This is a genomic window from Bacillus sp. BP-3, from assembly GCF_028401955.1.
Taxonomy (GTDB): domain Bacteria; phylum Bacillota; class Bacilli; order Bacillales; family Bacillaceae_G; genus Bacillus_A.
In genome coordinates, this window is record NZ_JAQOTJ010000002.1 from 346,029 (window position 1) to 403,699 (window position 57,671).

Annotated in this window: 54 protein-coding genes and 2 other annotated features (2 of these 56 cut by a window edge); of the genes, 25 read left to right on the forward strand and 29 right to left on the reverse strand. The window is 35.7% G+C overall.

What is annotated here, in order from left to right; translation table 11 throughout:
* The 5 genes from PLX19_RS04750 to PLX19_RS04770 all read right to left on the reverse strand — a co-directional run.
* Positions 1-145, reverse strand: partial view of an exosporium glycoprotein BclB-related protein gene (locus PLX19_RS04750; RefSeq protein ID WP_272187476.1) — the start only. Its footprint begins 224 nt before the window's first position; only the first 145 of its 369 coding nucleotides appear in the window; the start codon lies at positions 143-145; its stop codon lies beyond the left edge, outside the window.
* A gap of 82 nt (positions 146-227) precedes the next feature.
* Positions 228-488 carry a hypothetical protein gene (locus PLX19_RS04755; RefSeq protein ID WP_272187346.1) on the reverse strand — a complete coding sequence of 87 codons (261 nt, stop codon included), beginning with the start codon at positions 486-488 and terminating at the stop codon, positions 228-230.
* A gap of 122 nt (positions 489-610) precedes the next feature.
* Entirely contained in the window at positions 611-1,987 is a 1,377-nt protein-coding gene (locus tag PLX19_RS04760; protein WP_272187347.1) for a sugar phosphate nucleotidyltransferase, read from the reverse strand.
* A gap of 667 nt (positions 1,988-2,654) precedes the next feature.
* Positions 2,655-4,172: a hypothetical protein gene (locus tag PLX19_RS04765; protein ID WP_272187348.1), complete on the reverse strand. Its 1,518-nt coding sequence runs from the start codon at positions 4,170-4,172 to the stop codon at positions 2,655-2,657.
* A 278-nt stretch (positions 4,173-4,450) separates the two neighbouring features.
* On the reverse strand, positions 4,451-6,151 hold the full coding sequence (locus PLX19_RS04770; protein WP_272187349.1) for a DUF4214 domain-containing protein: 1,701 nt from the start codon (positions 6,149-6,151) through the stop codon (positions 4,451-4,453).
* A gap of 584 nt (positions 6,152-6,735) precedes the next feature.
* On the opposite strand from PLX19_RS04770, the gene PLX19_RS04775 reads away from it, so the two are divergent.
* A complete protein-coding gene (locus tag PLX19_RS04775; RefSeq protein ID WP_272187350.1) occupies positions 6,736-7,488 on the forward strand; it encodes a sulfotransferase family 2 domain-containing protein in 753 nt (250 codons plus the stop codon).
* Between the two features lie 501 nt (positions 7,489-7,989).
* On the opposite strand, the gene PLX19_RS04780 is transcribed toward PLX19_RS04775, so the two are convergent.
* From PLX19_RS04780 to PLX19_RS04810, 7 genes are all read right to left on the reverse strand, one after another.
* Positions 7,990-9,723 carry a DUF4214 domain-containing protein gene (locus tag PLX19_RS04780; RefSeq protein ID WP_272187351.1) on the reverse strand — a complete coding sequence of 578 codons (1,734 nt, stop codon included), beginning with the start codon at positions 9,721-9,723 and terminating at the stop codon, positions 7,990-7,992.
* 132 nt (positions 9,724-9,855) lie between these two features.
* Entirely contained in the window at positions 9,856-10,983 is a 1,128-nt protein-coding gene (locus PLX19_RS04785) for a DegT/DnrJ/EryC1/StrS family aminotransferase (protein WP_035437158.1), read from the reverse strand.
* Between the two features lie 89 nt (positions 10,984-11,072).
* A complete protein-coding gene (gene gmd / locus PLX19_RS04790) occupies positions 11,073-12,047 on the reverse strand; it encodes a GDP-mannose 4,6-dehydratase (RefSeq protein WP_272187352.1) in 975 nt (324 codons plus the stop codon).
* Positions 12,048-12,469: 422 nt separating this feature from the next.
* Positions 12,470-13,597 carry a glycosyltransferase family 4 protein gene (locus PLX19_RS04795; protein ID WP_272187353.1) on the reverse strand — a complete coding sequence of 376 codons (1,128 nt, stop codon included), beginning with the start codon at positions 13,595-13,597 and terminating at the stop codon, positions 12,470-12,472.
* Positions 13,584-14,765, reverse strand: a complete 1,182-nt coding sequence (gene sat, locus PLX19_RS04800; RefSeq protein ID WP_272187354.1) for a sulfate adenylyltransferase — start codon at positions 14,763-14,765, stop codon at positions 13,584-13,586. The genes PLX19_RS04795 and sat overlap by 14 nt, the downstream gene beginning before the upstream one ends.
* 11 nt (positions 14,766-14,776) lie before the next feature.
* Positions 14,777-15,382 carry an adenylyl-sulfate kinase gene (gene cysC / locus PLX19_RS04805; RefSeq protein WP_231559751.1) on the reverse strand — a complete coding sequence of 202 codons (606 nt, stop codon included), beginning with the start codon at positions 15,380-15,382 and terminating at the stop codon, positions 14,777-14,779.
* 88 nt (positions 15,383-15,470) lie between these two features.
* Entirely contained in the window at positions 15,471-17,264 is a 1,794-nt protein-coding gene (locus PLX19_RS04810; RefSeq protein WP_272187355.1) for an SLC13 family permease, read from the reverse strand.
* Between the two features lie 679 nt (positions 17,265-17,943).
* Here PLX19_RS04810 and PLX19_RS04815 point away from each other — a divergent pair.
* Complete coding sequence (locus PLX19_RS04815) at positions 17,944-19,218, forward strand: glycosyltransferase family 2 protein (RefSeq protein ID WP_272187356.1); 1,275 nt, start codon at positions 17,944-17,946, stop codon at positions 19,216-19,218.
* Positions 19,219-19,585: 367 nt separating this feature from the next.
* Here PLX19_RS04815 and PLX19_RS04820 read toward each other — a convergent pair whose 3' ends face one another.
* From PLX19_RS04820 to PLX19_RS04835, 4 genes are all read right to left on the reverse strand, one after another.
* Positions 19,586-20,560, reverse strand: coding sequence for a CgeB family protein (locus PLX19_RS04820; RefSeq protein ID WP_035437572.1), 975 nt, complete (start codon positions 20,558-20,560; stop codon positions 19,586-19,588).
* Between the two features lie 66 nt (positions 20,561-20,626).
* Entirely contained in the window at positions 20,627-20,932 is a 306-nt protein-coding gene (locus PLX19_RS04825; protein ID WP_429755897.1) for a CGEA protein, read from the reverse strand.
* A gap of 269 nt (positions 20,933-21,201) precedes the next feature.
* Positions 21,202-21,726 carry a hypothetical protein gene (locus tag PLX19_RS04830; protein WP_272187357.1) on the reverse strand — a complete coding sequence of 175 codons (525 nt, stop codon included), beginning with the start codon at positions 21,724-21,726 and terminating at the stop codon, positions 21,202-21,204.
* 238 nt (positions 21,727-21,964) lie between these two features.
* Positions 21,965-23,236 carry a glycosyltransferase family 2 protein gene (locus PLX19_RS04835; protein ID WP_272187358.1) on the reverse strand — a complete coding sequence of 424 codons (1,272 nt, stop codon included), beginning with the start codon at positions 23,234-23,236 and terminating at the stop codon, positions 21,965-21,967.
* Positions 23,237-23,516: 280 nt separating this feature from the next.
* On the opposite strand from PLX19_RS04835, the gene PLX19_RS04840 reads away from it, so the two are divergent.
* The 6 genes from PLX19_RS04840 to PLX19_RS04865 all read left to right on the forward strand — a co-directional run bounded on the left by PLX19_RS04840 (position 23,517) and on the right by PLX19_RS04865 (position 28,532).
* On the forward strand, positions 23,517-24,173 hold the full coding sequence (locus tag PLX19_RS04840) for an acetyltransferase (protein ID WP_272187359.1): 657 nt from the start codon (positions 23,517-23,519) through the stop codon (positions 24,171-24,173).
* A 431-nt stretch (positions 24,174-24,604) separates the two neighbouring features.
* Positions 24,605-25,795 (forward strand): DegT/DnrJ/EryC1/StrS family aminotransferase, encoded by a 1,191-nt coding sequence (locus PLX19_RS04845; protein ID WP_272187360.1) that lies wholly within the window; start codon positions 24,605-24,607, stop codon positions 25,793-25,795.
* A 39-nt stretch (positions 25,796-25,834) separates the two neighbouring features.
* Positions 25,835-26,800, forward strand: a complete 966-nt coding sequence (locus PLX19_RS04850; RefSeq protein WP_272187361.1) for a glycosyltransferase family 2 protein — start codon at positions 25,835-25,837, stop codon at positions 26,798-26,800.
* Between the two features lie 73 nt (positions 26,801-26,873).
* A complete protein-coding gene (locus PLX19_RS04855; protein WP_272187362.1) occupies positions 26,874-27,815 on the forward strand; it encodes a glycosyltransferase family protein in 942 nt (313 codons plus the stop codon).
* A gap of 23 nt (positions 27,816-27,838) precedes the next feature.
* Positions 27,839-28,192: an NAD-dependent epimerase/dehydratase family protein gene (locus tag PLX19_RS04860; RefSeq protein ID WP_272187363.1), complete on the forward strand. Its 354-nt coding sequence runs from the start codon at positions 27,839-27,841 to the stop codon at positions 28,190-28,192.
* Between the two features lie 130 nt (positions 28,193-28,322).
* Positions 28,323-28,532 carry an NAD-dependent epimerase/dehydratase family protein gene (locus PLX19_RS04865; RefSeq protein ID WP_272187364.1) on the forward strand — a complete coding sequence of 70 codons (210 nt, stop codon included), beginning with the start codon at positions 28,323-28,325 and terminating at the stop codon, positions 28,530-28,532.
* Between the two features lie 501 nt (positions 28,533-29,033).
* On the opposite strand, the gene PLX19_RS04870 is transcribed toward PLX19_RS04865, so the two are convergent.
* The gene (locus PLX19_RS04870; RefSeq protein WP_272187365.1) at positions 29,034-29,525 is read right to left on the reverse strand and encodes an exosporium glycoprotein BclB-related protein; all 492 of its coding nucleotides are present in this window, start codon (positions 29,523-29,525) and stop codon (positions 29,034-29,036) included.
* Positions 29,526-29,550: 25 nt separating this feature from the next.
* On the opposite strand from PLX19_RS04870, the gene PLX19_RS04875 reads away from it, so the two are divergent.
* Positions 29,551-30,492 (forward strand): hypothetical protein, encoded by a 942-nt coding sequence (locus PLX19_RS04875; RefSeq protein WP_272187366.1) that lies wholly within the window; start codon positions 29,551-29,553, stop codon positions 30,490-30,492.
* Positions 30,493-30,902: 410 nt separating this feature from the next.
* Positions 30,903-31,448: a CotO family spore coat protein gene (locus tag PLX19_RS04880; protein WP_272187367.1), complete on the forward strand. Its 546-nt coding sequence runs from the start codon at positions 30,903-30,905 to the stop codon at positions 31,446-31,448.
* A gap of 53 nt (positions 31,449-31,501) precedes the next feature.
* Here the strand turns inward: PLX19_RS04880 and PLX19_RS04885 are convergent, their stop codons facing one another.
* Complete coding sequence (locus tag PLX19_RS04885) at positions 31,502-31,951, reverse strand: CotY/CotZ family spore coat protein (protein ID WP_272187368.1); 450 nt, start codon at positions 31,949-31,951, stop codon at positions 31,502-31,504.
* 135 nt (positions 31,952-32,086) lie between these two features.
* Here PLX19_RS04885 and PLX19_RS04890 point away from each other — a divergent pair, with 135 nt between their 5' ends.
* Both PLX19_RS04890 and PLX19_RS04895 read left to right on the forward strand, forming a co-directional pair.
* Positions 32,087-32,446: a DUF1360 domain-containing protein gene (locus tag PLX19_RS04890; RefSeq protein WP_272187369.1), complete on the forward strand. Its 360-nt coding sequence runs from the start codon at positions 32,087-32,089 to the stop codon at positions 32,444-32,446.
* 64 nt (positions 32,447-32,510) lie between these two features.
* Entirely contained in the window at positions 32,511-32,690 is a 180-nt protein-coding gene (locus tag PLX19_RS04895; RefSeq protein ID WP_429755887.1) for a cytochrome C oxidase subunit III, read from the forward strand.
* A 120-nt stretch (positions 32,691-32,810) separates the two neighbouring features.
* Here the strand turns inward: PLX19_RS04895 and PLX19_RS04900 are convergent, their stop codons facing one another.
* The 4 genes from PLX19_RS04900 to PLX19_RS04915 all read right to left on the reverse strand — a co-directional run bounded on the left by PLX19_RS04900 (position 32,811) and on the right by PLX19_RS04915 (position 37,205).
* Positions 32,811-34,868 (reverse strand): ATP-dependent helicase, encoded by a 2,058-nt coding sequence (locus tag PLX19_RS04900; RefSeq protein WP_272187371.1) that lies wholly within the window; start codon positions 34,866-34,868, stop codon positions 32,811-32,813.
* 567 nt (positions 34,869-35,435) lie between these two features.
* A complete protein-coding gene (locus tag PLX19_RS04905) occupies positions 35,436-35,858 on the reverse strand; it encodes a GNAT family N-acetyltransferase (RefSeq protein WP_272187372.1) in 423 nt (140 codons plus the stop codon).
* Position 35,859: 1 nt separating this feature from the next.
* Positions 35,860-36,378 carry a YjcG family protein gene (locus tag PLX19_RS04910; RefSeq protein ID WP_272187374.1) on the reverse strand — a complete coding sequence of 173 codons (519 nt, stop codon included), beginning with the start codon at positions 36,376-36,378 and terminating at the stop codon, positions 35,860-35,862.
* A gap of 95 nt (positions 36,379-36,473) precedes the next feature.
* A complete protein-coding gene (locus PLX19_RS04915) occupies positions 36,474-37,205 on the reverse strand; it encodes an alpha/beta hydrolase (protein ID WP_272187375.1) in 732 nt (243 codons plus the stop codon).
* A gap of 360 nt (positions 37,206-37,565) precedes the next feature.
* Between PLX19_RS04915 and PLX19_RS04920 the strand changes: the two genes are divergently transcribed.
* Positions 37,566-38,477 (forward strand): DMT family transporter, encoded by a 912-nt coding sequence (locus tag PLX19_RS04920; protein ID WP_272187376.1) that lies wholly within the window; start codon positions 37,566-37,568, stop codon positions 38,475-38,477.
* A 66-nt stretch (positions 38,478-38,543) separates the two neighbouring features.
* On the opposite strand, the gene PLX19_RS04925 is transcribed toward PLX19_RS04920, so the two are convergent.
* A complete protein-coding gene (locus tag PLX19_RS04925; RefSeq protein ID WP_272187377.1) occupies positions 38,544-38,921 on the reverse strand; it encodes an Ig-like domain-containing protein in 378 nt (125 codons plus the stop codon).
* A gap of 305 nt (positions 38,922-39,226) precedes the next feature.
* The gene (putP, locus tag PLX19_RS04930; protein ID WP_272187378.1) at positions 39,227-40,690 is read right to left on the reverse strand and encodes a sodium/proline symporter PutP; all 1,464 of its coding nucleotides are present in this window, start codon (positions 40,688-40,690) and stop codon (positions 39,227-39,229) included.
* A gap of 303 nt (positions 40,691-40,993) precedes the next feature.
* Positions 40,994-41,232: a binding site (T-box leader), on the forward strand.
* Between the two features lie 42 nt (positions 41,233-41,274).
* Positions 41,275-41,509: a binding site (T-box leader), on the forward strand.
* Between the two features lie 51 nt (positions 41,510-41,560).
* On the opposite strand from putP, the gene trpE reads away from it, so the two are divergent.
* The 7 genes from trpE to trpA are packed head-to-tail and all read left to right on the forward strand — an operon-like array spanning position 41,561 to position 47,898.
* Positions 41,561-42,979, forward strand: coding sequence for an anthranilate synthase component I (gene trpE / locus PLX19_RS04935; RefSeq protein ID WP_272187379.1), 1,419 nt, complete (start codon positions 41,561-41,563; stop codon positions 42,977-42,979).
* Positions 42,976-43,563 (forward strand): anthranilate synthase component II, encoded by a 588-nt coding sequence (locus PLX19_RS04940; RefSeq protein ID WP_272187380.1) that lies wholly within the window; start codon positions 42,976-42,978, stop codon positions 43,561-43,563. The genes trpE and PLX19_RS04940 overlap by 4 nt, the downstream gene beginning before the upstream one ends.
* Complete coding sequence (gene trpD / locus PLX19_RS04945) at positions 43,560-44,585, forward strand: anthranilate phosphoribosyltransferase (RefSeq protein WP_272187381.1); 1,026 nt, start codon at positions 43,560-43,562, stop codon at positions 44,583-44,585. Before PLX19_RS04940 ends, trpD begins: the two co-directional genes overlap by 4 nt.
* Positions 44,586-45,347: an indole-3-glycerol phosphate synthase TrpC gene (gene trpC / locus PLX19_RS04950; protein WP_272187382.1), complete on the forward strand. Its 762-nt coding sequence runs from the start codon at positions 44,586-44,588 to the stop codon at positions 45,345-45,347. It abuts the gene before it with no gap.
* Positions 45,344-45,946, forward strand: coding sequence for a phosphoribosylanthranilate isomerase (locus PLX19_RS04955; RefSeq protein ID WP_272187383.1), 603 nt, complete (start codon positions 45,344-45,346; stop codon positions 45,944-45,946). Before trpC ends, PLX19_RS04955 begins: the two co-directional genes overlap by 4 nt.
* 2 nt (positions 45,947-45,948) lie before the next feature.
* Positions 45,949-47,142 (forward strand): tryptophan synthase subunit beta, encoded by a 1,194-nt coding sequence (gene trpB, locus PLX19_RS04960; RefSeq protein WP_272187384.1) that lies wholly within the window; start codon positions 45,949-45,951, stop codon positions 47,140-47,142.
* Positions 47,143-47,145: 3 nt separating this feature from the next.
* A complete protein-coding gene (gene trpA, locus PLX19_RS04965; protein WP_272187385.1) occupies positions 47,146-47,898 on the forward strand; it encodes a tryptophan synthase subunit alpha in 753 nt (250 codons plus the stop codon).
* A gap of 136 nt (positions 47,899-48,034) precedes the next feature.
* On the opposite strand, the gene PLX19_RS04970 is transcribed toward trpA, so the two are convergent.
* On the reverse strand, positions 48,035-48,592 hold the full coding sequence (locus PLX19_RS04970; protein ID WP_272187386.1) for a DUF4240 domain-containing protein: 558 nt from the start codon (positions 48,590-48,592) through the stop codon (positions 48,035-48,037).
* 239 nt (positions 48,593-48,831) lie between these two features.
* Between PLX19_RS04970 and PLX19_RS04975 the strand changes: the two genes are divergently transcribed.
* The 3 genes from PLX19_RS04975 (at position 48,832) to PLX19_RS04985 (ending at position 52,280) form a co-directional block, all read left to right on the forward strand.
* Positions 48,832-50,328, forward strand: coding sequence for an L-lactate permease (locus PLX19_RS04975; RefSeq protein ID WP_272187387.1), 1,497 nt, complete (start codon positions 48,832-48,834; stop codon positions 50,326-50,328).
* Between the two features lie 83 nt (positions 50,329-50,411).
* A complete protein-coding gene (locus PLX19_RS04980) occupies positions 50,412-50,897 on the forward strand; it encodes a GNAT family N-acetyltransferase (protein WP_272187388.1) in 486 nt (161 codons plus the stop codon).
* A gap of 48 nt (positions 50,898-50,945) precedes the next feature.
* Complete coding sequence (locus PLX19_RS04985) at positions 50,946-52,280, forward strand: CoA-disulfide reductase (protein WP_272187389.1); 1,335 nt, start codon at positions 50,946-50,948, stop codon at positions 52,278-52,280.
* 40 nt (positions 52,281-52,320) lie between these two features.
* On the opposite strand, the gene PLX19_RS04990 is transcribed toward PLX19_RS04985, so the two are convergent.
* Positions 52,321-52,980, reverse strand: coding sequence for a suppressor of fused domain protein (locus tag PLX19_RS04990; protein ID WP_272187390.1), 660 nt, complete (start codon positions 52,978-52,980; stop codon positions 52,321-52,323).
* Between the two features lie 330 nt (positions 52,981-53,310).
* Between PLX19_RS04990 and PLX19_RS04995 the strand changes: the two genes are divergently transcribed.
* Positions 53,311-53,577: a hypothetical protein gene (locus PLX19_RS04995; protein WP_272187391.1), complete on the forward strand. Its 267-nt coding sequence runs from the start codon at positions 53,311-53,313 to the stop codon at positions 53,575-53,577.
* A complete protein-coding gene (locus PLX19_RS05000) occupies positions 53,574-53,906 on the forward strand; it encodes a hypothetical protein (protein WP_272187392.1) in 333 nt (110 codons plus the stop codon). The genes PLX19_RS04995 and PLX19_RS05000 overlap by 4 nt, the downstream gene beginning before the upstream one ends.
* Before the next feature lie 1,050 nt (positions 53,907-54,956).
* Here PLX19_RS05000 and PLX19_RS05005 read toward each other — a convergent pair.
* From PLX19_RS05005 to PLX19_RS05015, 3 genes are all read right to left on the reverse strand, one after another.
* Positions 54,957-55,787, reverse strand: a complete 831-nt coding sequence (locus PLX19_RS05005; protein ID WP_272187393.1) for a hypothetical protein — start codon at positions 55,785-55,787, stop codon at positions 54,957-54,959.
* 143 nt (positions 55,788-55,930) lie between these two features.
* Complete coding sequence (gene odhB, locus PLX19_RS05010) at positions 55,931-57,181, reverse strand: 2-oxoglutarate dehydrogenase complex dihydrolipoyllysine-residue succinyltransferase (RefSeq protein WP_272187394.1); 1,251 nt, start codon at positions 57,179-57,181, stop codon at positions 55,931-55,933.
* A gap of 109 nt (positions 57,182-57,290) precedes the next feature.
* On the reverse strand, positions 57,291-57,671 hold the 3' end of the coding sequence (locus tag PLX19_RS05015) for a 2-oxoglutarate dehydrogenase E1 component (RefSeq protein WP_272187395.1). It continues 2,475 nt past the right edge of the window; only the last 381 of its 2,856 coding nucleotides appear in the window; its start codon lies beyond the right edge, outside the window — the gene reads right to left on this strand; it ends in the stop codon at positions 57,291-57,293.

Sequence of the window (57,671 nt, forward strand, 5' to 3'; positions counted from 1 at the left end):
CATATATTTGTATTTGAACGTTTACAGAACTCGGTAATAAAGCTAATCCTGTTGTCGCGCTAAAGAAACTAGATAATGATGTGATTGTTTCAGTACGAGGCATAACGAATGCAAAGTCTAAAACACTTCCATGTGCTAAAGTTATTGTTGCTCCGGAAACTTAACACCAGCAAATGAGCTTCCAAATCCAAGTATAGTGCTAGTATTCACACTAACTAAAATAGTAACTAACGTAGCAGGTGATCCAAAGAGATTGTTAATGTATAATTAAGTTGATATATTTCGGATGTTTTGACGCGAAGTACATTCTTAGGATTATTATTTTCCACATCAAGAAGAACGGGAATGGATACGTTTGAATTTGGATTATTACTAGGTAAAGGAATTGGTTGACTTTCAGAAATAGGCTCATCACCTGCTAAAAAAGCAATTCCGAAAGCAGGGAATTCTTTTACTGGAAGGGCAATGAAATTATAACAAGAATCCACATTTTCACTTCTTTGTACATTCTTATTTTATTTAATGAAAAAAGTAAGTGAAATGTTATAGACGGGTTACTAACTTTACTGTAAATAAGGAATATACCTAATAATAGGCGTGTATGGAATCTTTATCTGAAATCGCATTCGATTTCTTCCCATGTCATATGAGTACGTAAAATATCATCTTCTATTAACTTACTTCCCATTTGGACTTCAATGAATTCTAAGTCAGTAATAGCACGTGCTCCATGCATTGTTCCAGCTGGAATGTAAATAACATCGCCAGGTTTTATCATTTTGAACTTTTCGTCTATAATAAGTTCGCCTTCTCCTGCAATAATTGTCCAAACTTCTTCGCGCTTAAAATGCATTTGATAACTGAGATTTTTTCCAGCTAAAATTTTAAGCCTTTTGGTTAAAACTTCATTCCCATCTTTAAGTTTCTCGTAATCTAAAACACGGTAATTTCCCCAACGTTTTTCTTCATACATAGGTCTTGAATTCTCGTGATTAATAAGTTCTTTAATTTTTTCACTTTCCTGTTTATCAGCTATCAAAATACCTTCAGGGCTTGCTATTATAATGCTATTGCAGATATTTGCAACAACAAGAGGAAGATTTAGTTCATTGATGATATGAGTATTAAGGGTATTTTTACTTAAAATCCCATTTCCGATAATTTGTGTATCCATAATCTCTGTAAGAGTATTCCAAGTTCCTAAGTCACGCCATGCTCCCTCATAGGGTATTACCACAATATCATCGCATTTTTCTACAACTTCATAGTCAAAGCTTCTTTGGGGAAGGGCGGAATATTGTTGTATAAGTTCTTCATACTGAACGGGTATTTTCATAGAAGTTAGGTATTGAATTAAAAACCCTAATTTAAAAGCGAATACGCCGCAATTCCAAAGAGCTTCTTGTTGAATAAGTTCTTTTGCCTTGCTTTGTAGTGGTTTTTCAATAAACTGGTTAACTTTCATATATGGAGGTATTTGTGCTGATGAAGAATGGCTAGGGGTAGTCGTAATATAACCATACTGTTCAGAAGGATGTGAAGGTCGAACGCCCATAAGTGCAAGTGATGCGTTTGAATCTGTCAAAATTTGCTCAAGTTTCAGTAAGGATTCAAAGAAAGAATTTTCTACATACGCATCAACAGGCATGATACAAATAGTCTCATTACCATCAACATTTAGGACAGAGTGGAGATAGACTGATGCTAGAGCAATAGCGGGGAAGGTATCTCGTCGATCTGGTTCGACGATAAGAGGAAGTTGATTGTCAATCTGATTTTGAATAATATCAGTTTGTGATTTGCAAGTCGCGATATAAGTAGATTTTGTTAAACCGATAGATTGAACTTGTCCTACAATTCTTTGAATCATGGACTCCTGAACACCATGCTCGTTACGAAGTATTTTTAAAAATTGTTTGGATCTAGGGTCATTTGATAGTGGCCATAAACGTTTTCCTGATCCTCCAGATAGTAAAATAAGTTTCATATTATCCCAACTTTCTAGTGATATTAAATCTCGATGTTATGGGGTGTAGCAAGTAAAGTAAGTAGGGATTTTTATGCATATTTAATTTTTTTCGTACTCGCTCATCTTAAAAGATGAATGTTTCTTTGTAATAGTATAATCTTACTTCCAATCATATCTTTCTATTTATAAAACTCATCTTCAAAAATTTGTATTGTTCATATTTCTTTTCCTATGTTAATTCATTGTCAAAGCAGTTCTTTATACTTAAGGATTAAATGTTGTTGTGAAAAATTGAGTTTTATATTCCCTGTACTTACTGTTTAAGTTTACAAAATATAAAAATTTAACTTAATAAAATTATATGTTGCTTGTAGTTAATAGGTGATAATTTGTCCATAAAATAGTCATATTATCCCGATACTTTTGAGCGATTATCTTCCATCTTAAGAAGGAAAAAAGATAGGATGGGAATAACTGCTGGCATGTTCGCGGTTAGTTTAACGAATCATCAATGGGGGATCCCCCCATTGATGGAAGTTGTACTTTATCTATGTCTATTCAACAAAGTACATGTATAACGTTTTCGTTCTATTGTTAGTTTTATTCAACTTTTATTATATTGTTATTTATTCTTACAGAGAATTTATTTGAATTATTCAAGCTGAAATTTTAAGTTGTGGTTAAATTAGGTTAATTTTTCAACAATAAGGTTCGGTATTTCACAGGTATGAGTTCCATTCCATAATAAACGTATTTCTTTTAGGAGATCTGCATTTTCTGGGGAGATTTGTAAGGTTAAGTTTATGAAATTTTTTCCGGCCTTTACTTTAGAAATATCCTGTGAAGTTAATATATTAAACTGTGGACTCCATACTCCTATTGCAAAAGTGCCAATAGGTGAATTGTAATTTGTAGAGGAATTCAGTTCAAAAGAGAATAGATATTCGCCTGGATGCATTTTTCCAATATATTGCCCAATAAACATTCCAGGAGAGTCGATTCCTTGTTCCACTCTACGAGTTATAAATTGTCTTGTGTGGTCGTATACTAATTTTCCTGTAAACGAATTGATTTTTTCTGTGCTGAAGATAATTCGCTGTCCTAAAGCTATAGGTAAGTCCGTTTGAATGGAGTTGTCGCGAAAACAATCCTCCTGAGTAAGGTTTAAAGAAATTTCATGATTGTACTGTTGTTTCCTGTGAGCTACAATGTATGGTTGAATATTTTTTAAGAAGTTTTTGGCTCTTACTAAAGCTGCTTCTCTTTTGAATATATTTCCTAATATATTAGATTGATTATGAGCAAGTTTTTCTAATTCGGTAAAGTTATTCATTGTTTTAAGAACAAATTCTTTCATCTCTTCTGTGTCAGAACACATACCTATTGTTTTAAGGGCGGAATTGCTTATGCCATTGTCCCTTGCCTCTTGGGCAAGACCTGATTTTTCTAAAAATACTGTGGGAACTCCCATACTTAAAGCTTCAATAGGAGTGTAGTGCACATGATAGTTAGAACCGAGACCAAAGTAAACAAACATTCTACTTTCAGCAATCTTTGAATAAAAAAGATTGTCTTCTGTATGTCCAACTACTTTCTCCGAAATATCTTTGACTATATTCTTTGAGTTTTTTCCTAATACAATAAAAGGGATATTTGAAAATTTTTCGTTAAAATCTTTGAATATCTTATTAGCTGCTGGATTACCGTCCAAATATGAGATTGTAGTACTAATAAAGTTTTTAGAGTTTCTTCCTTTCCATTTGAACCCTAATCTTTTGTTGGAAACAAATGCATTTAGATAAAACTTATTTTTAGTAATTCTAGGATCTTCAGGAACGTCCAAGCTCTTTAGTATTGGGCACCATACATATTTATCTGTTTCTACTATCTTATCTATATTAATGTTTAATCTAGCCATTTCGTTTGTATAGGTAGTATAATCACCGTGACCAAATACCCTAAATATGATATATCCTTGATACCATTTTGTGATGTTTGCTAAAATATCTGGATAGTTAGAAATAAATATTATATCGAGCCATTGATTAATAAGTTTAGCTTCATCTGGATTTAATTTCCCTTTTTTTTCAAGTATGTTAATTCTTCTAATTTTTTCAACGATATTGGTAGGTAAGGTACAAGATTTTCGCCAATGAGGATACAATCTGTCACTTTCATTGTCATAATTACTATCATACTTCAACCAAAAGGGGTCTCCTAAGCATGGGATTACCTCTGCTCCTGCCTCAATTAACAATGGAACTTCTTCGTATCTCAAAGTTTGATGAGTACACAACCAATACACTCTTGGGGAAAGCATATAAATAAGCACCACCTTAAAGGAGTTTTTGTCGTAATTTTTTTTATATTTCGACTACTCTGTTTAAAAATTAATTTACTGCTGAAAAGGAAATCTAACTTCACAGGAATATTTTCGTGTTTCAATATAAAGTGACTATTTTGGTTTTCTTATTTTGGTTTTTAATTGATAATTAATTCGGTCATTAGCGTATAATATTCTTGTGCAATATCGCTCCAATTTCTCTTAAGTATGTGTTGAATTGCACTTTTTTGTTGTTCTAGCAAATTGTTATCGTGTCGCCATAGTTTCTGAATTGCGAGCATAATTTCATCTGTAGAGTAGGGGTTAAATGTTATAAATTTTTCGATATCTGTTATAACCTCTTCAACAACTTCAATCCTGCTCACTGCTACAGGAGTATCCATAATTAAAGACTCTAATAGCTGAAAAGGACAACTCCCTTCAAAAAGTGTTGGAACAATGGTTCCTATCGCATATTTATATAGAAGTGGAATATCATTTGGTTCAATCCTCCCTAAAAAAATGACACTATCTCGTATATTTACGTTATTAGAATTGTTAAGTAGTGTTATAATTTCTTTCTCTTTAGGACCATAGCGAAAGTGATCAGTCAGAACTAGACTAAGGTTGGATGAAGAACCTTCAGTGATTTGTCGGAAGTTCAAAAAGGCTTCAATAAGTCGATCATGATTTTTATGTAGACGAATAACGGAAGGGTAAACAATATAGTTGTTATATAAATTATATTTATCCCTAAATAAAACTTCATTATATGAATCTATGACATCATATTCCTCAACTGGAGGTGCCAATCTAATGACATGAGTTTTTTCCTTAGGTAATTTCAAGAATTTCAATCCTTCATGATTTCTCGTAAAGATAGAATTAAAAACAACTTTTTTAGCTTTTTTAGCCACCTTTTTAGCGTTATCTGTAAATTTATCGTAGAACTCTGGCTGCCTTGTATATATATCCTTAAAATGCATATAAACTAAATCGTGTAAACAAGCGATAAAGGGTTTGTTTAAATTTAGCGCCAAATCCATACCTATATAAGGAACGATCCAAATATCCACATCAATATTTTCATTTACCCAGTCTACAGTTTCGAATTTTTGGATGGATAATCTGTTAGGAAAAGATAAAAAGGTCTTTTTGAATCCATTGTTAATATCTATATAGTTTTGTTTAGTAGTTACAACAGTTATAGTTACATTTTCATCATGACAAAGTAAACCTTCTGTTAATCGGATAATAAATCGTCCGATACCTTCTCCATCAAAATGTTTACCTACTTTCACTGAATATCCAAGAAAAAAACCAATTTTTACAGAAGGGACTTGGGAAGGTTGTTGAGTGTTTGGGGATATTAAAGTGTTGGACGTTACAATATCAGATTCTAAAAGCAGACGGCATTCTTTAGATAATAGAAAGTTTACCATTAAATTTTTTCTTTGAACGCCAGAAACTAAGTTATTCACATGAATTTGAATTTCCTTTAAATCTGGAGATCGATTTAGGAATTGTTGGTATAGTGAATAGGTAAATTCCATGTCATCCAAATTGTAAAACCTATAAATTAAATCGGAAATTAACCCTGGTTTCGTTGTCTCTGTTTTTTCTGATTGGGTGTGTTGTGTATATAGATTAAGTGCTTCTTTAGTTAGCATGATTTCTTTAATGATTTCTCTTCTTTGGGTGTGGGTTAGTTTTTTTCTATAGTAATTTAGCTCCTCATGCTGGGGCTTCCTGTATAAAATTTGCCTAAAAAGTTCATGAATAAACGCTTCTTCTGATAATCTAACTGCTTTTCGTAAAATATTAATGATTGTATCTGAAGGTGAAGTAGGATTATTCATCGTAGTCACTCCTTTATGGCTTGAAAATTGAGTGATATATAAAGAATAATTTTTTATTCTTTGAAAGAGTTCTCATTTTTAGTAGAAATTCACAATGCGTATTTCTTGTAGGTAGAAAAGATATCTTGTCTTATATTATCAATAAATAGGAATAAAAGATTAGTAAACTACAATTATTATTTTAAATGTATATAGTTATTATTGATCACCGGGATAAATACAGTCTAATAGTTAGGTAATAATTATTTGATTTATAGGTACAGTGTATTTGTAATTGTGAATATCTGGTGACTGGAATTATCAAGATCTTTGTAAGATATAGAATTTATAATAATTAAGCTAAGGAATATAAAAGACATATTGTCTAATTATATGTTTTTTATTACCGTCAATATTTACTTAATTACTAGAATGCATAGTGCGATTTTTTTGTTTGATAGTTATACTTGACGTTTTATTATATTCTTCTACAGCATTATTATGCTTTTTTTTTTGAATGTACAAATTTCACTTTTTAGATAGTACTTATAGAAAGTTATGAGGCATATACTGAAAAAAATTAAGCGTAAGGAGATGACTTTTAGATGAATGAAGGACAGTCTAGCGAGAAAAGAAGTCCTTTATTATTATTTCTTCATATCCCTAAAGCTGGGGGAACTACATTGACAGATTTGATTTGTAGGCAATATTCAAATAATATACATTATGATGTGAATATACAGGGAATACTTCCTCAAGGGGTACTTTCTTATAAAGAGCAATTAACAACTGCTGACACTTTATGTGGCCATTTTTTGTTTGGCATTCATCGTTACCTTTCTAGGCCCTTTACCTATATTACAATGTTGAGACATCCGGTTGAACAAGTAATCTCATGGTTTTATTTTGCTCATAAGAATTCAAACCAGTACAAAGAATTGTTTTTTGAAGAGACGATTGATGAGTATGTAAGCAACCCAAAATTTAATTATTCTACAGTCAATCTGCAAACGCGCTGTATTACAGGTAATGATGTTGCTGATTTGCAGATGGCGAAAGAGCATATTGAAAAATATTTTTCTGTGGTAGGGATTACTGAATTGTTTTCTGAATCTTTGTATATCATGAAAAAAGAATTCGGATGGAGGAATATTAATTATAAAAAGTTAAATGTTAATACAGAAAGACCTTTAAAAGAAGAAATTCCGCAGAAAGTGATTGATAAGATACTGGAAAAAAACGAGGTAGATGTGCAATTATATGATTATGCTAGAAAAAAATTAGAAAATAAGATTGCTTCCCTAGATACAAACTCAATTAAAGAATTGCGTTTGTTTAAAAGGAAACATAGGCTATAAAAATATATAAACTCAAGTTGAAAACCGAAATAAAACCATTCTTTTTCGATGGGTGAGAGCATCTGGCCATGCATAGAAGCGGTCAGGGCATTTTTTGCCATATGCAAAACGAAACAAAGAGAGAGAGAAAGTAAGCGCAGCCGTCTTTTATTTCTATAGCCGCAATTTATGTGTTGGAAAATTAAATTGGATTTATATAGATATGCTTCTTTCTGTGTAGGAATTTGATGAAAGACTAGATTATTAATACACAGAAGGAGGTGTTTTTTATAATAAAAAAGACCATAAGGTAAAAATTTAGTTAGTGAGAGATTTACTCTAAAAGTTTACAATAATGAGTGGTAAAAATATGAATGGTTTACCTATAAAAAAGCTAATGTCGGATAAAAAGATAAGAATATGTCATATTATTTGAGAGCTTAAAGCAGCATAGGATGATATGTAAGGATATTTGACTCAGTAAAGTATCCTTACATACATTTCAAATATAAAAACAAAAGGTTATATATAAATAGTTTTATTAATAATGTCATAATATTCCTTTGCGACATCGGCCCACCTTCGATTTAAAGCAGTGCTGATAGCAGATTTTTGCTGGTTTAACATTTGTTTTCCGTTTTTGCTTAACTCATATATTGCTTTTGATATTTCTTCAACTGAGTATGGATTAAATGAGAAAAAAGCAGGCATATTTGTAACTACTTCACTTGTAACTTCTATTTGGCTAGCAGCAATCGGGGTATCAAGTATAAGTGATTCGAGGATAGGGAAAGGGCAACTTCCTTCAAAAAGTGTGGGAACGATTGTCCCTAAAGCATATTCGTATAAGGAAGGCATAGTGTCTGACGGAACCCTATTAAGAAAGACAATACTGTTTTTTATTTGTTCATTAGTACAATGCAGATAAACATCTGGAAGATGAATGGGTCTATTACGGTAGTGGTCTGTAAACACTAATTTTAAATTAGAAGGTGGTTTCTCAAGGAATTGCTTGAATTTTATAAATGCCTCAATAAGAAGAGAATGATTTTTATGCGGACGAATAACCGATGGATAAACAATGTAATCGCCATATAATTTGTATTTATTTCTAAATGAGCTTTCATCATATATATGGTACGCAGTGTATTCTTCTACAGGAGGTGCCAATCTAACAACGTGAGTTTTTTCGATAGGTAGCTTTAAAAATTGTAACCCTTCATGGTTTCTTGTAAAGTTAGAAGAGAATACGATGACAGAAGCTTTATCGATTAATCTGTGGATAAAACGATCCAGACGGTAACAAAACTCATCCGTATTTCCTTGATAATATAATTCTTGAAAGTGTAAGTGAACTAAGTCGTGTAAACAAAGAATAATAGGTTTATCTAAATACATAGCTAATTCTAAGCCGACATATGGCACAATCCATACATCTACTGGCAATTCGGTATTAATGAATTCCATACTGTCAGATGCATAAAAGATAAGTCGCTCAGGGTATAAAAGCACGAGTTGTGAAAATAGATTACGAAGACTACTAAGATTTATTTTATTTGTTACAACATAAATTTTTATGGTTGGATCATACTTAAATAATCCCTCTGCTAATCTTGTACTAAATCGACCAATTCCTTCTCCTTCTAAATTGGCGGGATAAGCCAATCCTAGGAAAATTCCAATGTTTTTTATACTTTTGTTTTGATTTTGTTCTCTATTTTTTATATGCAAGTTACTGATAGAATTAGCGTCGGTTAATACTTTTTGAAATTCATTTGTTGTTAGTATTTTTTTTATTATCTCTATTCTTGATTGTTTTGTTTTTAAGCAAACTGATAACTGTTGGACTTCTGTTTTTATTGGATTACGAGCTAAAAATTCATTGTATAAAGCATGGATAAAGTGTAATGCATTTGATAGGAAGAATGAATGAATGAAGCTACTTATCGTTTTGGAAGCATTAGGAGGAGGAGAGGGAGGGGCTTTTTGACTGTATAAACCTATCGCCTCTCTGCTTGTCAGGATTGCGACTAAAATTTGTTTTTTGGCTACACCTTTCGCAAGTGTAGTGTAAAAATGAAAGAAACCTTTTTCGTCAGGTTCACGATGCAGTATTTGTCTATATAATTCCCATACAAAATCTTCATGATTAAGGGTCCATATTTGTCGCAATAATTCAATAATATTTTTACTGTTCGTTTGATTAAGTATGTTGCTGAAATCATTGTTTCTATTTCTTAATCTTACTATGTCCATCGTTCACATCTCTTTTCATCGTGGTGTATTTAGATGAAAGATAGCTGTAGCAAGGAGGTATTTCTATAGCTATTAATGGGATATGTTGTTTTTAAGCAAAGGCTCATTATAAGTTTAAGAGAGGGGCATATATCATTTTTTCATTCTTACCTCGCTTAATGCTTCTTTTATTTTTAAGCTAATATATCGAATGTCATCATCTGTCAGGTTTCCGTAACTTGGAACATTAATACCCTGAGCAGAAATACGATTTATTATAGGGAATTCTGATGTTTCCTGTAAATTTTGATAAGGAGGCAATGTATGCATAGGATAGAAAAAAGGTCTAGTTTCGATTCCTTTATCTTTTAAGCGATCCATTAACAAATTCCGTTCGTTTTCAGTAAAATCTCTACATAGTATGCTAAACATCCAGTATACATTTTTAGCCCATTCTTTTTCGATAGGTAATATGAGACGTTGATCATCTTTTAGATTTTGTATATATTGATTGGCGATTCTAATTCGTTGTTGAATATGCCAGTCAATGTTCTCGAGTTGTGCGCAGCCAATTGCTGCTTGAATGTTGGTCATACGATAGTTATATCCTATAACTGGAAACCAATATTTACGTTTTAAGTCTATTCCTTGTGACTTTAGAATTCGAATCTTTTCAGCTATGTGGTCATCATTAGTAGTAATCATTCCACCTTCACCTGTTGTAATAATTTTATTGCCAAACAAACTAAAAGTAGCACAATCACCAATTGCTCCTGTCATTTTTCCTTTGTATTGCGCTCCTATAGCCTGAGCAGCATCTTCTATAACAAATAAATTATATTTTCTTGCCAATTCTTTAATAGGGTCCATATCAGCTGGATGACCATAGATGTGAACAGGAATAATTCCTTTTGTATGCGGTGTGATTTTTTCTTCTATTTTCGCAGGATCAATATTCCATGTTGTTGAATCAGAATCAATAAATATAGGAGTTCCTCCACAATAGACAACTGCATTTGCTGTTGCAACGAATGTAAAAGTCGGAATAATGACTTCATCACCTTCTTTAATGCCATATGCTAAAAGAGCAAGATGTAAAGCTGTTGTTCCGTTACTACAAGAAATAGCATGTTTCACACTGCAATACTGTGCAAATTGTTCTTCAAACTTTTGAATATAGGACCCGTTTGAAGATATCCAATTAGAATCGAGGCAGTCTATGACATATTGTTTTTCATTTCCATTTAATATAGGACTAGCGATAGGATAAAATTTTGTCATCAAAATGTCCTCCCTACATAAAAATAAAGTTAAAGTTAAAGTACAAGTCAAGAGGGATAGGCAATATAAAAAAGTTATAAAATTAAAGCTCATAATCCTTTTCTTTGCTGTTGTTGTCGTTCTAAATCGCTATCGACCATCATTGTAATTAGTTCTTTAAAATTCACTTCTGGTTTCCAGCCTAATGCTTTTTTCGCCTTTGCTGGATTTCCTAATAGAAGATCTACTTCAGCGGGTCTCATAAATTTTGGATCTTGAATGACATGATCTTCCCAGTTTAATCCGACGTAATTAAAGGCAGTCTCAACTAATTCTTGGACAGTATGAGTTTCCCCAGTAGCGATAACATAGTCATCTGCATGATCTTGTTGAAGCATGAGCCACATCGCCTTAACGTAATCTCCTGCATAGCCCCAATCCCGCTTCGCATCTAAGTTGCCTAAATGGAGTTTATCTTGCAGTCCCAATTTAATTTTAGCAACTCCATCTGTTACTTTTCTTGTAACGAACTCTAAACCGCGGCGAGGAGATTCATGATTAAATAAAATTCCTGAACATGCAAAACTATCATAGCTTTCTCGATAGTTCACAGTAATCCAATGTCCGTATACTTTAGCCACTCCATAAGGGCTTCTTGGATAAAATGGAGTTGTTTCTTTCTGGGGAGTTTCCACTACCTTTCCGAACATTTCGCTACTAGATGCTTGATAAAATTTAGCATCTGGTTTGGTAAGCCGAATCGCTTCAAGCATATTTGTAACTCCAAGGGCAGTTATTTCCCCTGTATAAATAGGTTGAAGCCAAGAGGTTGCGACAAAAGATTGGGCGGCCAAATTATATACTTCATCTGGATTGGAAACTTTAACAGCTTGAATTAAGGAAGCTAAATCACGTAAATCTCCTGAAAGAAATTCAATCTCGTCTTTTAGATGTTTAATGTTTTCATCGTTTTCTGTTGCAGTTCGTCTTTTTAATCCATAAACTTTATAGCCTTTATTTAACAATAATTCTGCTAAATAAGAACCGTCCTGGCCTGTAATTCCAGTAATGAATGCTTGTTTCATATTTTCACCCCATGCTGTATATAATCAAAACCTTTATCTCCTTTAATCATATGTTTCATATACCTTGACTGCTACTGAAACACCGTTTATTTTCATCATTACATGAATAAGATAGGCAGTATGGAAGAACTCAGTAAAATAGAGAGGCGAAACAATTTTACAATTATTGTTTCGTCTCTCTAGAATAATGAATAGATGATTTATACATTAAATAAAGGTTCATCACCAAAAGACGGGGGTGACATATAGATAGATGTACACTCCACTCCGAGTGGACGCTTTCCGCGGGCGAGAGCGAGCCTCCTCGGCAAGCCTGCGGGGTCTCACTTTCCTCGCTATTCCCGCAGGAGTCGCCACTCTCCGTTCCGTGTATTGAAAATGTTTCACTTTCAAAAAATCAACCCCATATTACGGTGATGAACCTAAATAAATCTTAGTTCTGTCAATCGTTTTTCAATCATGTTTCCAATCACATTTGGTGAAAAATAGGTCATTATGGTCTCTTGTCCTTTCCTTGCGATAAGATTACACTGTGTTTGATTAGAGATAAGTTGGCGCATCAAATAAGCTGCATGCTCAATATCTGGCTTAGCCCATATTTGATAATGTTTGTAAGGACCGTAATTTCGTTTTATTGGGACGAGGGCATAATTGACAGGATAAGAATTATCTGCGTTCATAAAATCAGTATTACCAGACCAATTTGTACCAATTACTGGTTTTCCTAAATACATTGCTTCTGCTAGTACCAGTCCAAATCCTTCAGAACGGTGTAAAGAGACAACACAGTCAACTGATTGAATTAAGGCATTTACTTCTCCTCGAGTTAATGATTGATTAATAAGATAAATATTACGATTATCTTGAATTAGATGCTGAATCTGTTTCACTTCTGCAAGATTATTATTTGAATTATTGATTTTTAAAACAAGCCCAACGGAAGGATCATCCTTAGAAAACGCTTTTTGAAATGCTTGAATAGATGCAACTGGATTTTTGCGTTGTTGTATACTTCTAGGATCATACATGGAAAGAAATAAAAAGCGATCTGTTGGTAAATTAAAGTATTCACGACTTATACCTTCAGGGCATTCTACTTGGATGCAATGCGGGATACGAATTACAGGAAGGTTTGTTTTTTTGGATACAGCTTCTAGTACAAAAGATGAGGGAACCCATACTTCATCGACAAGTTTGAAGCTGGTATACCATTCCCTGGGAAGCTCTGGAAGCTCCCAATGCCAATAACCAATATTGTAGCGACCATTAAAAAATTGATGCCCAAGCTGTTTATAAGCGGTTGGAAATATATCTGGATTCATATGAAAAATATTCACATCGTGGGTAGGAGCGGTTATTTCTTTATGTTTCCAAGAGAAATCTAATGATTTTACATGTGGAAGCGAATAATTAATAATACCAAATGGAATGTTGGCACTTTGGATGGACTTTGCTGCGAGGCGACAAGATTCTCCTAGTCCAAATTCAGCACGTGCGTATCCTACTAAATTAATGCCTTTTTTTAATGGCGTTTCTTCAGTCTTTTGCATTGCTTCGCTTCATTCCTTTCATCAGCACCTCCGCCACTTCAGGACGAGTAAACTCAGACGGCAAAGTTTGTCCGTTACGAAGTATTTCTCTAACTTGGGTACCACTTAAAATAACACGATCAGTATTAGAATGTGGGCATGTTTTGACAGAAGCCATGCTCATACACTTTTTACAATAAAAACTGTGTTCGAAAAATAGTGGTTGAATTCCAATTGCAATGAGATCAAAATTACGAAAGATTCTTTGGGCGTCGTACGTTCCGTAATAATTTCCTACACCTGCATGATCGCGGCCAACAATGAAGTGTGTACAACCGTAATTTTTTCTTACAAGCGCATGCATAACGGCTTCCCGAGGACCTGCGTAACGCATAGCGGCAGGGTAGATAACGAGGCGGGTGCGGTTAGTTGGATAATAGTTCTTCAGTAATACTTTATAGCTTTCCATTCGAATATCTGCAGGGATGTCATCTTTTTTTGTTTCTCCGACAAGTGGATTCAATAATAACCCGTCAACGATTTCAAGTGCTGTTTTTTGTAGATATTCATGTGCACGATGCACAGGATTTCGTGTTTGAAACCCAACGATAGTTTTCCAACCTAAATCATAAAACATATTTCTTGTTTCTTTTGGATCCATATAAAAATCTTGGAAATTTTTGTGTGAAGGTTTATTTAACAAAGAAATAGGTCCAGCTATATATATATCACCTTGTTCATATAATTTTTTTACACCTGGATGAGCAACTTCTGTTGTACCAAATACGAGCTGTGCTTCTTTTTGTTTATCATAATGAAACATATCTGTTATTTGCATAAATGCATAAGGAATCTTATCTTCTCCGTAAAGAATCACTTCAGTTCCAATACGCAAATCTTTTGCTTCATCTTGTGTGATAGGTAAAGTGATAGGAATTGTCCATGGCAGTCCATTTTTTAAATGCATAGTCATTAAGACGCTTTCATAATCATTTCTATCCATAAAACCGATGAGCGGACTAAAGCCGCCGTTTGCGATTAGTTCAATGTCAGAAATACTCCAAGCAGAGATCGTTAAAGAGGGGAGTTCGTTTACTTTATTTAAATATTCTTCACGCTCCGCTCCTTGTAATTCACGGTTAATTAGTATACCCCCATGAGGAAAAATTGTATCTATTGGACAGTCCATCATAATCCTCCTTAAATTGATAAGTAGTGATGTTTTTTGAGAAAATCTACGACTTGTATCGCGCATGCTTCAGCTGAACAACGATTAGAATCAAGAGTAATTTCTGGATTAAGTGGTTTTTCATAAGGGGAGGAAATTCCGGTAAATTCGATAATTTCTCCACTTCTAGCTTTTTTATATAAGCCTTTTGGATCTCTGTTTTCGCAATTTTCTAGAGAGCAGTCGATATAAACTTCAATAAACTCGTCAGGATGTACATTATTTCTAACCGCTTCACGATCGTTGCGGTATGGTGAAATAAATGTTGCCAACACGATAATGCCACAGTCTACAAACAATTTTGATACCTCACCTACGCGGCGGATATTCTCTTTGCGATCTGCTACTGAAAAACTAAGATCTTGGTTTAATCCTTTTCGGAGATTATCTCCATCAAGAATATAAGTGGAAATTCCTAATTGATGCAGCTTACTTTCAACGATATTGGCAATTGTGGATTTTCCAGATCCTGATAAACCTGTAAACCAAACAATGCAGCTTTTATGTTTATGCAAATTTTGTCGATCCTTTTTTGTAATTGAAAAGTGATGATAATATAAATTTGTTTGTTTTTCCAAAAAAATTTCTCCTTTCATATGAAGTAAAAAATGATTTAGTAATCAAGAACGTTTTTGACAATACAAAGTTAGTTTGTGTTTGTTTTATTTACATATAAAACGGCCAAAAGTATGGGATGAGTAGGACAGAAATAATCATGAAAAGGAAACCAAGCGGGAGACCTATTTTAAGAAAATCTATGAATTTATAGCCACCTGCTTGATAAACAATTAAATTTGCTTGATATCCTGTAGGTGTAGCGAAACTAGCAGAGGCAGCGATTGTAATAGCTATAATAAAAGGTTCGGGACTTAAAGACAGTTGTTTAGCAACGGAATAAGCAATAGGGAAAATGAAGGCAGCTGCCGCCGTGTTTGATAAAAATTCCGTACTAATCCATGTGAGTAAATAAATGATAGCAAGTAATGCTGTTGGACTAAATGTTGCGGTTTCGCCTACGAGTGTGTTAGCGAAGTAATTTGCGATTCCTGTTTTCTCCAAGGCGCTTGCCATTCCAAGAGATGACCCAATCATGATAAGTAAGCGTAAATCTATATACTTTCTTACTTCTTGTACTGAAATGGACTTTGTAATGAATAATAAGATAACACTTAAAAAAGAAGCAGTTAAAATCGGTAGAATCCCTATTCCTGCACATAATATCATGAGAAGGAAGATAAAAAGAGGAATAAAGGAGGTTATCTTTTGATTTCTAGAAGGATTTTTAGGGGAACCAGTTTCGTGGGAAAGAAAGTAAAAATCATTAGAGTATTGATTCTCTATAAAAAATTTGTTTTCGGATAAAATATATAAAATATCTCCCGTTTTTAACCGAATAGACCCTATTTTTGAGAGGGTTCTTTTACCGTTCCGAAAAACAGCAATTACAACAGCGTTGTATTTTGAGCGAAACTGAATTTCTTTAACGGTTCGATTGGATAAACAAGATTGTTTGGATATTACTATTTCTGAAAGAGTGATGTCATTATTGGAGGAGTTTTCGAGACTTAATCTAGAACTGAGGTGTAATGTAAAACCCTCAACTTTTTCCAAGTTGGAAATGGTAGAAATGTCTCCTGTAAATAACAAACAGTCACTTTGATTTAGTATATAATCTCCAGAAATTGGGATTATTATGTTTTCGTCTCTCATAACTCCAATTAAATATAAGCCTGCAAGGTTACGTAAGTTCGCTTGCTTAATTGTTTTTCCTATAAGTGGGCAACTTGATTCAACTTGAACTTCTCCTAAAAATGCATTTTTATTCTCTTCATCTATTTTGCTTCCTTTTTTGTATTCAGGAAGGAGTTTGCTTCCTATAAACACCATAAATAGAATGCCGATTACAGTACATGGGATGCCGATGATTCCTAATTCGAACATAGAAAGTCCATGATTACCTTGTTTTTTTAGTAATGAGTTTACAACAATATTTGTAGATGTGCCGAGCAATGTACACATCCCCCCCATACTAGCTGCATATGCTAAGGGAATTAACAGTTTTGACGGAGCTAGGCCGATTTTTTGCGCCCAATTTTTTATTATTGGTGTAAGAATTACTATAATTGGTGTATTGTTAATAAATGCGGAGAGACTAGCTACAGGTATCATCAACTTAAGAATTGCTTTTTTATGACTTCTCTCATGACCGATTATTAACCGTGGAATTTGTTTGATGAAATCGTTCTTATTAACGGCAGAAGCTATAATTAATAAGGCTCCAATTGTTAATGTTCCTTCATTTGAGAACCCATCTAAAGCCTCAGAGGGAGCTAGGACTCCAAACATCATTAAAGAAACTAGTCCGCTGAACATAACGATATCAGCTGGAAATTTTTCGCACATTAAAACTATAAATGTAATAAAAATAATGAGGAGTGTAATTATACCGTGAATGGTCATATGATTCACCTATTCATAAATTGTTTTAACTGAGGGATATTGAACATGTAAAAGATAGAACAATAACATCTTGGTTAAATCACTTAAAGGAGAGTAGCTTAGATTAGTGCCTTAATACTTTATCGTATCTTTACTTTCGTTATAGAATGCATAGATGAAAAACCCGTAACTATATATCCCAATGTTTTATCAATTCCATTATATAAAACAGTCATTATCTTTATATGTTATTTTTAGTGAATTGACACTGTTTTTGTGAACTTATACATTTGTAAGCTAGATTTGTAGGAAAGGACTTAGTATTTTTTATTAAGTATGAAGGAATTGAATTTTATTTAGAATTTTCCGGGAATTTATTTCGATACTAACTTTGTATAAATTATATCAATACTTGAAAATGGTGAGCAGACATCCTTAAACTTTATTTTTTAGTTCTGCCTTCTTGAAATTCTACATAGCTATTGCTGAAAAGGTTTTATTCTTACGTTGAAACATTAGAAAGGCTGTGGAATTTATAAAGGTATTTAGTATACTAGAAAATAACAAATAGTATGGCAGTTAAAAGGTGACAAGCAGTATAAAGTATCTGTCAGTTCTATTTAATTAAGAATATTTTTGATTGAGTGAACACATGAATACTTTATGAGTAAAACGATTGACTGTAGAGGGGGGATGATTTTTGAATCCAAAAGTGTCAATTATTCTTACTAGTTATAATAAACCTGCATTAGTGGGGAAAGCGATTGAAAGTGTGTTAAGACAAACTTTAGATGAATGGGAACTTTTTATAATGGATGATCATTCGAATGAAGAAACAGTAAATGTTATTAAACAATATTTAGATGACCCAAGAATCACTTATATAAATAGCTTCATAGAGGACGAGGAACGTTATAAAAAGACGAGGTATGCCGTACTTATCAATAAAGCTATTCCGTTAACAAAAGGAACGTACATTTCTTATTTAACAGACGACACCGTCTATGTTCCGAAGAGGTTAGAAGAAATGGTATCTTTTTTTAATATAAATGCCAAGATAGATATTATTTATTCTTCGCAACAAGTGAAATTTGTAAACAACCAATTGAAGCTCCTTTCCGAAAGAGTAAGCAGAGCTCAGCATGTACTATATCAAGCAGCTAACGTTGTTGATCACTGTTCAGTTATGCATACACGTGCAATTTTAGAGAAAGTTCGGGAGAAGTATGGGGAATATTGGGATGAAAGTCCTGTTCATTGGTATAATGGAGATGCGGATTTCTGGGAGAAATTAAACACTTTTCAGCCATTCCATCCTATCGATATAGTGCTTGATATAACATACAAAACACCTTACTCTATTCAAAATCTATATAATAATTTACCTATAAAAATTCCGAATGGGACTTTGATAAAAGGGGAGAATCCACAGGTTTTTCTGATTGATCAGCAGCAAAGAAGGCTCATTACAAATGAGATGTTTACGTATTTTAAGTATAACTTAAAGAAGATAGTTATGATACCTGATTCTTTTTTATATGGATACGTAGAAGGTCCACCTATTGATAAGCCAACTATTATTCCAAATTTACGTATTATTCAAAGTGAACAAAATAAATTTTTCTATCTCGAAAATAATAAAAAACGACCGATAATGAATGTTTTAGCTTTTCGTAAATTCAAATTTTCTTTTTATGAAGTTATTAAAATAAACTCAACTTTACTAGATCATATACCTCAAGGATTGCCGATCTATCCTATTTTATCGCAGAATACTTGCTTGCCGGAAAATAAGGTATTTATATATAATAAACAATGTTCCATTACAATGAATTGTAAGCTTCATCTTATTGATAAAAAAATATTGAAAAAGCTTAATCTTTTAAATGATTGCATATATGTTTCAAGAACTGAGATGGAGAAATTTGAAAAAGGAGAACCGATTAGTTTGTATCTTACCAGATTTCTTAAATAGCACCGGCAGTTTTGCTTTTTATAAAATTGTTAATTCCCCCTCTTACTCTCAATTTTGATTTCACAGTTATACAATATCCTTTTCTTCTTGCAACCACCGGATTTTTATTCCGCTATTCGTGGGTAGTAAGACCGCCACCTCAAGCTTCAGAGAAGAGCGAAGAAGATAGGTGGGGGCTAACTGCTGGAATGTGTCCGATTGGTTTAACTAACCATCAGTGGGTGATGAAGAAAATTCCCACTGATGGAATTTTTATTTTATAGAAAGTGAAAAATCATCGGTAATACAACCGATGATTTTTGATTTAGAGGTTAAATAAATTAGTTATGCTATGGGCCTGAATAACTATATGCACATAGAAGGAAAGTTATAAAACCGTTTTTGAAGCAGTCTTAATTATGTTCTTAACTCGATGACCAAATGTATGTTGCTCTATCACTATTTTTCGAGCTTTTTGGGCGATGGTCTTCCTTTGCTCTTCGTCATCCATATAGATACCTAATTTGTGTAAGCAATCCTCGTAATCTAGATAAGATATCATTTCTTCTTCGGTAAAGAAGGAACGAAGATCAGGCTTTTCTTCTATTAGTTGAAAAGCCCCACAGGATGCAATATCAAATGTTCGGTTATTTATACTTTCGCTAATAACTCCATGCGTATTTTGGTTAAGCCAAAAATTGTGAGTTCGATGAGGATTTAATACAATTTTCGCTCCATTATAATAATAAGAGATCTTTTGTGGTTCAATCCATGTATCTTTAATGATAACTCTCGGGTTGTCTCTCCATTTTTTTTGTAGTCTGTTATACCAACCTTTTCCGACGAGTGTTATTTGATGTTTAGTATTTTCTAAAAGAAAATGAATAAAATTTACCCTTGTAGGATATGGGTATCCTACAAGAAGTAAATCACTTTTGTGTATATTTTCAACAGGAAGGGGCTTAAAGATTGTTGCATTTGTTCCTAATGGCAAATGGAAGACATCTGGATGAATAGATTGATAGTGCTTGAGAGCACCATTATCAATGGTAAAAATATAATCAAACCTATGAATCATTTGAATAGTTTTATCAATATAAAAAGGATCCTCGGTTAGCCAGCATGCCAGTTTGATATCATTTTCTTTTAAATATTGAATAGCTGATAAGGAGAGGTGATCTCCTAATATTGTTAAAACCAGTTGGGGCTGAAAATTAGCAACAATCATTTTTAACTTCTCTATACTCTCTAATGGATGAAAGTGAAGCCATTCATAATCACTGTTACTTAGCCCAGCTTTTATACCTTGATCAAAATATTCGTAAATTCTTGGGTAGCCGGAAGAGATATATAATAATTTCACCATGCACCACCAATTAGAGTTTTGCTTCATAAAAATCTCTTGAGCAGTTGTTACTGAAAATTTATATTAAAAACGATCTTCTTGTTCTCCAAAAATTACTGTTGAGGCTGTTGGCCGATCGCCACCGCCTCCTGGAATTTCTGGACTGTACGAGACACTTTCAATATCGTTACAGCCGATTTGCAGAATAATAGTAGAACTTGGAGTTGTCATGTCTTCCTCTAGTAATGTAACTACACAACCTTGCGGGTCAAATAATGCAAAAGTAGCAGGTCCATACATATGACCTGATTTACCTACAATGGTTACAACAGTTCCTGGGGGTAATGTAGAGAATATAAAGCATGCGCTTCCATCACATGTTTGTGCCATAGATAAATATTTCCTCCTTTTAATTCATATAATGTTTTAGGGTTCATGATGAAAGATGTACAGTTTTATTAGTTGATAAGACAATGGTCTCTCTAAATAAGAAAATTCTTGGAGAGAGGACATTTTCTATAAATCCTTTGAAACTATTAATGAAGCAATCTAGGCTTAAGAAGCCTAGACCGATCATATATTGAATTGTAACAGACATAGCTGAACCCATTATATTTGGAATAGTACATATAATAGAAATTTAGAAGTTAGTTAAGTAGTTAAACAACTTGTACCGCTCGTAGAGAAGCGAATTGAACCTGTGCAGAATCTAAATCTAGTTTTTCCCAGATAACATCAACGCCAATGATAGTACCAGTAGTTGCTTTGAAAAGAACAGAGCCAGTTAATATACCGGCATATCGACCTGTAAATCCACCGCCTCCAGTACCTGGAATTGCTTCTACAGTTGAGTCTGCGACCCTAGAGAATGAACCAGGAATTTGAGAAGGAACGGTAGTAGAGGTTAATACTCCAGTGAAATCGACTAAGTCAGGGGGAATAACTGAAAAAGGGATATTGAAAGTTACAGTATAGTCGATTTGATATACCCCAGGTACGTTAATCAATAATCCATTCGTTGTATTTACTGTGTTATTTAGTGGACCGCTTGAAGGGAAAGTTATAGTATTTGTGCCATTAGCAAGTGTTTGTGCTACTTCAGTAAATATAAATCCATATGCTGGAGGAGGCGGTGCGGGGAAGTCGACAGGAAATGACGGAGGGCAATTGAAATGGTTATTCATTTTTTCACCTCTTTTAAGTTTCTTAATACATTTAATGAAATAACAAGCTAAATTGTTATGGATAAGTCCCTATTTTTTGTTGAAAATGGGGACTTATCTGTTGATGTAGGCGTAGCAAGGGGGGGGATGAATTTAGCGGGGAACCGTATAAGGGTGCTGGAGAATTTATAAAAACATTCATATTGCACCAATGTACGCTCAATTTTAAGAAGTGTTTGATCGCTCAATTTTTCATATATTATTCATAAAACTTTGTATTTTGTTCTACATATGAAGCTATATTCGGAGGTAATTGTTTTATTTTGGCTTCAAGACATTTCTGAGCAGTGCGGCCTAAATTGCGTTTATTTTCATTATAATAAGCGCATATGGAAATTTCATAATCAAAAAGATAATCATAGACGTGATAATCTACAAATAGAATATCGTCTTTCGGAAAAGGTATTTCTTTCCCATGTAATGCATACATCAAACTGACGTTATTTTTAGATTTATATCGATATAGTTTTGCAAGGTGGTATAAAGGTTCAGCTCTGCTAGGTCTGTATTCCCAAGAATTTTGAAGATAAATAGTCGCAAGGGCAAAAAACTGTTCTTCCTGATCAACGAGGTTAGTTATTATGGATTGATCAAGAACTGAATTCTCTTTTATGGATTCTTGGATTAATTGTTCGCGTTTGAAAGAACATTGATCAGCTAAGCGTTCGTAACAGAGACCTATTTTGAATAAGGAGTAAAATACTTCTTCTTCCCATCCACCAGCATCCACTCTTTTTTTATACCATATGATAGCTTCCTCTAATTCATTGAGAATAGATAATGTTTGTGCTAAGTAGAACATGTATCTAACTTTTAAATAAATTGGTGTTGATTGATTATTAATCCCTTCTAAAAGTAAACGTTTATCCCGTTCGAATTTATCACTTCTACTGCCGCCGTCTGCTTGATCGTAGATAATTAAGCTATCGAGCTTTCCGGTTGTATAAGAGGAAGTCCCTTGATTAGCCCCTAATTTAGAATAGTCTATATCCCAATATTCATGTGTAACTCCAACAGATGCCCATGGTAAAGATGTCTTGAGAAGGCGACTCAGCCAATATTTAATGTTGCTATCATATTGCATAGTAAGGTAATGATCCTTATTTAAGGTACACTTATCAAAGTCAGACTGAACCTCTAAGATCATATCAGCATCAAGTAGCAATAAATAATCAGCTTCTGGATAAGTTGCTTGGGCTAACTGTACAGCTAAAGTTCGATTATATCCAAAGTTTTTAAAAGGTTCATGATGCACAGTACCAAGTATATTATTTTTGTTGCACCAATTTCTAATGATTTCAGGTGTACGATCAGTCGAACCCGTATCACAAATCGAAACAAAATCAATAATTGATTTCGCAGAATCTAAACATCTTTCTATAATTTTTGATTCATTTTTTACAATCATACAAAGGCATAATTTCTTTTCTGATTTTTTGTGTGAAAGTGTTTTTGATATCTCTCTTACCATTATCTTTTCTCCTCTCTATCAAGCTAATAAAGATTGTATTAGCACATGTAGATATGAGTGTAGAGCATTCGAGCGAAAAATAGAGGTACGTTAGATTTATCATATGCTGTAAACATAATCTATGTGAAGGTAGTGGGCAGTTCATTTCCAATGTTAAGTATTCATAATAAAGAAACGAAAATCATAAATAATTATTATAAGTAATTTTCTTGTATATAAATATAAATTCAAATAAGAAATGAGTTAATCGTCTTTAGTGACATACGAGGAAGTGAAGAACGTGAAAAAAATTGTTGTTTTTGGCTCAGGAGGTCATGCCAAGGTTGTTATTGATGTCATTCGACGAGCTGGAGATTATGAGATTTATGGAATAGTTGATGGCTATCGTTCACAAAATGAAGTGGTTTACGGTTATGAAGTAATAGGTGATGAATCCAATCTATTATCTGTTAAAGATCATATTCAAGGGGGAATTGTAGCTGTAGGAGATAATTGGATAAGAAGGGGAATAGTGGAGAAAGTAAAGGCTATTATTCCAGAGTTTCTGTTTATTTGTGCTATTCATCCATCTGCTATTATTAGTGAAGATGTAATTATTAGTGAAGGAACGGTAGTAGCGGGCGGAGCTGTAATTAATAGTAACGTGCGAATAGGAGCACACTGCATTGTTAATACAAATTCTAGTATAGATCATGACTGTGTAATTGATAATTATGCGACTATCGCACCAGGTGCTACTTTGGGAGGGAACGTTAAGATTGGGGATTATTCTGTTGTTTCTTTAGGAGCAAATGTAATTCATTCCATTACAATAGGAGAGCATACTGTAATTGGTGCCGGTGCGACAGTTGTAAAAGATATCGGTTCTTATGCACTTGCGGTTGGCGTACCAGCAACAAAAATAAAATCTAGAGAAAAGGGAGATAAATATTTATAAGTTCAGAGGGAATTCAGAATATTTCCTGGAAAAGGAGCTGACTCAAAAGATATCTACATTTCTTTTGAGTCAGCTCCTTTTTTATTTTTTAAAGCTTTCGTCATAATTGTTTATTATCACTATGAGAAATTTTTTTGAATTAAATGGGAAAATAATTTATTAAGGGATATGGTAAGTGACTATATATGAGTCATGACCTTGTTGTGGCAAAACATGTATAGTTCACATAAATTGTAACAACATTACTTTTTTTGAAAACGGTATTTAGGAGCTAGTAGTTGTGTGATAAGAGGGTGCCATAATTACAAGGTAATTTATGATCGTATATGAAATGATTCCGAAAACCTAAATATTTTACTTAAAGTAGAATTAGAGCGAAATTACATATGTATAGAAGGGAGAATTGATAATAGTGGTAGCATAGAGCTATTATGAATGAACGTTCAAATTATGAAAGGAGGCTGAGTATTATCGAAATTAAAAAGTTCTCTAAACCCATTTATGTTACTTCCCCTTTTCTTCCTCCATTTCAAGAGTTTTCTCGTTTAATAGAACAAATTTGGGAAAATCGATATTTAACAAACAATGGACTGCTACATCAACAATTCGAAATGGGAGTAAGGAAATATTTGGGTGTTGAAAGGAATACACTATTTGTAAATGGGCATATGGCGCTCGATGTTGCAATTAAATCTTTGCAGTTAACAGGAGAGGTGATTACAACACCTTTTACATTTGCCTCGACAACCCACGCCATTTCCATGAATGGATTAATTCCAGTATTTTGTGATGTAAATAAACATGATTATAATTTAGATGTTTCAAAAATTGAATCGTTAATTACTGAACATACTTCGGCAATTATACCCGTACATGTTTTTGGCATTCCTTGCGATGTTTATGAAATTGAAAGAATAGCAAAAAAATATAATTTAAAGGTTATATATGATGCAGCCCATGCTTTTGGTGTAAAAGTAGACGGAAAAGGAATTGGCGTATTTGGCGATATATCTATGTTTAGTATGCATGCAACAAAGGTTTTTCATTCTATTGAAGGTGGAATACTTACTTATCATGATGAAACATTATCAGAAGCATTAAATCAGTATAAAAATTTTGGGTATAAAAGTTCGGGAGAGGTTAGCTTAGTCGGTTTAAATGCTAAAATGAACGAATTTCAAGCGGCGATGGGTATTTTGAATCTCCGACATATAAACGAAGAAATGAATAGAAGAAAAAAAATAACAAGTATGTATCGTAATCAATTAAAAAGCATTCCAGGTATTCGTTTTATAGAAGAAATGGAGAATGTCCAATATAATTATTCGTATTTTTCCATAGAGGTTGATGAAGCGATCTATGGACTAGATCGTAATCAATTATATGAACGTTTAATGTCGTATAACGTATTTACAAGGAAATATTTTTCGCCATTAACAAGTGATTTTATCTGTTATAAAGATCAGTATGATTCAGGGAAAACACCAATTGCGAAAGAAATAGCAAATAAAGTTTTAGTGTTGCCGTTATACGGTGAATTACAAGTTGGAGATGTAGAAAAAATTTGTATGATAATTAAAACAATCCCGGAACTAGTTGAATTGGAATGGGAGAAGGATTAGGAGGCAGTAAGAAAAAATGTTTAGGGAGGGATTGTGATTATGAGCAATTTAGATAGTAATAAACAAATAGATAAGGTAATAAATTATGCCAATTCTCTTCCAAAAGTAAATGTTATTATTGCAGCTTACAATATGAAAGAGTATTTAAAAGAAACTGTCGATAGTGTGTTACGTCAAGATTATCCCAATTTAGAAATTATTGTTGCTGATGATTGTTCAATTGATGGTACACAAGATATGATGAAACGATATGACGAGAATCCGAAAGTTAGATATATTCGAAATGAAGTGAATTTAGGTTCAAGGATGAACGGCCGAAAATTACTTCATGAACATGCAGATGGTAAATATATATTGTGTATTAATCACGATGATTATCTTACGCAAAATAATTATATTAGTAAGGCTGTAGCGTTGCTTGAAGAAAATCCTAATGTCTCACTTGTTTTTGCGAATTTACATTTTTTTGATGTTGATTCAAGAGACTGCAGACCAATTACACAAGATATACCTACGATTACAAAAGGTAGTGATTACTTTTTAAACTATGAAACTGGTAGTTATCCTCATATAACAAGTACATTAACATCAGTATTTAGAAGAGAAGACGCTATTCGCATGTGCTGCTTTATGGAAAAATCAGAATGCCAAGATCTATTTTTGTATTTGAAATTAATGTTAATTGGTGATATTGGATTTATTGCAGATCATGTCGGTGTGTATCGTTTCCATAAAAATAGTTTAAGTTTTAACATGCCAACTGAGGGTGATTATGGAACGATTGAAGATCTTGAAGAATTATATGTTAATGCATTAGAGCTAGGTTTAGATAAAAGTCAATTAGCTGAATGGTTAACTATACGAGTATATAAATATGTGAATTGGCGCTTTGAAATAATGTGGTTCAATAATCAAAAAAGTAATGCATTACAATTGCTAACGAGTATTTCAGAAAAGCATCCTCTTGTATTTTATTGGATTACAAATCGTCTACATTGGGAATAGAAGTATAACGTTCAATTTTTAATGGAAGAAAGTGCAATCTACATGAAAAATAGATATAAGGTGGAGAGAGTGAGTGGAAAAGTTCAACCTATTGTTAATTATTAGAAACTACAGTAAGTGGATTCATACGGCACCTTTTTATCTTCAAGAAGAACTTTCAAAAATTACAAACTTATTTGTTTGGAATGAAGATGGTGACATTTCTAATATTCTTAATACTATTCATTTTAAACCTGATTTTATATTAATCTACTTATTTGACACAGAGGCGAATGCACCAAAAATTACGGGACTTCGTAATTTAAAAATTCCATATGGAATATATATAGAAGATTTACATCACAATCCTGCTAAAACATATGCTGCAATAAAACATGAAAACGTTGAAAATATATTTACGTGTTATAGAGATGCTTTTCATAAGTTTTATCCTGATTTTTCTCATAAAATCAAATGGTTTCCTCATCATGTCAATACCGAAATCTTTAAGGACTACGGTCAAAAAAAAGATATTGATATGCTATTAATGGGAGCGGTCATTCCGTATTATTATCCACTAAGATGTAAAATCCTCGAAACTTATCAAAATGAAGCAAATTTTATATATCATGGACATCCGGGCTATAGAAATATTGATAATGAAGAATTTCAAAATGTATTTGTTCGCGAAAGTTATGCAAAGGAAATAAATAGAGCGAAATTATTTTTCACGTGCAATTCAATATATGGATATACAATTTTAAAATACTTTGAAGTATTAGCATGTAACACTTTATTACTTGCTCCAAGTTCAGATGAGATTTTAGATTTAGGTTTAAAGCCAGGGGTGCATTTTGTTGAAATAGATGAAAATAATTTTATGGAAAAGGCAAATTATTATTTGACACATGACGAAGAACGAGAAGAAATTAGTAAGAATGGATTTGAACTCGTACAAGAAAAGCATGCAACTACCCAACGGGCTCAACAACTAAAAGAGATGATTCATGAAATATTAAAAGTAAAAGAAGGATAACCATTTGAAAGCCTTAGTTACAGGTGGAGCGGGCTTTATTGGTCTCCGCATTGTTGGAAAACAATGTGGAGACAGTGGTTGGTGACAATTTAATTACAGGGTATAAGGAGAATATTCCACCTCAAGCTATTTTCTACTATTTTGATATACGAGACCCGAATATTAATAAAATTTTTATGATTAAAAAACCAGATTTTGTAATACATCAAGCGGCACAAGTGTCCGTACAGCAATCTGTGAAGCAGCCATTTTACAATTGTAGTGAAAATGTGATGACCACTATAAATATTTTGCAATCTTGTATCAAGTATAACGTGAAAAAATTATTTATGCTTCAACTGTTGCTGTATATGGTGACCTCAATATTTACCGATTGATGAAAAGCATCGGCTTAGTCCTTTATCCTTTTATGGTTTAAAGTATACAATTCTTAGATATTCTAATGTTTATGGTGCAAAGTAAAATGTAGAGGGAGAAGCGGGAGTAATTTCTATTTTTATTTACGGTTTGTTAAAGAATATTATTCCAATTGTATATTGTGATGGTAAGCAGACAAGAGACTTTATTTTTGTTAAAGATGTGGTACATGTTAACTTTTTAGCTCCCACGAATGCAGATAGTCAAGTCTGTAATATTAGCTCTAATCAACGAACTTCAGTTAATAAACTAATCAGTGTAATTTGCAGCTTAATGAAAAAAAGAGACACAAATATATAAAGATGAAAGACTAGGAGATATTGTTCATAGTTATTTATTAAATGGTCATGCAAAGAAAAACTTAATGTGGCAACCAAAATTTTCATTGTTTCAAGGATTAGAAGAAACAATTTCTTTTTTCAAGAAAGTATAAAAGGTTTGGATTTATATATAAGTTAAAAAACGACATAAAATTCATTTTTTTTGAGAGGAACGAGGGCATCTGAACGTGTATAGAAACGGGCAGGGCCTTTTTCTATTACATGTCAGATTTAAAACAAAGGAAGAACGCAGGTACAGATTATATTGTCTTTATAGCATCGACTTATATTTCGGAAAGTCAACATGGATATATAGTTTATTTCATACTTTCTTAATATTGTAAAATGAGCTCTGATTCTCATAAGAAATGTTACATCCTCATTATAATGTTTTTGATTAGTATTGAAAAATAGAAAAGGCTCAAAAACAGGCTGTGGATAACAATTTTCCACAGCCTGTTTTTATTGAGGTATTGTAGCACTAATAGTCAATTGTAATGCCAGCACTTGCATAACCTGTCACAGTCGTAACAAGACCTAACGTACTGACTGAAGTTACAGTAAACACCATTAATAAACGATCGCCAGCGTTTACAGATGCGGTCAATCCAGTAACAGAATTAAAGAGGTTTTGGAAAGTTCCAATTGGTCCTGTAATATTTGGATTTAAAGTGACAAGAGTAGAAGGAATTGCATCAAAGGTGTTGTCGTTAGGGTTTGTATTTCTATATACCTGAGCTCGAACTGTTGCACTAGTTCCAAGGTTGACAATTGCTATAGCGGAAAGGTGTGCATAGACTGATGTGATTGTTCCGTTACGTGGAACTACAAATGCTTCATTGGCTATCCCTACAAGTGGTAGAGTTAGGCTAGTATTTGGATCGGCACCTAAAATACCTACACCAGGAACAAAAGATCCAAATCCAATTAGACTTCCAGTACCTAGCAATCCACCAGCAAGAGTAGTCAGCACAGCGGGACCACCTGATGCGAATGGAATGATAGAAGCAGGTCCAGTCGGTCCAGTCGGCCCAGTTGGTCCAGTTGGCCCAGTTGGTCCAGTCGGCCCAGTTGGTCCAGTCGGCCCAGTTGGTCCAGTCGGCCCAGTTGGTCCAGTCGGCCCAGTTGGTCCAGTTGGCCCAGTCGGCCCAGTCGGTCCAGTTGGCCCAGTCGGCCCAGTTTCACCAGTCGGTCCAGTCGGTCCAGTCGGTCCAGTTGGCCCAGTTGGCCCAGTCGGTCCAGTCGGTCCAGTTGGCCCAGTCGGTCCAGTCGGTCCAGTTGGCCCAGTCGGTCCAGTCGGTCCAGTTGGCCCAGTCGGTCCAGTCGGTCCAGTTGGCCCAGTCGGTCCAGTCGGTCCAGTTGGCCCAGTCGGTCCAGTCGGTCCAGTTGGCCCAGTCGGTCCAGTTGGCCCAGTTGGCCCAGTCGGCCCAGTCGGTCCAGTTTCACCAGTCGGCCCAGTCGGCCCAGTCGGTCCAGTTGGCCCAGTCGGTCCAGTTGGCCCAGTCGGTCCAGTTTCACCAGTCGGCCCAGTCGGTCCAGTTGGCCCAGTCGGTCCAGTCGGCCCAGTTGGCCCAGTTGGCCCAGTTGGCCCAGTCGGCCCAGTCGGCCCAGTCGGCCCAGTTGGCCCAGTTGGCCCAGTCGGCCCAGTCGGCCCAGTCGGTCCAGTTGGCCCAGTCGGTCCAGTCGGCCCAGTTGGCCCAGTTGGTCCAGTCGGTCCAGTTGGCCCAGTCGGTCCAGTTGGCCCAGTCGGTCCAGTCGGCCCAGTTGGCCCAGTCGGTCCAGTCGGTCCAGTCGGTCCAGTCGGCCCAGTCAGTCCAGTTGGCCCAGTCGGCCCAGTCGGCCCAGTCGGTCCAGTCGGCCCAATAGGTCCAGGTCCAGTCGGTCCAGTCGGCCCAGTCGGTCCAGTCGGTCCAGGTTCTGGTATAGGAAATGCACATTGAAACGGTATGCATTTGTTATTATTCGAATTACCCAAATTGAATCCTCCTTATTTGTTTAATAAAATAGTCAATTCCATACATTTTATGAATTATAAGAGAGATTGGTACTGGGTTATCTCTCTAAATGGGAGATTTCTTGATAGAGAAAAGGAATCTTTCCCCTGTCACATGCAAGGGCTAAAATACAGATAGAAAATAATACAAGGAAACATAGTTTTATTGCTTCGTATATTCTAAATTTATTTAATGGAGAGAAGTGAAGAATGGTTATAGACCAGCTTCTAGTTTTAAGGGAATGGGGAAAATGCCTTATATACATAGAGAAAGAAGTGATTTTTAACGAAACTTCTCCGTTCTGTATGAATATAACTGTAATAACGTATGTTTTAGTAAAAAGGGGGATGGAGATGGTGGGGAAACAAATAAAGAAAATAGAAAATCAACCGTTATTATATATTCATCATTTAGATTTATATAAACTCCAGCGCCATATGCAGCAAAGTGTGATTGTGAAACAAATAGAACGAACTGCTGAAGTAAAGGAAAGTGAAATAGAAGAAGTAAAGGAAAGTGAAACAGAAGATATGGAAAAGAGAAAACAAACTCAAGGGGGTGTAGAAGAAATGCATGTGGCTGATCAACATAATGTGCAAATAGATCCAACGGAAGAAGAGAGTCTAGAGCAAGATAAGGAATCATTTGTAGAATCTTCAAGTAGCGCATGGCAGAATAAATCGTTTAAAGATATGAATAACGAGGAAAAAATTTATTTCTTGTTAAATCAACCTCATTATATACCAAATGTAAAATGTATTGTGAAAACAGAAAAAGCTTCTTATGTAGGGGTTATTACTTCTTATGAAAATGGAGTGCTGCAAATGGTGATACCAAGCCATATTGGGAATTTTCCTTTAAACATAGAAGAGGTAGTATCGATTCGCATGACGGGGCTATAATGTCGAAAAGGTGGTAGGATTCCTACCACCTCAATAGTTTTTTTGTTTACACATTATACGCCTGCAACGTGTACATCACGTAAGCATTGAATTGCACAGAAACAATTTAGATCAACAGTTACAACAGAATTTGTTGCTTGTAGTGTAGCATTAGGGTTATTTAAGAAGAAACAAATTGGATTTTGATCAGGTGGTACGTTTTGTACTTCTAATCCACGTAATACTGCACAGCAATCGTCTACACTTTCTACGCGAAGGACCAACGTAGTACAATCTGTAGTATTAGCGGAAGGAATAAATACTTTGAATGGATCTCCTTCACTAGTAAATAAGATAAATGGGCGTGTATTAGCGAGTCTAGAGCCTTGATGTGCACCAAGGAATGGAACATCGCATCCTGTCGGGCATGTGCTTGTTGCGCAATCTTGTAATTCATTGATGAAGTTTACAACATCACATACGCAATTGATGTGCATACTCTTTTTATCATCATTGTTACCCATTCTTTTCACTCCTTATCATAAGTTTTGATTACACTAATAGAATATTGAATGCGAGGTAAATCGGTTACTGCTCTCAAGTTGTTTTTTTAAAAGGATAAGCCTGTATTTAGCTGGAAAGAAAAGGAGATGAGGAACTTGTTTTTTGAGAGTTGGCTTATGTTTTTTATTTTTTCATGTGCAGTATTTCGTTTAACACGCCTTTTGGTCTTTGATAAAATTACATCTTTTATACGTGCGCCTTTTATTGAAGAAATACAGATTACAGAAGAGGATGGTTCGGTTTCAACGTATATGAAAATAAAAGAAGCGGGTTTACGTAAATTTTTTGGGGAATTGTTAAGTTGTTATTGGTGTACAGGGATATGGGTGAGCGCTCTATTACTTTTATGTTATGAATGGATTCCGAAAGTAGCAGAGCCCATTATTTTATTATTAGCAGTTGCTGGGGTTGCAGCGATAATTGAAACGATTGTAATTCGATGGCTGAATGAGTGAGAAATGAAGGAACGAAACAGAAAGGTTGTTCATATAGTAAAGAGAGTGTTAAAAAATAGAGGAGATGTTTGCCATGGCGAAGTATCAGCAACCAAATCCATATAATAATCTTCAATATTGGTATCAAATGCAGCAACAGCAACAAGGGCAGCAAGAAGAGCAACAACAAGGGCAGCAACTAGAACAGCAAGGATATGTGAAGAAAAAAGGTTGTAACTGTGGTGGAAAGAAAAATAGGTATTAATAAATAATGAAACATGTAAATAATGAGTCTGCTTTTGAACAAAAAATACCCTGTTTTATCCTTTGGGTAAGAAAAAACAGGGTATTTTTTGTTTTATTTTAGAAATCTTTACGTCATATGTTATTTTGTTTTTTGTAGGTCATCTCTCGTCAAAAATAAAAATCTCGAAACATCAAGTTTTTTTCCTCTAAAAAACTGCGGAGAAGAAATGTATAATTCTTCTTTTGCTCGTGTAATTGCTACGTATGCTAAGCGTCTTTCTTCTTCTAATGCTTCGGAGGTATCAGTGACACGGTCGTTTGCATCTTTTAATGATGAGGAATGCGGCAATATTCCATCGCTTGCACCGAGTAAGAAAACGCATGGAAATTCAAGACCTTTGGCATTATGAATTGACATAAGCGAGACAGCATCTTGCTGGACTCTTGTTTTTAATGCTTCCATTTCTTTTTGATTTTGTATTGCTACGTTTACAAATTCTAAATACGCTGGAATGTCGGAAAAGCGATTTGCGGATTCAATGAGCTCTTCAAGCATTTCCTCTTGTATTTCTTTTTGCATTGTGAAAGAAGAGCGGTCATTGCTTTGCAGATATTCTAAGTATTGTCCTTTTCCTTTAATAATTTCTTTTAATGCTTTTTTCGGTTCCAGTTCTTTAATAAATTTCAGAAAATCAATACGATCATTGATTTTCTTTACTTGGAACGACTTTAAATTCGGATTGAGTAAAAGAAAATGTAAAAGGGAAGGGAAACGTCCTTCACCGTATTTCCATTGTTCTCGTTCAATAAATGATATACATTCATCGCGTCCGATATACATCGTTGGCAAAATGCTTGCGAGCGATTCTAACCGAAATGGTTCAAAGGCCAACCGTAGTTGATCTAATACCGGTTTAATAAGGGAGTGCTCATAAAATGATTGGCTTGCTCCGTATTTGACGAACGGTATTTTATGAATCGTAAGCTGATCGAGTAAGGAACGGCTTACAGAATGTGTCCGGTATAATAAGCAAAAGTCTGTATAGCGTCGCTGGCCACTTGCTACTTTATCTTGAATTAGTTGCAATATTTGATTCGCTTCATCCAATGTTGTTGCTGGTCTTGAATAAAACGGCTGTATGCCTTCTTCGCGAACGGAGTACAGTTCTTTGTTAAAGCGTTCTTGATTTAGCTTAATGACTTCATTACCAAGGCCAACGATGTATGGGTTCGAGCGATAGTTTGTATTTAAAGTAATAATGGTTGTATCATCAAATTCTTTTGGGAAAGAAAGAATAATTTGATGGCTAGCTCCGCGCCAGCCGTAAATCGCTTGATCATCGTCCCCCGCGATAAATAAGTTGTTTTGCGGCGCCGCTAATAATTTTACAATTTCATACTGAGCGTATGATGTATCTTGAAATTCATCCACTTCAATATATTGAAAGCGACCTTGCAGCTGCGTTAATAAAGCGGCATTATTTTCTAGCAAATAGAACGTTTCAAGTAAAATATCATCAAAGTCTAAATAGCCATGACTTTGTTTTACGTCTTCATAGCGATGATACACTTCTTGAAATTCACGTTCCACAGGTGTTTTAGCTTGTACATCTTTCGGTCTATTTAATTTATTTTTTTCAAGTGAAATCATTGCTAGCATACTTTCCGCGTCATAGTCATCTTTTAATCGAAGTTCTTTTAAAATTTTCTTTATAATAATTTGTTTATGTTTTTCATTTGCTAAAATTTGTTGGTTGTATCCTTGGCTGCGAAGTAACTTTAAGAATACAGAATGGAATGTTCCAGCAACAAGATATCGGCTCGCTGCGGGTGTCATACCAGGTAATGTTGCTACGCGGCTTCGAATTTCTTCCGCTGCTTTTTGTGTAAAGGTAAGCAGCAATATGTTGCGCGGGTGAACACCTTTTACATTGACTAAATAGCCAACGCGTGTTGTTAAGACAGATGTTTTTCCGCTGCCGGCACCAGCTAATGTAAGAACGGGCCCTTCAGTTTGACGAACAGCTTCTAATTGCTTTTCATTTAAATATATTCCTTGTTTTTCAAGAGCGCGAAAATAAGTAACATCCGCATCGTTTTGATGAATTAAGTCCGTAGATGTTTTCGGAATATGATAAATTGCGCGAGGTATATTCGAATGGGTTAATGATTTTTGCGAAAAATTTTCCTTAGTCATAATTTCACCTTCAATAAGTAGCATCAACTTATAACTTTAGCGGAAGATAGGGGAAATGGCAATGTAAAAAAGTAGGTCAGTAATGTGATTGAATGTGGAGGATAGAAATACAGATTGAGAAACCTATTAAAACTCTCTTTTTTTAGAGGGAAGAGAGGGACTGGCCGTGCGTAGAAGCAGGAAGCCTCTTTTCCTGCTGCGGAGTTAAAACAAAGAGAGAAAATGAGTGCTTGTGTAAAGAAAAGATTGTTTATTAGTTGGCGGGTGGAATGCTTTGAGGGAATTTGAAAATATTTTCTGCATGGTATTCTATGTCACCTGGTACAACGATACGTCCTGTCAGTTCAGGTTTCTTATTAGAAGTCATAAAGGAGTTTCCTCCTTATGTCAAAACTCTGTTCCCATTTGATGATTATGAAATAAACTTGGCGATTAGTATTGTTATCGCAAGAATAGTTTGATTTCGGGTCCATCATATATTCAGCAGTAAAGAGAAAAGTACGTTACGAAAGGAAGTAGAAATATAAAAAGAAGCGCCAAACAAGGCGCTTCCACTTTAGTTTCACTTTATAGATTTTTTATCATGACAACATGCGGGATATCAGCTTCCATAAATACATCAGAAGTTGTTTCGTATCCAAGCTTATGATAAAACGGCTCAGCGTGTGTTTGGGCATGAAGTTTCAGCTTTGGAAGAGATTCTTCTTTCGCAAGAACTTCTAATGCGTCCATGATCATCTTGCCAGCGCCTTTTTGGCGGTGAGATGATAAGACACAAATGCGTTCCATTTTCCCAATACCATCGACGGTGCGAAAGCGTCCAGCGCCAACTGGAACGTTTTGATCGTATAATACAACATGTTTTGCAGCGTGATCATGTTCGTCGTATTCTTCTTCGGCTGCAACCTTTTGTTCATCTACAAACACTTGTTTACGAACAGAAAAGGCATCTTCTAGTTGTTTTTCATTTTGTACGACTATAATTTGCAAATTATTGTTGCTCCTTTCCTAAATGGAATGTTTCGTGTACTGACCATGTTCCATTTTCTAGTTGATATAGTAAATGGAAACGATCAATTGGTTGCTCATAATAGAAATCTTTCATCTTTAAGCGACCTAAAACATCTGCATGCTCTGCGTCTGATAAGTGTTGTCCAATTGTAAGGTGCGGTACAAAAGCATATTCGCGATCTTGTGTGAATATACCGCTATGCATTTCTTCGTTTAGGAATGCTAATTCAGGAGTTTTTTCTACTTTAAAATAAATAACATTATTTACAGGTGCAAATGAGCTCACTTTTCCAACATGTAATGTAAATGTGTTTGTTTTATTTGCAATTGTATGAAGCTCTTGCACAATCGTTTCTAATTTTTCATCAGCTACTTCGAAAGGTGCTTTTAATGTAATGTGTGGTGGAACTAATGCATAATGTGGATCATAACGCTTACGCAGACCGTTTGCTTTATCTTGAATCATTTTTGATGGAAAAATTACAATACCTAGTTTCATCTCTAAATTCCTCCCCTTGTCTGAACGTAAAATGTTTGTATGAAAAAAAGAACTCTTTTTTTATTATATCAGATAATTCTGAATGAAACTGTATATTATTTCAGCGCTAGCATTTGAGAAAATGCATGCGGTAAGTTTTTTTGCCAATATTTCCATGTGTGATTGCCATGAAACTCTTCATAATAAGTTGTAAATCCTCTTTCAGTAAGAAGAGAATGCAACTCACGGTTTGGTGCTACAAAGTCAGAAATATTACCATCTGTCGTTTTCACGGCTGTTTCTTCTGTACCGATGATGTGATATAAATCTAACGCGTGCGGCTGCGTAAAGACTTTAGCACGCTCTAGTACAGATTCATTCACAAATGGCGACTGCATAATTACTTTTCCGAATGTATGCGGATACATAAGTGCTGTCATAAATGAAACAGTACCGCCTAAAGAATCTCCAATTAAAACGCGTCCTTTTCCCATTTGATATGTTGGGTATTGCTCATCTAAATATGGAACGAGTTCATGAGCTAAAAAGCGAATGTACAGGTCGTTTTGTGAGCCGTTTGGATGATATTTTTCTTTGCGATCATGTACATCTTTATATGGGATCCCAACAATAATTGTGCGATCAATTTCCTCTGTTTCGCGAAGTGACTCGATAACGCGATGTGCTTTTCCAAGTTGAAAATAATCTCTTCCATCTTGTGCAATAACAATTGTGTGCTTATGAAGCGGCGTGAAATTTGCTGGTAAATAAACGAGAAGCGTTAGTTCTTCTTGCAATGATTTGCTGTAAAATGTTAGTTCTTCAATTTTGCCTATTGTTTGTGTCATCGTGTAATCTCCCCTAAGTAAAAAGTTACTACAACTTTATTTTAGCATAAGAATGCGAAGAATCTAAAAAATTAGTATTCAGTATTGAAAGAAACGGCTATAATGAAATGAGAATTTTGCTTATATGAATACAAATTGAAAAAACGTAACTACTCAGTCACTCTATGAAAAACCGATAGAAAAGCATTTTTTTAAGTGATCGAGAGGGATTGACTATATAGTAGCGGTCAGGTCCTTTTCCTGCCACGTACAAGGTTTGAACACAAAAGTAGCCAATAAGCAGACTCCTTTTGTGCTTGCATGGCAGCAATTTATATGTCGAAAAGTCAAAGTGGATTTATATAGATAAGGAGACAGCATATGAACCAGCAAAAATCAATAGCACTGCCGCTAGCGATTTCGATTATTACGATTTCATTTGCGGCTATTTTTGTAAAAATGTCTACAGCACCATCTTCTATTTTAAGTATGTATCGTTTATGGATTATTGTGATTATTATGTTTCCGATTGTTTGGAAGAAAAGAGAGGAATTTACGAGAATTCAGAAGAAGGACTGGGGGTTTTTAATTGGATCTGGTTTCTTTTTAGCACTGCATTTTCTTCTATGGTTTGCATCGTTAAAGTTTACAACAGTTGCCAGCTCTACGATTATTTTAGCATTGCAGCCACTCGTATCCCTCATTGGAGGATTCTTCTTATTTAAAGAAAGAACAACACTCATTTCACTTGCAACAATGGGAATTGCCATTGTTGGTGTAGGGTGTATTGGATGGGGAGATTTAGGACTGAGCAGAGAAGCGGTCTTAGGGGATATACTATCATTTTTGAGCGTAATTGCGGTGGTTGGATATTTATTTATTGGGCAAACGACAGTGAAAAAAGTCTCGCATTGGATTTATAGTTTTACTGTCTTTACATTTGCAGCTTTATTTTTAAGTATATATAACATGATGTTGCAAATTCCATTTACAGGGTATTCATCATGGGACTGGACTGTATTTTTCTTACTTGCAACTGTACCGACTGTATCTCAAATGATTAATAATTGGTTATTGAATTACGTAAATGCAACAACCATTTCTATGAGTATTTTAGGTGAGCCTGTTGGTGCGATGATCCTTGCTTTCTTTTTACTTGGCGAAAAATTAAATGCTATGCAAGTGGTCGGAAGTATTCTTGTATTATGTGGTGTGTGTATCTTTTTATTACAGCAACAAAAGCGCCCGTATAAAGAATCGGTAGAAGGCATGATATATACGCAAGAGACGTAGTTGTTTCGGACAATTAAAGTATGCACTCAACTAGCCACCGGTAAAGTACTGGTGGCTAGTTACATTTCATTTCGGTTTGATGATATAGGGCTGAACGTGGACAGTACATAGATCGCGGAATTTTCCTTCTGCGGTTGTGACAACAATAGTAGCTCGTCCGGCTTGTTTTCCTATTACAGTTGCTTTCTGTTTTTCGGTATGAATCTCTATAATATGGGGGTTCATGCACGTCCAAATGATATCTTGGTTACTCGCCTGTGAAGGAAGGACAGCAGCAGTAAGTTCTGCACGTTGCCCAGTTTTTAGTTTTAACTTAGCTTTCTGCAGTTGTACACCGATGACCGGCACAATAGAAGGAATAATGGTAGTATGAGGCAGATTAGTTTGCATTGCAGCATATGAAGAAGAGATAAGGTGTTTTTGGGAATGAAATGGTGATTGCATATAAGGTGTCCTCCTTCTAATAATGTTCTTAGTTATACTATATACAAAGAATGTTAGAAATAATTTAAGGTAATATAAAGAATTTGTTAATTTACAGAAAATTCAGTACAATAATATGTAAATACAAATTGAAAAAATGACATGAAAAACCCTTTTCTTTTCAGGTGGGCAAGAGCACCTGGCCATGCAGAGAAGCGGTCACTGTTTGTTCTGCATAGCAGTGATTTGCATGTTGAAAAATCAAAATGGATTAATAAAAAAAACAATCCCCGCTCCTATTGTACAGAAGCAGGGATTGTTTTTTATTAAGAAGCTATTTTTTCAAATTCGTCAAATTCTTTTTGAACCTTTTCTGATGGTTTTGTTAATAGACTTACAATAATAATAACGAGTAAACTCACAGCAAAACCAGGAATCATTTCATATAGCATATCTTTTAAAAACTTAAATTGTGTCCACGTAATAACAGTTGTTGCACCAGCGATCATCCCAGCAAGAGCGCCCCATTTCGTCATTCGTTTCCAGTACAAGCTTAATAAAATAACTGGTCCAAATGAAGAACCGAAACCTGCCCAAGCGTAACCAACAAGTGCTAGAATTGTGTCATTTTGTTTAAAGGCAAGTCCGCTTGATATTAGAGCAATGACCAGAACGGCCATACGTCCTACAAAAACAAGTTCGCGGTCCGTTGCCGAGCGGCGGAAAAATGTTCGGTATAAATCTTCTGTTACAGCACTTGATGTAACAAGAAGCTGAGAAGAAATGGTACTCATAATTGCCGCTAAAATGGCAGCTAATAAAAATCCAGTAATGAGCGGATGGAATAGAATGTTTCCAAGCTCAAGGAAAATCGTTTCTGGATCTGCTAATTTCATACCTCTGTCAGCATAATAAGCAATTCCAATGAGTCCAGTAAACATTGCGCCAACAATAGAGAAAATCATCCAGCTCATTCCGATGCGGCGAGCACTTTTTAATTCTTTTACAGATGAAATAGCCATAAAGCGTACGATAATATGAGGTTGTCCAACATACCCAAGACCCCAGGCAAATAATGAAATAATGCCGAGTACAGAAGTACCTTTAAAAATATTTAATAGTGTTGGATCGACAGATTGAATCGTATGAAATGCTGATCCAAGACCATTTACATGCATAATTGTTACGACTGGAACTAAAACGAGTGCAACGACCATAATAATTCCTTGTACGAAGTCTGTCCAACTTACAGCTAAGAAACCACCAAATAACGTATATGCTACAACAACAGCTGCAACGATGAAAAGTCCTGTATGATAGTCCATTCCAAATGTATTACGAAATAGAACAGCACCTGAAACTAATCCCGAAGCTACATAAAATGTAAAGAAAATCATAATAACAAGTCCGGAAACAAGGCGTAGCATATGAGATTTATCATGGAAGCGATGTTCTAAAAATTCTGGAATTGTAATTGAGTTGTTTGCAAGTTCAGAGTAGGTACGTAAGCGAGGAGCGACGTATAGCCAGTTTGCATAAGCGCCGAGTGTTAAACCGATCGCAATCCAACTGCTGCTCAGACCTGTTGCAAACATCGCACCGGGTAATCCCATTAATAGCCAGCCGCTCATATCAGCAGCGCCTGCACTAAGTGCTGTTACTGCGGGGCCTAATGTACGCCCGCCAAGCATATAGTCTGTTAAATTTGATGTTCGTTTGTAGGCGATGTAGCCAATCACTAACATCCCGATCATATAGATCGAAATAGAAATTAAAATCTGTGTGTTCATGTTAGTCCCCTTTCCTAAGTAGTATCTTTTGATGAGTTACATATTATAATCTAACATGATTATGTGTAAAAATCTATCCTCTAAATATGAATTTTCAGAAATATAAGTGTATTTAGAAGATATATTATTTTACTAATATAAAGTTTTTTGTTGGTGTATAGCTATTTTTATAGAGTATTTATTATTTTTACATAAAAATGAGTTATTTTGTCAATATAATATTTAAGTTGTACATGAAAAATATTTTTTTAAAAGTATTGACTTCCAAAAAAAGAAAAGCATATAATGATTTCAAATTTAAAAACGCAAGCGTTGATGAAGAAGAGTACATATTATGGACATGTCAGAGAGCTGATGGTTGGTGCGAATCAGTATGAAAGTAATATGGAATGGGCTTCGGAGCTTCCAAACCGAAACGATAGAAGTAGGCTTTGGCGAAAAGATCTCATCGTTACAAGAGACACGTATTGTATTTCGATACGGAAAAGTGCGTTACTTTTGTAACGAATTAAGGTGGCACCACGGGAGTACCCGTCCTTTTTATAGGATGAGTACTCCCTTTTTGTATACAAAAAAATGAATAGGATAAATCGATGAGTAAGAAGAGTACGTATATTGGAGACGTTCCAGAGAGCCGGGGATAGGTGAGAGCCCGGTGCGGTGCCATATGCGGAATGGGCTTACGAGAGGTATGCTGAACTGTAAGTAGGCAACCCGGGTTCCGCCGTTACAAGGATTGGGTATAAGATTGTACCTGAAAAAGCGGGATGCTTTGCATCCAACAAGAGGTGGTACCGCGGTATATTTATCGTCCTCTGCATATTTCCATATGCAGGGGACTTTTTTATTTTGCATAGAGAGGTGACAGTGATGATAACGAAAGAACAATTTATGATGGGAAAACAACAAGGGAAAACCTTTCTTGTTATTCAGGAAGAAGAAGGCGATAGCTTAACACCGATTGCGTTATATCGCCGGATAAAAGGTGAGAAAAAATTTCTACTCGAAAGCTCGCAGCTTCATCAAGATAAAGGACGTTATTCCTATTTAGGATGTAATCCTTACGGAGAAATCAAAAGTATTGGCAAGGAAGTAAAAATTACGATAAATGGTGCGACGGAAAAGGTAAACGGAAATGTATTAACAGAGCTAGAAAGTGTTCTGACATTAGAGGAAATTGAGAGTCCGTTCCCATTTTGCGGAGGAGCGGTTGGTTATATTGGGTATGATGTAATTCGGCAATATGAAGATATTGGAGAGATGCTCGCTGACCCTTTAAATATTCCAGAAGTCCATGTGCTACTTTACCGCATGTTCGTTGTATACGATCATGTAAGGCAAAAACTATCATTTGTATATGTCTATCGCAGCGGCGATACAGATTCGTATGAAGAGGTGTATGAACAGCTGCAAACATATAAACAAAAATTGCTGTGGAAATCAGAGGAACAGGTGAAGGATATAGGTGCTTCCTTATCATTTACATCTTCTGTAACAGAAGAAAGGTTTTACAAAATGGTTGAACAGGCAAAGGAATATATTCGGGCAGGGGATATCTTTCAAGTTGTGTTATCACAGCGTCTGCAAAGTGATTTTACAGGAGATCCATTTGCGTTATATCGTCGTCTTCGCACAGCGAATCCATCTCCTTATATGTTTTATATTGATTTTCAAGATTACGTCGTACTTGGTTCTTCACCAGAAAGCCTACTTTCTGTACGAGAGGAAAAGGTGATGACAAATCCAATTGCCGGAACAAGGCTGCGTGGAAACACAAAAGAAGAGGATGAACAAATTGCGAAGGAGTTGCTTGCAAACGAGAAGGAACGAGCGGAGCATATGATGCTTGTTGATTTAGGAAGAAATGATATAGGACGTGTGAGTGAGATTGGTTCCGTTCAACTAGATAAATATATGAAAATCGAGAAATATTCGCATGTCATGCATATTGTATCTGAAGTTTCCGGAACATTGCGAAAAAATACGGATTGTTTTGATGCATTAGCACATTGCTTACCAGCAGGCACTGTATCAGGAGCTCCTAAAATTAGAGCAATGGAAATTATAAACGAATTAGAAACAGAAAAACGAAATGTGTACGCTGGAGCTGTTGGGTATATTTCATTTTCAGGCAATATGGATATGGCACTTGCGATCCGAACGATGGTTGTAAAAGACGAGAAAGCATATGTACAGGCGGGCGCTGGTGTCGTGTATGATTCAAGTCCAGCGGCTGAATATGAAGAAACGCTAAATAAAGCAAAAGCTCTCTTGGAGGTAATGAAATGATTGTCTTAATTGATAACTATGATTCATTCACATATAACTTGTATCAATTGTTAGGCCATCACACAAAGCAGATTGTTGTCGTGCGTAACGATGAAGTGACAATTGAGGAACTAGCGGACATGAAGCCAAAAGCAATTATTCTTTCGCCAGGGCCTGGAAGGCCGGAAAATGCAGGGATTTGTATGAATGTGATTGGGCATTTTTATCAAACAGTTCCGATTCTCGGCATTTGTCTAGGTCACCAAGCGATTGTTACTGCTTTTGGCGGAGAAGTTGTGCGGGCAGAACAGATCAAACATGGGAAAACGTCGCTTGTAAAACATAATGGCACATCAATATTCTCATATGTAAAGCAACCGCTGACAGCGATGCGTTATCATTCACTCGTAGCAAGGCAGCACAATCTTCCGAGTTGCTTTGATGTATTAGCGACAGCGATGGATGACGGAGAAATCATGGCAATTTGTCATCATTACTATCCGCTTTTCGGATTACAGTTTCATCCAGAATCCATCGCAACTGAAGAAGGCGATAAATTAATACAGGCATTTTTATCCCGCATTAACGAGGGGGAGAGAGTATGAATGGCTATCTTCGAAAATTAATAGAAGGACAAGATTTAACGGAACAGGAAATGTATGAAGCGGGTATTAGCTTATTAAGCGAAAATATTTTAGAAAGTGAAATTGCAGCCTTTTTAGCATTGTTAAAGGCAAAGGGGGAAACGGCAGATGAAATATACGGCCTTGTTCGCGCCCTTCATGAAAAAGCATTGCCGTTTTCCAATCATATTGCAAATGCGATGGACAATTGCGGAACAGGAGGGGACGGAGCGCAAACATTTAATGTGAGTACAACATCAGCTTTCGTACTTGCTGGTGCAGGTGTAAAGGTTGCGAAACATGGTAACCGTGCCGTTTCTAGTAAAACAGGAAGTGCGGATTTATTAGAAGAACTCGGTGTGAACATTGCATGTTCGCCAAAGCACATTGATTATTTGCTAGAGAACGTTGGAATTGCCTTTCTGTTTGCGCCAGCAATGCATCCAGCACTGCGCCGCATTATGAAAGTAAGAAAAGAATTAAATGTTCCAACAATCTTTAATTTAATCGGACCGCTTACCAATCCCATTCATTTAGAAACACAGTTCGTCGGGATTTACAAACGGGAGATGTTACTTCCAGTGGCAGAAGTCTTGCAAAAGCTTGGTAGAAAAAGAGCAATTGTTGTAAATGGCAGTGGGTTTTTAGATGAAGCATCTTTGCAAGGAGAGAATCACGTAGCAATTTTAAAAGATAACAACATTATTGAAATGAGTATTTCTCCAGAAGAGTATGGATTTTCATGTGTGAAAAATGAAGCGATTCGAGGCGGAGATGCAAAGGGAAATGCCAGTATTACATTACATGTGCTGCGCGGAGAAGATAGCGTATACCGTGATACAGTGTTATTAAATAGCGGGCTTGCCCTCTTTGCAAACGGAAAAGCAAGGACAATTGAAGATGGTATTCGCTTAGCGGCTCGTAGTATTGATTCAGGAAAGGCGCTGGAGAAATTAAATTTATTAATTGTTGAAAGTAACAAAAAGCTAGAGAGGGTGAACTAAATGGAAACAATTTTAACGAAAATTATTGAACAAAAAAAGAAAGAAGTAGCAGTGTTATATGAAACGTATACCCCTAAAAAGAAAAACCGTACATCATATTCTCTCGTAGAAGCATTAGGGAAATTTACTATAATTGCAGAAATAAAACGTGCTTCACCATCTAAAGGGGATCTTAGCTTACATGTTGATATCGCAAAACAAGCAGAGCTCTATGAAACAAATGGTGCAGGAGCAATTTCTGTTTTAACAGATAGTCAATTTTTTAAGGGCTCGTTTCACGATTTAGAAACGGCAAGAAATCACGTGAATGTACCGCTTTTATGTAAAGATTTTATGATTGATCGAATCCAAATTGACCGAGCGTATGAAGCAGGGGCTAATCTCATTTTACTGATTGTTGCTGCATTAACAAAAGAACAGTTATTTGAGCTATATACGTATGCAAAAGAAATCGGCTTAGAAGTGATTGTTGAGATTCATAACGAAGAGGAGCTAGAAATAGCGTTAGAGCTAAATCCTGATGTCATTGGAGTAAACAATCGAAACTTGAAAACATTCGAAGTGGATTTAAGAACAACGGAACAGCTTGGGAAACGGTTAAATGAACAAAACGTCCTTTGGATTAGCGAAAGCGGTATTCATAAGAAAGACGATATGATTCGTGCTAAGCAAGCCGGGGCAAAAGGAATTCTTGTCGGAGAAGCATTCATGACTGCACCGTCTGTCGGAGACTTTTTTCAAGTGCTGCAGGTATCAAAATGAAAGTAAAGATTTGCGGGATTACCGATATAAGAGCGGCAAAAATCGCTTGTGAATACGGGGCAGATGCCATTGGCTTTGTATTTGCAAAAAGTAAGCGGGAAATTATGCCGGATGGGGCAAAACAAATCATTGAAGAGCTCCCTGAGAATGTAATGAAAGTTGGCGTTTTCGTAAATGAGCCAATTGAAGTAATACAGAATATTGCAAAGCATTGTGGTTTAACACATGTACAACTGCATGGGGATGAACAAAACTATCATATTAGAAGATTGAATATTTCGTCTATAAAGGCAGTCGGTGTAAGCTCGTGTGAAGATATAGAACGAGCAAAGGAATATGAAACTGATTTTATACTATTTGATAGTCCGAAAGAACAATTTCATGGCGGAAACGGAAAAACATTTTCATGGGAGTTATTGCAGTCAAATCCGATTGGAAAAAAAATCATATTAGCCGGCGGATTAAATCTTGAGAATATAACAGAAGCGATTGAAATGGTTCAGCCGTATATGGTTGATGTGAGCAGCGGTGTAGAAACAAATGGCAAAAAAGATATTGAGAAAATAAAACAATTTATAAAAAAAGCGAAGGAGTGTTAACTATGCAATATGTCTATCCAAATGAAAAAGGTCATTACGGTATGTACGGAGGGCGTTATGTTCCAGAAACGTTAATGCAGTCTGTTTTAGAATTAGAAGAAGCATATAAAGAAGCAATGCAAGATGAATCATTTCAAAAGCAGTTACAACATTATTTACAAACGTATGTCGGCAGACAAACACCTCTTTATTTTGCGGAAAATCTAACGAAGTATTGCGGCGGATCAAAAATTTATTTAAAGCGCGAAGATTTAAACCATACAGGTGCTCATAAAATTAACAACACAATTGGGCAAGCACTTCTTGCAGTGCGAATGGGTAAGAAAAAGGTAGTAGCAGAAACCGGGGCTGGGCAGCATGGAGTCGCAACAGCAACTGTATGTGCCTTGCTTGGCTTAGAGTGCGTCATTTTCATGGGAGAAGAGGATGTGAAGCGTCAAAAATTAAATGTCTTTCGAATGGAACTGTTAGGCGCAAAAGTGGAAAGTGTTGCAGCAGGAAGCGGAACGCTAAAAGATGCAGTAAACGAGGCGCTTCGCTACTGGGTTGCACATGTACATGATACGCACTATGTGATGGGATCTGTTCTTGGACCGCATCCGTTTCCGCAAATGGTACGTGATTTCCAAAGTGTGATTGGCAAGGAAACGAAGAAACAATATGCAGCGCTAGAAGAAAAATTACCGGAAGCAGTTGTAGCTTGTATTGGCGGCGGCAGTAATGCGATGGGAATGTTTTATCCATTTGTACAAGATGAAGAAGTTGCACTTTACGGCGTAGAAGCAGCAGGAAAGGGAATCCATACAGAAAAGCATGCCGCAACATTAACGAAAGGAAGCGTCGGCGTCCTGCACGGATCGATGATGTATATTTTGCAAAATGAAGACGGACAAATTCAAGAGGCGCACTCGATTTCAGCAGGGCTTGATTACCCGGGGGTTGGCCCGGAACATAGCTTATTAAAAGACATTGGCCGTGTATCGTATCATTCCATAACAGATGAAGAAGCGCTCCATGCTTTTCAGTTGTTAACGAAGAAAGAGGGGATAATCCCAGCATTAGAAAGTTCACATGCTGTGGCGTATGCACTGAAACTAGCACCTACTATGAAAAGTGATGAAGGGCTTGTGATTTGTTTATCAGGACGCGGCGATAAAGATGTGGAAAGTATAAAACGTTATATGGAAGAGGTGTAAGTGATGGGAGTAGAAAGAATAAGTGAAGCATTTCAAAATGGAAAAAAGGCGTTCATTCCGTATGTAATGGGCGGAGATGGTGATTTGCAAGAACAAATTCGTTTTTTAGATGGAGCCGGAGCAAGTATTATTGAAATTGGTATTCCATTTTCTGATCCAGTTGCAGACGGACCAACGATTCAAAGAGCAGGAAAACGAGCTTTAGAAAACGGATCGACGTTAGATGGGATTTTCCAAGCACTTGCGGAAGTGAGAAGAGAAGTGCAAATTCCATTTGTACTCATGACCTATTTAAATCCTATTTTAGCATTTGGGAAAGAGCGTTTTATAGGGCGCTGCATCGAAGCTGGAGTCGATGGGATTATCGTGCCAGATCTTCCATATGAAGAACAAGATATCATTGCACCACTGCTATGTGATGCAAACATTGCGCTTATTCCGCTCGTAACAGTAACGAGCCCTATAGAACGAATTCAAAAGATTACAAGTGAATCACAAGGATTTGTTTATGCTGTCACGGTAGCGGGCGTAACGGGAGTACGCCGCGATTTCACGCAAGAATTACACACATACTTAGAAAAGGTAAAAACGAATGTTCAGCTTCCTGTTGTTGCAGGGTTTGGTATATCGAAGGCGGAGCAAATAGAGGAAATGACTCGAGTATGCGACGGAGTCGTTGTTGGAAGTAAAATCATTGAACTGTTAGAGAAGGAAAAGCGAGATGAAATTCGCGAGCTGATTGCTGCGGTGAAATAAAGGAATAAGCTCCCTAAAGTGCACATAGAGTGTCGAAGCGCCGATATATTTTAAAAAACGGTCGATATATGAGTGGACATATAAAAAGGAGCTGACTCAAACGAAATTTACATCTCTTTTGAGTCAGCTCCATATATTAACCTAATGGATTTTCACCAAAACGTTCCCATAATTTTGGGAATCGCTCGGCTAATTTGTCTTCATCTTCTTCCCAGTCAAATTCTATGTCTTGTTCAAATGACTCATAACCTTTTTCATCAAGTAACGATGAAAATTTCTCCCATATCTCATTATCCCACTCTGTATCTCCTGTTTCTTTTAGGCTAAAAGCTTCAAATCCAGTACTTAACATTTCCTCAAGTTCTGGAATGAGATCTTCCTCTTCATAATAAGCAGGAATTAAGCTAGCTAGGTTTTCAGGGTTTTGCACAGTGGATTCAAATGTTTCTTTTCCACATGCGATGAGCCAACCTCTAAAGTAATCAAATGAATCGTCGGAGCATCCACCTAAAATAATATAAGCAGCTGCCCATAAAGAGGAAGTGTAGGATTGCCCTAAAGCAGTTTGGAAATGCATTTCAAAATCTGCAATTTCATCTGCGGATTTTGCAGCTAACTGCTCAATTAACCATTCAACTGTTTCGTCTTTTGAATTCATATCTGAAATAAGTTGCCAAAATTGTTCTTGGTTCATTGCTATCACTCCTCTAAAAAAGGTGTTTTTTGTAGTGTAACATGTTTTTAATAGTTTACTAGATAAAGAATCTGATAAAAAAACGACAAAAAATGAATTGAATATTCTGTCTTATGTTATATAATATCTTTTAACATATCGGTCGCAGTAATGTATGGCCGAATTATCTTGACCAACTAAAAAGAAGAGGGTTTTATAACGTTTTTTTAATTGTACCTTACAAGAAACGAGATGATGGTATGGCAATACTACTGGCTCTTATTCCAATCATGATGATTTTCATTTGTTTATTTGTCTTCAAGCAAACATCGCTGAAAGCATCGATAATTTCTTATGTCGTGTGCAGCGGAATTGTTTTACTATCACCGCTATTTCGCCTGCAAATGGGGGAGATTGCCCATGCCACAATAAAGGGCGGTTTAATTTGTTTCATCGTTGGATATGTATTATTTTTTGGTATTTTTTTATTTCACCTTATGAATAAAATGGGGTATATCGATCAAGTTGCTCGTTTTATGGAACATGTTACACATGACCGTTTACTGCAAATGCTCCTCATGTGTTTTGGGATTTGTCCCCTTATTGAATCGGTAAGTGGTTTTGGAATTGGATTTATGGTGGCTGCTCCTATTTTTCTTTCGCTCGGTTATAAGCCGTTTCAAGCCGTTTTGCTTTCGTTTATCGGTTTATTAGCAAGCTCATGGGGAGCAATGGCGACCGGAACGATTATTGGTTCAGGGCTAATTCATATGCCTTTAGTACAACTTGGTTCTGGTACAGCAGTATTAAGTGTGCCGAGCTTTGCATATTTTATCATCCTTTCATTGTATATAGTCGGCGGCTGGGCGGCAGTAAGACAAAAATGGAAAGAAGCAACAGGATTTTTTCTATTATTTTCTTCTTCTATCTATTTATCTAGTACATATGTAAGTGTTGAATTAGCAGGGATTTTAAGTGCAATTGTAACGATAACGTTTGGATTTATCATTATTAAAATGACGGCAAAACAGCAAAAGGAAGTGTATTCGGAGCAAGCAGCTGCTGAGCAGAAAGAGGTATCCATTATAAAAATAGTTAGTCCATATTTATTTTTAACAGTGTGCATCTTGCTTTCTCGCTTAATTCCATCCTTTCATAGTACGTTACAATCATATGCTGTTATTCATTTACCATCGTACGCTTACAAACTTGAGTTACTGTATTCGCCAGGATTTTGGCTTGGGGTTACATGTTTATTTACTATTATTTTTTTCCAAATTCCTTCTATTATAATAAAACAGTCATTACTGCAAACGGTGAAACAATGGATCCCCTTTGCGATTACAACGACAATGTTTATTGCGATTTCAGAACTAATGAGTGCAGCAGGGATGCACGCTTTATTAGCAGAATCCGCTGGTCATATGTTTGGAACGATGTTTGTTTTCGTCGCCCCGTTTATCGGTAGTATAGGCGGTTTTTTAACAGGAAGTAACGCTGGATCAAATGCGATGTTTATGAGGCTACAAATGCAAACCGCGCAGAACGTAGGACTTCCGTGGCAGTTTGTGACAACGGTGCAAAATACAAGTTCTTCTTTCGCGACAATTGCGTGTCCATCGCGAATTACACTTGGTGCTTATTTATGTAACATTCCATTTCGGGAAAATGAGCTCTTGAAGAAGACGACGCTGATGATTTTTGGGGCTGTGTTAATTGTGGTGGTGGAGGTTTTTGTGTGGCGTCTTATTGTGTAAAAAACATTTCTCTTATAGGAGAAATGTTTTTTTTGTAGAAATATAGATATTTACATTATTAAAGAAGAAAGAGTGGATGCAAGATGAGTATAAATTTAAGGGATATTACAAATGAGAATTGGATAGAGTGTATATTTTTAACGACAAATAAGGAAGATAAACATTTCGTTTGTGAAGAGTTTGTTGCTTCGAATGCCTTATCATTAGCCCAATCGAAGATTCAAAAAGGTTGGATTACAAAGGCAATATACAGTGATGAAACAATGGTCGGCTTTACAATGTATGGATATTGTGAACAACATCATTTTTTTGAAATATGTAGACTTATGATAGATCATAAACATCAAGGAAAAGGGTATGGGAAAGCGGCATTATTACAGGTAATCGAAGAGATGAGAAAAGATGCGAATTGTAATGAAGTTTTTCTATCTTTTGAACCAAATAATATTGTTGCTAAACAGCTCTATAAAAGCATCGGCTTTGAAGATACAAGCAGAATGGTTGAGGGGGAGTGTTTGTATAATTTACCATTAAAAGGGGTGGAAAGTTCCGTAATGACTGATAATTGAAGAAAATGGGAATTGTAAACGATAGATAATGACAGAAGGAGTGACACGATGAAATACGTTATTATAGGCGGAGATGCAGCTGGAATGAGTGCAGCAATGCAAATTGTTCGCAATGACCAAGAAGCAAATGTAATCACTTTAGAAAAAGGCGAAATCTATTCATATGCACAGTGCGGCCTTCCTTATGCGATTAGCGGAATCATTGCTTCGACTGAAAAGTTAATTGCTAGGAGCGTTGATACGTTTCGGAATAAATATCATATTGATGCCAAAGTGAATCATGAAGTGACACGTGTAGATCCAGCGAGTAAAAAAGTATATGGCATACATACGCAAACATCAGAACCATTTGAATATGAATATGATCGTTTATTAATTGCAACGGGTGTGCGTCCAGTTATGCCGAACTGGAAAGGTAGTGACTTGGAAGGAGTTCATCTATTAAAAACGATCCCGGATGCAAAGCGCATTATGGAGACGCTACATAATAAGAAAGTTGAACATGTTACCATTATTGGTGGCGGTGCAATCGGGATAGAAATGGCAGAAACATTTGTTGAACTTGGAAAAAAAGTGCGCATGATTGAACGGAATGATCATGTCGGTACTGTTTTCGATAAGGATATGGCAGCATATATTCATGAAGAAGCAACAAAACATAACATTGAAATTCTGATAAATGAAAATGTGAAATCGTTTCAAGGGAAAGAGCAAGTTGAGTCTGTGGTAACAGATAAAGGAATGTATGAAACAGATCTTGTTCTCGTATCAGTTGGAGTTAAACCGAACACTGATTTTCTAGAAGGAACAGAAATCATTAAAAATCCAAAAGGTGCGATCCAAGTTAATGCATATATGCAAACAAATATAGAAGACATTTATGCGGCAGGAGACTGCGCGACGCAGTACCATATTATTAAAGAAAAACATGATCATATTCCGCTTGGAACAACGGCAAACAAACAAGGAAGAATTGCGGGACTAAACATGGTGAATAAACGAAGGGCGTTTAAAGGGATTGTCGGAACAGCGGTTATGAAATTTATGGACATCACATTAGGACGAACGGGTCTAAATGAAAAAGAAGCAGAACAATTACAAGTACCATATGAAATTGTAAAAATAGATTCGACAAACATAGCGGGATATTATCCAAGTAAGAAACCGCTGCACGTAAAATTATTGTATCGTCCGGATACAAAACAATTGTTAGGCGGACAAGTAATCGGCGAGCAGGGTGTAGATAAACGAATAGACGTACTGGCAATGGCGTTGTTTCATAAAATGACGATTCATGATTTAGAAGACGTTGACTTAAGTTATTCTCCGCCGTTTAACAGTGTATGGGATCCGTTGCAGCAAGCAGCGAGAAGAGGGGAATAAAATAAAGCATCTCTTGAAAGAAGAGATGCTTTATTTCTGACTATAAATAAGATTTTATTCGTTTCATATCGGTAATTAAATAAGGATTATCTTTCCTCATATTTTTTACAAGAACTTCAGCTTTTGTGTAGTCTTCTTTCAGAACTTCTAATTCTTGTTGTGTAATTCCGACCAATTGTATGAAGTTCACTCTACCATGAACAGTGTCAATTCCTTCTGCTTCCGTATCACTTACAACTAGTAAAGCAGTAATAGCAGATTCAACACCAATATGAAGAGACGATCCATTCCCTGCCACAAATTGCATGGGCTCAAAAAACCTTTTCTGTGTGCACGTATAGCGAGCAAGATTAGATAGCATATCAATTGCCCACATACAATCTTCATTCGTATCCTCTTTCAGTTTGATAGTCATTTCATAACCCCAGCGGCTCCATTCACCACCAAATGCGTCTTCATCTGTGTAAAGCGTCGTCATTCCATACGTTAGTAAATGCTTGTAACCATTTGGGGATTGATAAATACTGTAACCATCTAAATATTCGTCTCCACCAAAAAAGGCCCGTTTATGAAATGTAGTTCCATAATGTGCGGGTTTCTGATTCGGATAAAGTTTATCAAAAACTTCATCAATTGCTTCCCATCCTGGTGCCCAATCTTCTTGTTCTGATGCTTGTTTTTTATATTCTTCTAAAATCAATTCGTATTACCTCCTTAATCTTGGTAAATGCGTGCCGTTACAATGATAAAATAATAGAATACTAAGTTCTACTACTCTTCTTTAGCTTTAGGTTATATTTACTTCTTACCTCATAGGAAAAACTATTCAAATACCATTTTATGAAATATGTATTATTCAACTAAACTGCATTGTTAGTTAAAGAACAATCATATGTGGATTATAACATATTTTTCCATGGATCTTAGCTGTCCACTTAAAAAGTGTAGATATTAATGGTAAATCCTAGAAGTGGCAGAGTATTAGACTTATTCAGAGGTCATTTGCTACAGTTAGGAAGAGGTGAAACGAATGCATAGAATGTTGATAGATAGAGCTAGCGGGAAAACTTGGAGTATTCAAAGAAATGATAGCATACTTATCACTTCGACTGGGGGCAGAAAACCTCGGAAGAAGCAGTTTGATAATGCTGAGCAGGCAGCCAAGCAGATGGAGAAGGAAATTTGGCAGAGATTGAAGAAAGGCATGATCTATCATAATTTGGAGGTATCGGCAGGAGAACCGGTGCTGCAGCTATATTTGGGAAAGGGATATACAGGATTTCTTCCCATGCTATGACAACAAGGATAATCTTCTCCCCGGATGATCATCTTTTGTTTACTCAGGAGCAATACGGGTGCTGGGATTTACTTGTATATGATTGGCAGGCTAAGAAGAAATGCGAGGATTGGCAGATAGGTGAGACTAGGAGTTGTGCGATTCATGCGGAAAAAGGACTGGTAGCTGCTTATGACAGAGGAGCGGTACGACTGTATGACTTTGTAACAAAACGGCATGCAACTACAATCGCGATTGAGCATGTGGTGAAATCTTGTAATATAGCATTCACTGAGGACTATTTGGCCGTTTATACAGATTATGGTTGCTTTAGTCTTTATGCGTTGTAAGGGAGAGACTTCACCTTGCCGAAGTTTTTGCACGGTGAAGCTACGTGCAAAATTCAGCATCTAGCATAGATTTGTATGAAAACTAGGATGAATTGCTTACGTTAGAATGCCATTTAATTCTTATGCAACTTATTCAACGATAGGCTGTGATTGTAGAACAACGCTAATGTTAGTCTAAAAAGTAGACACGACAAACTACTTTCTCACATTAAGTTAGGCTTTATTTTTAATTCACACTTTTTGCGTACCGTACAATTTTTTTAATATAGCGGTATTGTCATCAACCTAACAAAAATAAACGAACGGAAGAAGATAAAAATTGAGCAATTTGCACAAAGTTTTTGTTGTGGATAATTATGAATTCTTGACTTGATGAGCATGAGACAATGAAAAATATTTCTATAAAATGAATAAAGAGAATAAGATATAAAGTCTTCATGATAGTTCAACAAGGGAATCTGGCCAACTTGATTGACTTACGGGGGGAACTTCATTCAAATTAACTATGAATGCTAACATGTCAATCATTGTACCTGTAACTTTGTAAATTCGTAAAATCCTCATACTATTTCAATAACTAACTTTACTGTTGTTTATTTTGAGCAAAGATTAGCCAAAGTACAAAAATACTTACTTGATTGCTTTTTTGTGTAAAAAAGAGCCTTGTTCTATACGAAGAAAATGAATAGTAATGCAAATATACTACTGGCATTCTTGTAAGACAAAATGGTTAAATCTTATTTTCTTCTCAACAACATGACATTTTTATTTCTCAACATGATAACCATTATTTATATGATAATATAAAAATTGTAGTTCCCTTAATCACCTTTCCTGTAACATCAATATGTAGAAAAACAAATCCTCATTTAGAGGGTTTGTTTTATAAAACATATAAAAATTTCACGTACTATATTTATTGTATAAATTTAATTTCGACAAATATACTTATGAGTGCCACCGTTTGCTCAATTCATAAAAAAGCTATCCTAGGGCAATAAAAAAGTAATCAGAGTACATCCAGATAGATGCAGAGAAGTGTGTGAATCTCTAGATGTATTTACGTTTTATATGATAAAAAATATAGCTGATGGCAAGCGTGATACAAGAAAATAAAATAGCAATGCTAGAAAAAGCGAGTAAGTAAGCATTATACTTTGCTATATTTGCGATAATTGCATGGCTATTAAAATGAAAAAGACCTCCTATAACATTGAAGAGAAGTAGGAACAAAAAGATCGTGATTAGTCCATCTAATGCACCTTGTATGTCAGGTTTACTTAAGGCAATATGCGTAGAGATACAAATTGCTAGGATCAGAAAGAGCCAAAAATAAGGATTCAACAGATTATCAATAGTAAAAATGCTTTTTAATAATAGGATAGAAGATAAAACAGTATGTTTGAGCATATCACTCATAGCGCCGCCTGGCTGGATATTTGTTTCAAGGCCATTCATAAATACTGAGTATGAGTGGGGGAGAAGGCAATATATTAAGCCAACTAGCGCGGCAATTCCTGAAAAAATAGGAGCAATACCGATAAAGAAATTACCTATTTTTTGATAGATACTTTTCGGATTATATTCGTGCTGTACATATCCTAAATACCCGTTACTTGTATTCGTTGGAAACCATTGAATATCCACGATTTTATGCCCAAATAAGACGCACATAAAGGCATGCCCGAATTCGTGAATGGGTGTTCCAATCCACGAGGTTAAGAGGAAGCCATTTCTTCCGAAAGCTCTTGTCCAATATGTTCGCGAACGATTTTCTAAATAGCCTAATAGAAATCCAACTACAATAATCCATCCTACTAATGAAGCTAACTGAATAAAGGTTGTCATAAGCATTGTAAAAAAGAAATTTCCTAATTCCATTTTGTCACCTTGTCCATTGTTATTTTATAACTAGTAGATTACGATAATTGCGTAGCATCAGTCTACAATTATTTTTGTAATGGAAGTAGAAATGAAGAAAACCCTCTTGCATTTGCAAGAGGGTTCTTCGATTGATATAAGAATCAACCTTCTAATAATAATGATTTTGGATCTTCAAGCATTTCTTTAACTGCAACAAGGAAGCTAACAGCCTCTTTTCCATCTACGATGCGGTGGTCATAAGATAGAGCAAGGTACATCATTGGACGGTTTTCCATGCGCTCTGCATCAATCGCAACAGGGCGTACTTGGATTTTATGCATACCAAGGATACCAACTTGTGGGCTGTTTAGGATTGGTGTTGACATAAGAGAGCCGAACACGCCACCATTTGTAATTGTAAATGTACCACCTTGTAGTTCTTTTAAAGTAAGTTTGTTATCACGTGCTTTTTTACCAAGATTACGAATTTCGCTTTCGATTTCAGCAAAGTTCATTTGGTTTGCATCACGTAAAACAGGAACAACTAATCCATCTGGAGCTGCTACAGCGATTCCGATATCGTAGAATTTCTTGATGATAAGCTCATCACCTTGAATTTCAGCATTTAATAATGGGAATTGTTTTAATGCTGCTACAACTGCTTTTGTGAAGAATGACATGAAGCCAAGACGAACATCATGTTTCTTTTCGAACGCATCTTTACGTTCTTTACGTAATTCCATGATAGCTGTCATATCAACTTCGTTAAATGTTGTTAACATTGCAGACGTTTGCTGAACTTCTACAAGACGATTTGCAATTGTTTGACGGCGGCGGGACATTTTTACGCGCTCAACTGGTTTTTCAAACTCAGTTTTTGCAGCTGGTTTTGGACTTTGTTTTTCTTGTTTTGGCTCTGCTTTTGGCGCAGTAGCATGTGCTTGAACATCATGCGGTCTAACGCGGCCAAGTGGATCAGTGCTGCGTACGTCATTTAAGTCGATTCCTAATTCACGTGCCATTTTTCTAGCAGCAGGTGAAGCAATTGGACGATCTGTATTTGGAAGACCTTGTAAAGGTGCTGGATTTGACGCTGCACTTGGAGCCTCAGCTTTTGGTGCTTCCGTAACTTCTTGTTTTGGTTCTGCTGGAGCAGGTGTACTTACTGCTGCCGCTGCATTTGCATCTAAAACTGCGATAACGTCACCAATTTCAACTGTATCCCCAGGTTCTCCTAGTAATTTTGATACAATACCTGAATCTTCTGCAATGATTTCTACATTGACTTTATCTGTTTCAAGCTCAACAACGCTTGCGCCTTTCTCAACTTTGTCACCTACGTTGATAAGCCATTGTGAAATAGTTCCTTCTGTAATAGATTCTGCAAGCTCAGGTACTTTAATTTCGATCATTTTAAATGTCCTCCCCTATTTTGCCTAACAATTGATTTAATATAGTTGTATAAATAATCTTCTCTAATCGTGAATGGGGGAGACCCCCATTCACAAGAAGTTAACAGTATTACTTATTGTGAACAAATTCTTGTTCTTGTTGTAACTCGAAATTGATATTAAGAGTTTTATTAATAATCAATTCTTGTTCTTTTCTATGAACATGAGGATCGCCACCTGATGGACTTGAACGATCGGGACGTCCAATATAGTTCGCTTTTACTTTGTCAGAAGCAAGTTCGAATAGAATTGGTGCAACATAATGCCATGCGCCCATATTTCTTGGTTCTTCCTGTACCCATACGATCTCTTCCAAGTTTTCAAAACGCTCAGCAATCGCTTGGATTTTCTCAGTAGGGAATGGGTATAACTGTTCAACGCGAGCGATATGCACTTCATCTAGCGTATGTTCTTTCTTGTTCGATTCGACATCTACTGCTAAATCGATTGC

Excerpts from the sequence above, each read along its gene's own strand:
- PLX19_RS04760 (WP_272187347.1), bottom strand. The coding sequence starts at position 1,987 with ATGAAACTTATTTTACTATCTGGAGGATCAGGAAAACGTTTATGGCCA.
- PLX19_RS04770 (WP_272187349.1), bottom strand. The coding sequence starts at position 6,151 with ATGAATAATCCTACTTCACCTTCAGATACAATCATTAATATTTTACGA.
- PLX19_RS04775 (WP_272187350.1), top strand. The coding sequence starts at position 6,736 with ATGAATGAAGGACAGTCTAGCGAGAAAAGAAGTCCTTTATTATTATTT.
- PLX19_RS04780 (WP_272187351.1), bottom strand. The coding sequence starts at position 9,723 with ATGGACATAGTAAGATTAAGAAATAGAAACAATGATTTCAGCAACATA.
- PLX19_RS04785 (WP_035437158.1), bottom strand. The coding sequence starts at position 10,983 with ATGACAAAATTTTATCCTATCGCTAGTCCTATATTAAATGGAAATGAA.
- gmd (WP_272187352.1), bottom strand. The coding sequence starts at position 12,047 with ATGAAACAAGCATTCATTACTGGAATTACAGGCCAGGACGGTTCTTAT.
- PLX19_RS04795 (WP_272187353.1), bottom strand. The coding sequence starts at position 13,597 with ATGCAAAAGACTGAAGAAACGCCATTAAAAAAAGGCATTAATTTAGTA.
- sat (WP_272187354.1), bottom strand. The coding sequence starts at position 14,765 with ATGGACTGTCCAATAGATACAATTTTTCCTCATGGGGGTATACTAATT.
- PLX19_RS04810 (WP_272187355.1), bottom strand. The coding sequence starts at position 17,264 with ATGACCATTCACGGTATAATTACACTCCTCATTATTTTTATTACATTT.
- PLX19_RS04825 (WP_429755897.1), bottom strand. The coding sequence starts at position 20,932 with ATGGCACAAACATGTGATGGAAGCGCATGCTTTATATTCTCTACATTA.
- PLX19_RS04830 (WP_272187357.1), bottom strand. The coding sequence starts at position 21,726 with ATGAATAACCATTTCAATTGCCCTCCGTCATTTCCTGTCGACTTCCCC.
- PLX19_RS04835 (WP_272187358.1), bottom strand. The coding sequence starts at position 23,236 with ATGGTAAGAGAGATATCAAAAACACTTTCACACAAAAAATCAGAAAAG.
- PLX19_RS04845 (WP_272187360.1), top strand. The coding sequence starts at position 24,605 with ATGAATGAACGTTCAAATTATGAAAGGAGGCTGAGTATTATCGAAATT.
- PLX19_RS04850 (WP_272187361.1), top strand. The coding sequence starts at position 25,835 with ATGAGCAATTTAGATAGTAATAAACAAATAGATAAGGTAATAAATTAT.
- PLX19_RS04875 (WP_272187366.1), top strand. The coding sequence starts at position 29,551 with ATGATAGAAGCAGGTCCAGTCGGTCCAGTCGGCCCAGTTGGTCCAGTT.
- PLX19_RS04885 (WP_272187368.1), bottom strand. The coding sequence starts at position 31,951 with ATGGGTAACAATGATGATAAAAAGAGTATGCACATCAATTGCGTATGT.
- PLX19_RS04895 (WP_429755887.1), top strand. The coding sequence starts at position 32,511 with ATGTTTGCCATGGCGAAGTATCAGCAACCAAATCCATATAATAATCTT.
- PLX19_RS04900 (WP_272187371.1), bottom strand. The coding sequence starts at position 34,868 with ATGACTAAGGAAAATTTTTCGCAAAAATCATTAACCCATTCGAATATA.
- PLX19_RS04910 (WP_272187374.1), bottom strand. The coding sequence starts at position 36,378 with ATGAAACTAGGTATTGTAATTTTTCCATCAAAAATGATTCAAGATAAA.
- PLX19_RS04915 (WP_272187375.1), bottom strand. The coding sequence starts at position 37,205 with ATGACACAAACAATAGGCAAAATTGAAGAACTAACATTTTACAGCAAA.
- PLX19_RS04920 (WP_272187376.1), top strand. The coding sequence starts at position 37,566 with ATGAACCAGCAAAAATCAATAGCACTGCCGCTAGCGATTTCGATTATT.
- PLX19_RS04925 (WP_272187377.1), bottom strand. The coding sequence starts at position 38,921 with ATGCAATCACCATTTCATTCCCAAAAACACCTTATCTCTTCTTCATAT.
- putP (WP_272187378.1), bottom strand. The coding sequence starts at position 40,690 with ATGAACACACAGATTTTAATTTCTATTTCGATCTATATGATCGGGATG.
- trpE (WP_272187379.1), top strand. The coding sequence starts at position 41,561 with ATGATAACGAAAGAACAATTTATGATGGGAAAACAACAAGGGAAAACC.
- PLX19_RS04940 (WP_272187380.1), top strand. The coding sequence starts at position 42,976 with ATGATTGTCTTAATTGATAACTATGATTCATTCACATATAACTTGTAT.
- trpD (WP_272187381.1), top strand. The coding sequence starts at position 43,560 with ATGAATGGCTATCTTCGAAAATTAATAGAAGGACAAGATTTAACGGAA.
- trpC (WP_272187382.1), top strand. The coding sequence starts at position 44,586 with ATGGAAACAATTTTAACGAAAATTATTGAACAAAAAAAGAAAGAAGTA.
- PLX19_RS04955 (WP_272187383.1), top strand. The coding sequence starts at position 45,344 with ATGAAAGTAAAGATTTGCGGGATTACCGATATAAGAGCGGCAAAAATC.
- trpB (WP_272187384.1), top strand. The coding sequence starts at position 45,949 with ATGCAATATGTCTATCCAAATGAAAAAGGTCATTACGGTATGTACGGA.
- trpA (WP_272187385.1), top strand. The coding sequence starts at position 47,146 with ATGGGAGTAGAAAGAATAAGTGAAGCATTTCAAAATGGAAAAAAGGCG.
- PLX19_RS04970 (WP_272187386.1), bottom strand. The coding sequence starts at position 48,592 with ATGAACCAAGAACAATTTTGGCAACTTATTTCAGATATGAATTCAAAA.
- PLX19_RS04975 (WP_272187387.1), top strand. The coding sequence starts at position 48,832 with ATGGCAATACTACTGGCTCTTATTCCAATCATGATGATTTTCATTTGT.
- PLX19_RS04980 (WP_272187388.1), top strand. The coding sequence starts at position 50,412 with ATGAGTATAAATTTAAGGGATATTACAAATGAGAATTGGATAGAGTGT.
- PLX19_RS04985 (WP_272187389.1), top strand. The coding sequence starts at position 50,946 with ATGAAATACGTTATTATAGGCGGAGATGCAGCTGGAATGAGTGCAGCA.
- PLX19_RS04995 (WP_272187391.1), top strand. The coding sequence starts at position 53,311 with ATGCATAGAATGTTGATAGATAGAGCTAGCGGGAAAACTTGGAGTATT.
- PLX19_RS05000 (WP_272187392.1), top strand. The coding sequence starts at position 53,574 with ATGACAACAAGGATAATCTTCTCCCCGGATGATCATCTTTTGTTTACT.
- PLX19_RS05005 (WP_272187393.1), bottom strand. The coding sequence starts at position 55,787 with ATGGAATTAGGAAATTTCTTTTTTACAATGCTTATGACAACCTTTATT.
- odhB (WP_272187394.1), bottom strand. The coding sequence starts at position 57,181 with ATGATCGAAATTAAAGTACCTGAGCTTGCAGAATCTATTACAGAAGGA.